At 43.3% G+C, this 57,671-nt stretch carries 51 protein-coding genes and 1 pseudogene (1 of these 52 running past the window's edge); 24 read left to right on the forward strand and 28 right to left on the reverse strand.

Annotated features, from left to right (window positions below; translation table 11 throughout):
• Positions 1-67: 67 nt before the first annotated feature.
• The 5 genes from CXF58_RS08095 to sohB form a co-directional block, all read right to left on the reverse strand.
• Complete coding sequence (locus CXF58_RS08095) at positions 68-937, reverse strand: SDR family oxidoreductase (protein WP_068408752.1); 870 nt, start codon at positions 935-937, stop codon at positions 68-70.
• Positions 938-1,177: 240 nt separating this feature from the next.
• Positions 1,178-1,936, reverse strand: coding sequence for a histidine phosphatase family protein (locus CXF58_RS08100; protein ID WP_068408751.1), 759 nt, complete (start codon positions 1,934-1,936; stop codon positions 1,178-1,180).
• Positions 1,937-2,026: 90 nt separating this feature from the next.
• A complete protein-coding gene (locus CXF58_RS08105) occupies positions 2,027-3,310 on the reverse strand; it encodes a phosphotransferase family protein (RefSeq protein ID WP_102077163.1) in 1,284 nt (427 codons plus the stop codon).
• A 140-nt stretch (positions 3,311-3,450) separates the two neighbouring features.
• Entirely contained in the window at positions 3,451-4,701 is a 1,251-nt protein-coding gene (locus CXF58_RS08110) for an acyl-CoA dehydrogenase family protein (protein ID WP_180952554.1), read from the reverse strand.
• Positions 4,702-4,994: 293 nt separating this feature from the next.
• Positions 4,995-5,981: a protease SohB gene (gene sohB, locus CXF58_RS08115; protein ID WP_102077165.1), complete on the reverse strand. Its 987-nt coding sequence runs from the start codon at positions 5,979-5,981 to the stop codon at positions 4,995-4,997.
• 423 nt (positions 5,982-6,404) lie between these two features.
• On the opposite strand from sohB, the gene aspS reads away from it, so the two are divergent.
• From aspS to CXF58_RS08150, 7 genes are all read left to right on the forward strand, one after another.
• On the forward strand, positions 6,405-8,231 hold the full coding sequence (gene aspS, locus CXF58_RS08120) for an aspartate--tRNA ligase (RefSeq protein WP_102077192.1): 1,827 nt from the start codon (positions 6,405-6,407) through the stop codon (positions 8,229-8,231).
• 40 nt (positions 8,232-8,271) lie between these two features.
• Positions 8,272-9,198 carry a lysophospholipid acyltransferase family protein gene (locus tag CXF58_RS08125; protein WP_102077166.1) on the forward strand — a complete coding sequence of 309 codons (927 nt, stop codon included), beginning with the start codon at positions 8,272-8,274 and terminating at the stop codon, positions 9,196-9,198.
• Positions 9,199-9,368: 170 nt separating this feature from the next.
• Positions 9,369-10,085: a glycosyltransferase gene (locus tag CXF58_RS08130; RefSeq protein ID WP_416375576.1), complete on the forward strand. Its 717-nt coding sequence runs from the start codon at positions 9,369-9,371 to the stop codon at positions 10,083-10,085.
• A 16-nt stretch (positions 10,086-10,101) separates the two neighbouring features.
• Positions 10,102-11,100, forward strand: coding sequence for a Stealth CR1 domain-containing protein (locus CXF58_RS08135; protein WP_102077168.1), 999 nt, complete (start codon positions 10,102-10,104; stop codon positions 11,098-11,100).
• Positions 11,101-11,156: 56 nt separating this feature from the next.
• Positions 11,157-12,323, forward strand: a complete 1,167-nt coding sequence (locus tag CXF58_RS08140) for a nucleotide sugar dehydrogenase (protein WP_102077169.1) — start codon at positions 11,157-11,159, stop codon at positions 12,321-12,323.
• Positions 12,323-13,336, forward strand: a complete 1,014-nt coding sequence (locus CXF58_RS08145; protein ID WP_102077170.1) for an NAD-dependent epimerase — start codon at positions 12,323-12,325, stop codon at positions 13,334-13,336. The genes CXF58_RS08140 and CXF58_RS08145 overlap by 1 nt, the downstream gene beginning before the upstream one ends.
• Positions 13,337-13,419: 83 nt before the next feature.
• Positions 13,420-14,187, forward strand: coding sequence for a hypothetical protein (locus tag CXF58_RS08150; RefSeq protein ID WP_102077171.1), 768 nt, complete (start codon positions 13,420-13,422; stop codon positions 14,185-14,187).
• Between the two features lie 66 nt (positions 14,188-14,253).
• Here CXF58_RS08150 and CXF58_RS08155 read toward each other — a convergent pair whose 3' ends face one another.
• The 6 genes from CXF58_RS08155 to glnE all read right to left on the reverse strand — a co-directional run bounded on the left by CXF58_RS08155 (position 14,254) and on the right by glnE (position 22,541).
• On the reverse strand, positions 14,254-15,363 hold the full coding sequence (locus tag CXF58_RS08155; protein ID WP_102077172.1) for a glycosyltransferase: 1,110 nt from the start codon (positions 15,361-15,363) through the stop codon (positions 14,254-14,256).
• 65 nt (positions 15,364-15,428) lie between these two features.
• Positions 15,429-16,508: a glycosyltransferase gene (locus tag CXF58_RS08160; protein WP_102077173.1), complete on the reverse strand. Its 1,080-nt coding sequence runs from the start codon at positions 16,506-16,508 to the stop codon at positions 15,429-15,431.
• Positions 16,509-16,573: 65 nt separating this feature from the next.
• Positions 16,574-17,440 (reverse strand): glycosyltransferase, encoded by an 867-nt coding sequence (locus CXF58_RS08165; protein WP_102077174.1) that lies wholly within the window; start codon positions 17,438-17,440, stop codon positions 16,574-16,576.
• A gap of 73 nt (positions 17,441-17,513) precedes the next feature.
• Positions 17,514-18,350, reverse strand: coding sequence for a glycosyl transferase (locus CXF58_RS08170; protein WP_102077175.1), 837 nt, complete (start codon positions 18,348-18,350; stop codon positions 17,514-17,516).
• 106 nt (positions 18,351-18,456) lie between these two features.
• Complete coding sequence (locus CXF58_RS08175) at positions 18,457-19,386, reverse strand: branched-chain amino acid transaminase (protein WP_102077176.1); 930 nt, start codon at positions 19,384-19,386, stop codon at positions 18,457-18,459.
• A 305-nt stretch (positions 19,387-19,691) separates the two neighbouring features.
• Positions 19,692-22,541: a bifunctional [glutamate--ammonia ligase]-adenylyl-L-tyrosine phosphorylase/[glutamate--ammonia-ligase] adenylyltransferase gene (glnE, locus tag CXF58_RS08180; protein WP_102077177.1), complete on the reverse strand. Its 2,850-nt coding sequence runs from the start codon at positions 22,539-22,541 to the stop codon at positions 19,692-19,694.
• A 326-nt stretch (positions 22,542-22,867) separates the two neighbouring features.
• Between glnE and tusD the strand changes: the two genes are divergently transcribed.
• The 4 genes from tusD to CXF58_RS08200 all read left to right on the forward strand — a co-directional run bounded on the left by tusD (position 22,868) and on the right by CXF58_RS08200 (position 24,539).
• Positions 22,868-23,326 (forward strand): sulfurtransferase complex subunit TusD, encoded by a 459-nt coding sequence (gene tusD, locus CXF58_RS08185; protein WP_068408721.1) that lies wholly within the window; start codon positions 22,868-22,870, stop codon positions 23,324-23,326.
• Between the two features lie 96 nt (positions 23,327-23,422).
• Positions 23,423-23,746, forward strand: coding sequence for a hypothetical protein (locus tag CXF58_RS08190; RefSeq protein ID WP_068408719.1), 324 nt, complete (start codon positions 23,423-23,425; stop codon positions 23,744-23,746).
• An 86-nt stretch (positions 23,747-23,832) separates the two neighbouring features.
• Entirely contained in the window at positions 23,833-24,186 is a 354-nt protein-coding gene (locus CXF58_RS08195) for a hypothetical protein (protein WP_068408717.1), read from the forward strand.
• Positions 24,183-24,539, forward strand: coding sequence for a TusE/DsrC/DsvC family sulfur relay protein (locus CXF58_RS08200; protein ID WP_369811270.1), 357 nt, complete (start codon positions 24,183-24,185; stop codon positions 24,537-24,539). Before CXF58_RS08195 ends, CXF58_RS08200 begins: the two co-directional genes overlap by 4 nt.
• Before the next feature lie 111 nt (positions 24,540-24,650).
• Here CXF58_RS08200 and CXF58_RS08205 read toward each other — a convergent pair whose 3' ends face one another.
• A complete protein-coding gene (locus tag CXF58_RS08205) occupies positions 24,651-25,223 on the reverse strand; it encodes a tRNA (cytidine(34)-2'-O)-methyltransferase (RefSeq protein WP_068408715.1) in 573 nt (190 codons plus the stop codon).
• A gap of 254 nt (positions 25,224-25,477) precedes the next feature.
• Between CXF58_RS08205 and CXF58_RS08210 the strand changes: the two genes are divergently transcribed.
• Positions 25,478-25,618, forward strand: coding sequence for an entericidin A/B family lipoprotein (locus CXF58_RS08210; protein WP_068408713.1), 141 nt, complete (start codon positions 25,478-25,480; stop codon positions 25,616-25,618).
• A 70-nt stretch (positions 25,619-25,688) separates the two neighbouring features.
• Here CXF58_RS08210 and hemW read toward each other — a convergent pair whose 3' ends face one another.
• Complete coding sequence (hemW, locus tag CXF58_RS08215; protein WP_102077178.1) at positions 25,689-27,011, reverse strand: radical SAM family heme chaperone HemW; 1,323 nt, start codon at positions 27,009-27,011, stop codon at positions 25,689-25,691.
• A 284-nt stretch (positions 27,012-27,295) separates the two neighbouring features.
• On the opposite strand from hemW, the gene CXF58_RS08220 reads away from it, so the two are divergent.
• The 5 genes from CXF58_RS08220 (at position 27,296) to accC (ending at position 32,901) form a co-directional block, all read left to right on the forward strand.
• On the forward strand, positions 27,296-27,787 hold the full coding sequence (locus CXF58_RS08220) for an EVE domain-containing protein (RefSeq protein ID WP_068408711.1): 492 nt from the start codon (positions 27,296-27,298) through the stop codon (positions 27,785-27,787).
• A 149-nt stretch (positions 27,788-27,936) separates the two neighbouring features.
• Positions 27,937-28,977 carry a hypothetical protein gene (locus CXF58_RS08225; protein WP_068408709.1) on the forward strand — a complete coding sequence of 347 codons (1,041 nt, stop codon included), beginning with the start codon at positions 27,937-27,939 and terminating at the stop codon, positions 28,975-28,977.
• Between the two features lie 347 nt (positions 28,978-29,324).
• Positions 29,325-30,692, forward strand: coding sequence for an MATE family efflux transporter (locus CXF58_RS08230; RefSeq protein ID WP_068408707.1), 1,368 nt, complete (start codon positions 29,325-29,327; stop codon positions 30,690-30,692).
• A gap of 254 nt (positions 30,693-30,946) precedes the next feature.
• Positions 30,947-31,375, forward strand: coding sequence for an acetyl-CoA carboxylase biotin carboxyl carrier protein (accB, locus tag CXF58_RS08235; protein ID WP_068408705.1), 429 nt, complete (start codon positions 30,947-30,949; stop codon positions 31,373-31,375).
• Positions 31,376-31,533: 158 nt separating this feature from the next.
• Entirely contained in the window at positions 31,534-32,901 is a 1,368-nt protein-coding gene (gene accC, locus CXF58_RS08240) for an acetyl-CoA carboxylase biotin carboxylase subunit (protein ID WP_068408703.1), read from the forward strand.
• Positions 32,902-33,025: 124 nt separating this feature from the next.
• On the opposite strand, the gene CXF58_RS08245 is transcribed toward accC, so the two are convergent.
• Both CXF58_RS08245 and leuA read right to left on the reverse strand, forming a co-directional pair.
• The gene (locus tag CXF58_RS08245; RefSeq protein WP_068408701.1) at positions 33,026-33,637 is read right to left on the reverse strand and encodes a hypothetical protein; all 612 of its coding nucleotides are present in this window, start codon (positions 33,635-33,637) and stop codon (positions 33,026-33,028) included.
• 287 nt (positions 33,638-33,924) lie between these two features.
• A complete protein-coding gene (gene leuA, locus CXF58_RS08250) occupies positions 33,925-35,709 on the reverse strand; it encodes a 2-isopropylmalate synthase (protein ID WP_068408699.1) in 1,785 nt (594 codons plus the stop codon).
• A gap of 227 nt (positions 35,710-35,936) precedes the next feature.
• Here leuA and CXF58_RS08255 point away from each other — a divergent pair, with 227 nt between their 5' ends.
• A complete protein-coding gene (locus tag CXF58_RS08255) occupies positions 35,937-36,425 on the forward strand; it encodes an Lrp/AsnC family transcriptional regulator (RefSeq protein ID WP_102077179.1) in 489 nt (162 codons plus the stop codon).
• Here CXF58_RS08255 and CXF58_RS08260 read toward each other — a convergent pair.
• The 5 genes from CXF58_RS08260 to CXF58_RS08280 form a co-directional block, all read right to left on the reverse strand.
• Positions 36,422-37,750 (reverse strand): YbfB/YjiJ family MFS transporter, encoded by a 1,329-nt coding sequence (locus tag CXF58_RS08260; RefSeq protein WP_068408765.1) that lies wholly within the window; start codon positions 37,748-37,750, stop codon positions 36,422-36,424. The two genes, CXF58_RS08255 and CXF58_RS08260, sit on opposite strands and share 4 nt — an antisense overlap.
• 119 nt (positions 37,751-37,869) lie before the next feature.
• Positions 37,870-39,225 carry an ABC1 kinase family protein gene (locus tag CXF58_RS08265; protein WP_068408695.1) on the reverse strand — a complete coding sequence of 452 codons (1,356 nt, stop codon included), beginning with the start codon at positions 39,223-39,225 and terminating at the stop codon, positions 37,870-37,872.
• Between the two features lie 69 nt (positions 39,226-39,294).
• Positions 39,295-40,089 carry a HesA/MoeB/ThiF family protein gene (locus CXF58_RS08270; protein ID WP_068408693.1) on the reverse strand — a complete coding sequence of 265 codons (795 nt, stop codon included), beginning with the start codon at positions 40,087-40,089 and terminating at the stop codon, positions 39,295-39,297.
• Positions 40,090-40,191: 102 nt separating this feature from the next.
• Entirely contained in the window at positions 40,192-41,100 is a 909-nt protein-coding gene (gene prmC / locus CXF58_RS08275) for a peptide chain release factor N(5)-glutamine methyltransferase (RefSeq protein ID WP_068408692.1), read from the reverse strand.
• 65 nt (positions 41,101-41,165) lie between these two features.
• A complete protein-coding gene (locus CXF58_RS08280) occupies positions 41,166-43,082 on the reverse strand; it encodes an AmpG family muropeptide MFS transporter (RefSeq protein ID WP_102077180.1) in 1,917 nt (638 codons plus the stop codon).
• 474 nt (positions 43,083-43,556) lie between these two features.
• On the opposite strand from CXF58_RS08280, the gene CXF58_RS08285 reads away from it, so the two are divergent.
• From CXF58_RS08285 to CXF58_RS13845, 3 genes are all read left to right on the forward strand, one after another.
• A complete protein-coding gene (locus tag CXF58_RS08285) occupies positions 43,557-44,486 on the forward strand; it encodes a LysR substrate-binding domain-containing protein (RefSeq protein WP_102077181.1) in 930 nt (309 codons plus the stop codon).
• A gap of 434 nt (positions 44,487-44,920) precedes the next feature.
• Entirely contained in the window at positions 44,921-45,922 is a 1,002-nt protein-coding gene (locus CXF58_RS08290) for an LLM class flavin-dependent oxidoreductase (protein WP_102077182.1), read from the forward strand.
• Positions 45,923-45,970: 48 nt separating this feature from the next.
• Positions 45,971-46,123: a hypothetical protein gene (locus tag CXF58_RS13845; RefSeq protein ID WP_156508559.1), complete on the forward strand. Its 153-nt coding sequence runs from the start codon at positions 45,971-45,973 to the stop codon at positions 46,121-46,123.
• A 119-nt stretch (positions 46,124-46,242) separates the two neighbouring features.
• Here the strand turns inward: CXF58_RS13845 and CXF58_RS08295 are convergent, their stop codons facing one another.
• From CXF58_RS08295 to ispF, 6 genes and pseudogenes are all read right to left on the reverse strand, one after another.
• Positions 46,243-47,202: an AEC family transporter gene (locus CXF58_RS08295; protein ID WP_102077183.1), complete on the reverse strand. Its 960-nt coding sequence runs from the start codon at positions 47,200-47,202 to the stop codon at positions 46,243-46,245.
• 223 nt (positions 47,203-47,425) lie between these two features.
• Positions 47,426-47,629 carry a ChaB family protein gene (locus CXF58_RS08300; protein WP_068408683.1) on the reverse strand — a complete coding sequence of 68 codons (204 nt, stop codon included), beginning with the start codon at positions 47,627-47,629 and terminating at the stop codon, positions 47,426-47,428.
• Positions 47,630-47,832: 203 nt separating this feature from the next.
• Positions 47,833-49,728 carry a tRNA uridine-5-carboxymethylaminomethyl(34) synthesis enzyme MnmG gene (gene mnmG / locus CXF58_RS08305; RefSeq protein WP_102077184.1) on the reverse strand — a complete coding sequence of 632 codons (1,896 nt, stop codon included), beginning with the start codon at positions 49,726-49,728 and terminating at the stop codon, positions 47,833-47,835.
• Positions 49,729-49,987: 259 nt separating this feature from the next.
• Positions 49,988-50,536, reverse strand: a complete 549-nt coding sequence (locus CXF58_RS08310) for a hypothetical protein (protein ID WP_102077193.1) — start codon at positions 50,534-50,536, stop codon at positions 49,988-49,990.
• Positions 50,537-50,737: 201 nt separating this feature from the next.
• Complete coding sequence (grxD, locus tag CXF58_RS08315; RefSeq protein ID WP_068408679.1) at positions 50,738-51,088, reverse strand: Grx4 family monothiol glutaredoxin; 351 nt, start codon at positions 51,086-51,088, stop codon at positions 50,738-50,740.
• 217 nt (positions 51,089-51,305) lie between these two features.
• Positions 51,306-51,782 (reverse strand): annotated as a pseudogene (gene ispF, locus CXF58_RS08320) (2-C-methyl-D-erythritol 2,4-cyclodiphosphate synthase); the annotation flags it as partial.
• Positions 51,783-52,071: 289 nt separating this feature from the next.
• Here ispF and mnmA point away from each other — a divergent pair.
• Together mnmA and purB are read left to right on the forward strand one after the other, a co-directional pair.
• Positions 52,072-53,298, forward strand: coding sequence for a tRNA 2-thiouridine(34) synthase MnmA (gene mnmA, locus CXF58_RS08325; protein ID WP_102077185.1), 1,227 nt, complete (start codon positions 52,072-52,074; stop codon positions 53,296-53,298).
• Positions 53,299-53,387: 89 nt separating this feature from the next.
• Positions 53,388-54,779, forward strand: a complete 1,392-nt coding sequence (gene purB / locus CXF58_RS08330) for an adenylosuccinate lyase (RefSeq protein WP_102077186.1) — start codon at positions 53,388-53,390, stop codon at positions 54,777-54,779.
• Positions 54,780-54,924: 145 nt separating this feature from the next.
• Here purB and CXF58_RS08335 read toward each other — a convergent pair whose 3' ends face one another.
• On the reverse strand, positions 54,925-55,116 hold the full coding sequence (locus tag CXF58_RS08335) for an NF038104 family lipoprotein (RefSeq protein ID WP_102077187.1): 192 nt from the start codon (positions 55,114-55,116) through the stop codon (positions 54,925-54,927).
• A gap of 152 nt (positions 55,117-55,268) precedes the next feature.
• Between CXF58_RS08335 and CXF58_RS08340 the strand changes: the two genes are divergently transcribed.
• Positions 55,269-56,441: a cupin domain-containing protein gene (locus CXF58_RS08340; RefSeq protein ID WP_102077188.1), complete on the forward strand. Its 1,173-nt coding sequence runs from the start codon at positions 55,269-55,271 to the stop codon at positions 56,439-56,441.
• A 98-nt stretch (positions 56,442-56,539) separates the two neighbouring features.
• Here the strand turns inward: CXF58_RS08340 and guaD are convergent, their stop codons facing one another.
• Positions 56,540-57,671, reverse strand: partial view of a guanine deaminase gene (gene guaD, locus CXF58_RS08345; protein WP_102077189.1) — the 3' portion only. 314 nt of this gene lie beyond the right edge of the window; the window shows 1,132 of its 1,446 coding nt (coding positions 315-1,446); its start codon lies off the right edge, out of view — the gene reads right to left on this strand; the stop codon is at positions 56,540-56,542.

Genomic DNA, 57,671 nt, shown 5'->3' on the forward strand with positions numbered 1-57,671 from the left:
CTTTTTTTTTCTTTTTTTGAGCCCTTATCCCGAACTGGGGTTAAAATTAATAACAACACAACCGCTGTCAGCTGACTCTATTAACCACTTGTAATGGCAAATGCTTCATCGCTTGACCGACAATCGACCATGGCAGGCTTGGCACGCAAGCTTCGTCTACTTCTGCCTCAATCGCAGCAACGATCGCTTTGGTGCCTGTTTCTGCATCTACTTCAAACGGTAAAGGTTTGGCATTTTCATTGATTTCGGTGCGCACATAACCTGGATAAATGGTCGATACCTTAATCGGCAATTTGGTCAATAGCATATCGGCACGGATACCTTCTGCAAGATGTGCTAAACCCGCTTTACTTGCGCCATAAGCGGTCAAATGCTTAGGCAAGCCGCGCATCGCTGACATACTAGATATCACCACCAGATGACCGCTATTTTGAGCTCGGAAAATATTCATCGCCGCTTCACATTGAGCAAGCGCTGAGATGAAGTTAATCTCGACGGTTTTGCGATTGGTATCAAAGCGCCCTTTGCCAATCCGGCGGCTATCACCGACGCCGGCATTGACCACCACGCGATCAATATGACCAAAATCCGCTGCGAACCCATCAAACACCTCGAATATCGCATCGTAATCACTGACATCCAAGACACGGTATTCAATACGGATATCAGGATACTGCGCCGATAGCTCGGTTTTTAAATTTTCTAAACGATCAGTACGGCGGGCGCAAATGGCAAGATTATAACCAAGTTTTGCAAAGAGTCTTGCCATACCCTCGCCTAACCCTGAGCTTGCGCCAGTGATTAAAACCGTTTTACCGCGGCCAACCTGTTGCTTATTTAAACCTTTCAGATAACGCGCTGGCTGAATGGCACTAAATAACTGATTTTTATGGTGGTTAGCGCTACTGGTCACTAAGTTTATTAATTTATTTTTCATAAACCATCCTATTGGTATTCATATAAATGACGTCGACTGTCTATCGTAACGTAAATCTACAGAGTAAGTTTAGCAGTTATAGCCTAAAGCAAACACGCAAGCAACCTAAAGCAGCATAGAATCAAACTACTTTCACCCTGTAATGATTGATTTTAAAACCATAAAAAACGGCTACCTAGTTACAGTAACCGCTTCACGATGTTTTTAATTAACTGGCTTTAAGACTTTGATCTTTGTTTTTTAGCGCCAAGTCACAAAGCGTTTGCCCTCAGCAAATAAATGACTGTATTCGTTCAAAGACAACAGGCGACTCCGTTCATTTTTAAGCGTCAGCGATGTCACGCCAGTGTTGACCAAACTTTTATTGATTTGATAGGCTGTTGAGCTGCCCTGCTGTAATAACTGCGCAGTGATCGCAGCGATAATACCACCCGAGGTAAACACCAAAACCGTACTGTCAACGCCTAACTGCAAATTGGCAACTTGTTGACGTACTTGCTCAAGCGCTTGCTTGGCGCGCTCATTAAACTGTAGCCAGCTTTCGATATAATCACTGTCGTTTTCGCCCGCATGCCAACGCTGCATCGCGTCGTCAAACAACTCTGCCAGCCGTGTGACTGGCACCTCTGCTTTAGCAATCTCAGCAGCAATTCCCACACGGCTAGCAAAAGCAGGATTAGATTTTATCAGTACATCTTTATGATTAAACTCATCAAACTGCGGCAGTACATAGCTATCAGGCTCATCTAGATTGATGGCAGTTACGCTTGGTTTTTCGTTACTCTCGCCAAAAGATGACTGATAACTTTGCCAAAAATGGCGCGCAGAATCTTGCTGCCTAACCAAACTACCGCTAAAAATCGCATCGATTCGGCGCTGGGTCGTTGCATAATGCTGACCCAGCATTTGCGCCTGCATACTACCAAGCTCTGAGAGCTGGTCGTAATCTTCTTGCCCAAATGACGCTTGACCATGACGCGCTAAAAGTATGGTTGTCATAAAACATTGCCTTATTAATCGTACTTTTTTAAATTTTTTAGATTGAATCAACGGCTATAAATTTGTGCATTTACTATGCGTTTAAAGCGTTTATTCTTTAGCTTTAGAATTACTTTGTCCAAAATAGCTTTTTGGTAAAATGCCCTTGATAACCGTTTGAATCGGACTTGGTAGTTGCTCGACCATCGCCGCATCGACGCCTATATCTTGCAGATGCGGTTGCACGTGGCTTATAAATAAAGCCTCGCCTTCATACTGAGCAATCAGCTTGAGACATTTAGCATGTAAGACATGGACGATAATCCAAAAGTTCTTAAAAGCTGGATTGCTGGTTTGTTTATTATAATAACGATAATAAATCTGCTGCACGATACCGGCTAGGCGAAATAGTCCAAACACTTCATAAAACGTCCAGTTGTCTATCTTAAGGCCCGTCTTTTTAAGATAATAGGTTACCACTTCATCACGGGTCATCATGCCTTTTAAATGCGTTGGCTGAAGGCGAGATTGCTGCATGATGATGTTGTCATCTTCTTCAATCCAATACGCTAAAGCGCTACCCAAATCCATCAAAGGGTCGCCTAAGGTAGCCATTTCCCAATCGAGCACACCGATGACCTTGGTCGGATCATCAGCCGCCAAAATCACATTATCAAAGCGCCAATCATTATGGATAACACAAGTTTTACTATCGGCAGGCGTGTGCTTGCCAAGCCATTGTCTTACCAAAGCAAAGCTTGGCACATTGGGCGTTTTGGCTTTGACATAACGCTTATCCCAGCCCGTCACTTGACGCTCACAATAACCTTCGCCGCGACCAAGATTTACCAAATCAGGGTGCTTGGTATAATCGACTTCATGCAACTCAATCAAAGCGTCGATGACATTGGTACATAACTCGCGTGTTTGCGCTTCGTTTAAATCGACGCCTTTTGGCAAATTAGCCCGCGGAATGATACCTTCCATTCGCTCCATGACATAAAAGTCTGCGCCAATAACGTCTTCATCAGTACACAGCGCGACCATTTTTGGTACATAGGGATAAGCATCTTTTAAAGCTTTTTGCACGGTATATTCGCGCACCATATCATGTGCCGATTTGGCTTTGGTGCCTTTTGGCGGACGGCGTAAAATCAAATCTTGGCCGTCACCTTCGCCTTCATATTGCAGCCGGTAAGTCCAGTTTGAAGCGCCACCTGAGAATTGTGTCACCGTTGGCTCGCCTTTTATATCAACGCCTTGCTCGCGTAGCCAGTCGCTGACCGCTTTGGCGTCAAGCTCTTCGCCCTCGCGCACTTCGCCGCCTTTATCTAAAACTTTATTAACGGTTTGATTGTCAGCATCAGTATGGTTGGCATGATGTTCAGTTGCCATAAGACATTCCTTATCGTGTGGTCGTTTATTTTTTACCAGTTATTTGTTGTTTATAAAAGCTTAAGAGTTAAAAATTCACTATCAAATCATCGATAGTGAATTTTTGGTCATATAATTTAAATGACAATGTAGCCGACTTTTTAAGATTTAGGAGGTTTAGACGAGCGGCTAAAACCTTGGCGTTTTAATTCTAATTTGGCAATCATGGTTTTATGTACTTCATCAGGACCATCGGCTAAACGTAGTGCGCGAGCTTGTGCAAAGAAAGCAGGCAACATCGTATCTTGACAAACACCCATGCCACCGTGAATTTGAATCGCCATATCAACCACTTCTTGCAAGACAGTCGGTGCAACGACTTTAATGGCAGAGATTTCAGTCAATGCCGCTTTGGTCCCCTTCGCGTCCATTTTTTGCGCCGCGTATAGTGTCAATAAACGCGCTTGGTCAATTTTGATACGGGCGTCAGCGATACGCTCAAAGTTACCGCCTAATTGTAGCAGAGGCTTACCAAACGCGGTACGCTGCATACCGCGCTTAACCGCGAGCTCAAGAGACTTTTCGGCAGCACCAATACAGCGCATGCAATGGTGAATACGACCTGGTCCTAGGCGACCTTGCGCAATCTCAAAGCCCATACCAGGTCCACCGATAAAGTTATCGACTGGCACACGCACATTATTAAAGCGGACTTCGCCATGACCGTGCGGCGCATCGTAATCACCAAATACCTTTAACATACGTTCGATGTTAACGCCTGCGGTGTTTGCTGGCACCAAGACCATCGAATGCTGATGGTGACGGTCTTTATCCTCATCAGGAGTATAAGCCATGACAATCAAAACATCGACGGCAGGGTCGCCAAGACCCGATGACCACCACTTGCTACCATCGATAACAATCTCATCGCCATCGACGACAGCAGTCGCTTGCATATTGGTTGCATCACTTGACGCCACATCAGGCTCAGTCATACAAAATACCGAACGCGTTTTACCTTCTAATATCGGCGTTAGCCATTTATCTTGCTGCTCCTGTGAACCATAACGCCATAACAGCTCCATATTTCCGCTATCAGGGGCATTACAATTAAAGACATAAGGCGCGAGCAAACTGCGACCGGTGAGCTCGGCAATCGGTGCATAATCAGTAACCGACAGCCCAGCCCCAAGCTTATCATCAGGTAAAAATAAATTCCATAAACCCGCTTCACGCGCTTGTTTACGTAGGCTCTCGTACTTTTCTGGCCAGCGCCAATTTTTCCAATTACCATCAGGGTTTTGCGCATGACAGTCCGCCCAAAACTGTGCTTCTATTGGCTCGATTTGGGTTTCGATAAACTCTTTGACTTTGGCATGCATGGCTTGACCATGTTCGCTGGCGGTAAACATTAATGTGTCGGTAGACATAGTTGACATCCTTTTCTTTACTGATGATTAATGGCTTTTATGAAATTCACATCAAAATTCTATGTGTTGAGATTGCATAAAAAGATTAATGAGATTTTATAGTGTACGTACGTATACTCTGTTTTATCTGCCCCATTTATAACACAGCATTTGCGATTAAACAGCAAAAAAGGCGCGACCCGCTAGGACACGCCTTTTACAAAATACAAACAATGCACGATTCAGTATTGGAATGTTAAAACGCTAACTATCAAGCAACCTAATGATATTTAAACTTATTTTAGGGTATTCAAGCGAGAGTCTAAATCAAAACGTGCCAATGCATCTGGTAGCTTATCAATCGCCATGCTGAGTGTGGCTTCTGCAGCTTGTGATAAACCCAATTTTTCGGCAAGCGTGGGCTTTTGACGTGAATGCAGCGCATACACTTCATTATTTTCCATACGCTCTAAAATGTAGCTGTCTGAGGTTTGCAAGCTATCAATTAAGTTAAGTTTTAGCGCATCTTCCCCATACCAATGCTCACCAGTGGCAACTTTAGCGACATCCAGTGTTGGACGATAGGTATTAACGAAGTGCTTGAATAACTCGTGCGTCTGCTCCAGCTCTTCTTGATATTTAGCGCGGTCTTCGGCGTCATTTTCACCAAACACGGTCACGGTGCGCTTATAGTCGCCTGCGGTGAACATCTCGTAATCAACGTCATGATTTTTGAGCCATTTATGGAAGTTTGGTAATTGCGAGACCACACCGATTGAACCAATTATCGCAAAGGGTGCGGCAACGATATTGTCGGCGACACAAGCCATCATATAACCGCCACTGGCCGCGACTTTATCGACACAGACGGTAAGCTTTAGACCGGCGTCTTTTAAACGTGCTAATTGTGCCGCTGCCAAGCCATAACCATGAACCAAACCGCCGCCCGACTCTAAGCGTACGACGACTTCATCGCCTTTATTAGCGGTACTGATGAGTGTGCTGATTTCTTCGCGTAAATGCTTCACCGCTGTGGCTTTGATATCACCATCAAAATCAAGCACAAAAACTTGCTGCTTCTCATCGCTATTATTCTTTTTGTTTTTACTCTTATTTTTTACTTTTAATGCTTGCTTGGCTTTTTTCGCCATGGTTTTTTTAAGTTGTTTAAGCGCCGCTTTACCTTGCGTTGCCTCCATCAGATCTTCACGACGTTGCTCTTGGCTTTTATTGAGATGGATAACTCTTAGCTCAACAGGATTTTTAGAAGGATGAAAAAGCATGAGCAGGATTCCTTGATAGTTGAAATAAATAATTTTAATAGATAATTGAAGGGGTTTTAATACGGTTTAATAAGTTAGCTTGATATGCGCACAGTGACTAGCATTTTCAAGCAAAATGACAATATTTAACCTAAGACAAATACTACTGCATAAATACCACCTCTACTGATACGTCCCTGCCCTTCGTTTGAACACTACTGATTGGAAGCCACAGGTTGTATAACAAAGGCAGATTAGGCATAATATGCGTTTACATCAAATTTTCTGCAGCCAACGTGATGACCATTTGTCTTATATCGCGTTATTCGTGCTTTTTTGGCTAAATACTCAAAGGCACGGCGCTTATATTACACGCTAGCGGCTGCATTATTGTATTTCGAATTGGGCTGACAACTGGATAATTATATTATGACGCAAAGCACTATGACGCATAGCGAATACCGAGACGAATATTGCGGCGCTGTAACCGAAAGCTTACTTGAGCAAACCATTAGCATCGTAGGCTGGGTACATCGTCGTCGCGATCACGGTGGTGTGATTTTCTTAGACATGCGTGACCGCGCAGGCATCTTACAAGTTGTCGTTGACCCTGATACGCCAGAAGCATTCGCGACTGCTGATGCGGTACGTCCTGAATATGTTTTAAAAATTACCGGTCGCGTTCGCCGTCGTTACGAAGGCACTGAAAACGCTAATATGACCAGTGGTCAGATTGAGCTATTGGGTAAAGAGATTGAAGTATTGGCAAAATCTGAAACCCCGCCTTTCCCATTAAATGATGAGAAAACCACGGTATCAGAAGATCTGCGTTTAAAATATCGCTACCTTGATATGCGTCGTCCGCAAATGCAAGAGCGTATGGTTTTCCGTGCTAAAGCCACCTCAGCCATTCGTCGTTATCTAGATGACCATGGTTTCTTAGACGTTGAAACCCCTATCTTGACTCGTGCCACACCAGAAGGCGCACGGGATTATCTAGTGCCTTCACGCACTCGCCCGGGTAACTTCTTTGCTTTGCCGCAGTCACCACAGCTATTTAAACAGTTATTGATGGTGTCAGGATTTGATCGTTATTATCAAATCGCTAAGTGTTTCCGTGACGAAGACTTACGTGCTGACCGTCAGCCAGAATTTACCCAAGTCGATATTGAGACTTCTTTCTTAAATGAAGAAGAAATCATGAATATCAACGAAGGTTTGATTAAGCATCTATTTAAAACCATGATGAATGTGGAGTTTGAAGACTTCCCGCGTATGACTTACGCTGAAGCGATGCGTGACTATGCCTCAGACAAGCCTGACCTACGTATTCCATTAAAATTGGTCGACGTTGCTGATTTAATGAAAGACGTTGATTTTAAAGTCTTTGCCGGTCCTGCCAACGATCCTAAGGGCCGCGTTGCTGCTCTACGTATTCCTGGTGGCGCTGCGCTCAGCCGTAAGCAAATCGATGCTTATACCAAGTTTGTGAGCATTTATGGTGCACGTGGTTTGGCTTATATTAAAGTCAACGACGCCAGTAACATCAACAACGGCGTGGATAAAGAATCTGGTCTACAGTCGCCTATCATTAAAAACATGACCGATGACATCCTAGCGAGCTTGATTGAGCGTACGGGTGCCGAGAGTAATGATATTATCTTCTTCGGTGCTGATAAAGCCAGTATCGTCAACGATGCCATCGGCGCACTACGTCAAAAAATTGGTCTAGACTTAGAGATGCTGACCTGTGAATGGGCGCCTCTTTGGGTGACTGACTTCCCAATGTTTGAAGAAACGGATGATGGCCGCTGGACGTCAATGCACCATCCGTTTACTAAGCCAAAAGGCTCAGTTGAAGAATTAAAAACCAATCCTGAATCAGCGCTTTCTATCGCTTATGATATGGTGTTAAATGGTACTGAAATCGGCGGTGGTAGCTTACGTATCAATACCCTTGAGATGCAAAAAGCGGTATTTGAAGCGCTAGGTATCGATGAGGCTGAGGCCGAAGAGAAATTTAGCTTCTTACTTGATGCTCTAAAATTCGGTGCGCCTCCGCATGGTGGTTTAGCATTTGGTTTGGATCGCCTCATTATGCTAATGGTCGGCGCAAGCTCTATCCGTGACGTGATCGCCTTCCCAAAAACCAAGACTGCTGAAGATCCATTGACTCAAGCTCCAGCTCCTGTTGAGGGTAAGCAATTGCGTGATCTTGGTATCCGTCTGCGTGAAAAAGCTCAAGCAGATACCACTAAACCTGCTCAGTAGCTGATCTGGTGATGAGTATCTCTTATTACTGTGATTCATTATGAATCCGTATCAGATCTTCAAATACGTGCCTTTATCTGTATTGCAGATGCTGGCACGTATTACTGCTAGGATAATGATGCGCCTGCCAAACTTGAGTATCGTTCGTACGATCAAGATCAATATGGCACTCATCGAACCTGCCCTAACGGCTAAGCAAAAAAAGACCGTTATCAAAGATATCGTCCGTCATCAGTGTCTAAGTAGCGTCGAGTCTATCAAGAGTTGGGCGATGCCGCCTGAATGGAGCATTGAGCAGATACGAGAGGTGCATAACCAAGAGATCTTAATAGAAGGCTTAGCCAATCCCAACGGCATGCTTGCTATCGTTCCTCATCTTGGTACTTGGGAGATGATGAACGCTTGGCTCAATCAGTTTGGTTCGCCAACTATTATGTACAAGCCTGTAGACGGCAGATTCGCTAATGAGTTTATTCTGCAAGGGCGTGCGCGTCTCAATGCAACGTTGGTGCCTACAGATGGTAGCGGTGTCAAAGCAGTGTTTAAAACGCTTAAACGAGGCGGTTTTAGTATTATCTTACCCGACCATGTTCCTGAGCCTTCAGGCGGCGTGGTTGTGCCTTTTTTTGGCGTTAAGACTTTGACTAGTACCCTCGCCCCTAAACTTGCTAGCAAAACCAAGTGCGCCCTAGTCGGTCTGTCTTGTATTCGCCGTGATGATAATCGTGGATTTGATATTTACTGCTATAAGCTCGATGATCCAGCGCTTTATGATCGCAACACAGAAGTTGCGACTCATGCTCTGAATATTGCCATGCAAGAGATGATTGAAGATCAATGTAGCCATTATATGTGGGGCTATCGCCGCTTTAAACGCATTCCTAATCTTGGCAATCCTTATCGCGCTGATAGTAGCAAGCTACAAGCCTTTCTAAAATCGGCTAAGGATAAAAGATATAAGACTTAATTGCGCTATCTTTTATAGTAGACTCAATATAGCGGTATCAAATATAGCATCTTCTAAGCTTCATGTTTTCATCTTATTAAAAAGAGTCAATTATGACATCTGACTTCGTTAACCATACTCTAAAAGACCAAGACTCTGCCCACCTAGCAGAGTCACGCTATATCATCTGTATGAAATGGGGCGATAAGTACGGTCCTGAGTATGTCAATCGTCTCTATAATATGGTCAGTCGCCATCTGACACTGGACTTTCAGATGGTTTGCTTGACGGATGATAGTACAGGTATTAATGAGGCGGTACAGTGCTACCCGATACCCGAGATGGATTTGCCAGCGGGACCTGAACGCGGCTGGAAAAAGCTTACAACCTTTAAGCCTGAGCTGTATGATCTAAAAGGCGTGGCGCTATTTTTAGATATCGACATCGTTATTGTCGATAATATCGACAGCTTTTTTACTTATAAGGCGGAGTTTGATGACAGCGTGGTTATCATCCGTGACTGGAAAAAACCATGGCGCATGATTGGTAACAGCTCCGTCTATCGCTTTAATATTGGCATGGGTACTTATCCTGACTTGCTTAGTAATTTTGAGCGTAATTTTGACACCATTCGCACGCAAGTACGCCATGAGCAGGCTTATCTATCCAACTATTTGCGCGAGCATCATAATTTAGAGTATTGGCCCAAAGACTGGTGCGTCAGCTTTAAATACCAATGTATGGCAAAGCCGCCCTTTAACTTTATCAAAGCACCTACTCTGCCTAATGGCGCTAAAATCGTTATCTTCCATGGTGAGATTAATCCGCCAGATGCCATTAAAGGCGGCGGCGGCAAATGGTATCGGCGTGTCTTGCCGAGTCCTTGGCTGCAAGAGCATTGGCAGTGAATCTATGAGAAAAGCCATGAGAGCAGAGAATAAAAAGCAAATAGACGTTGTTATCGCTTGGGTGGACGGTGATGATGCACAGCTCAAAGCAAAAAGAGCGCGCTATCAAAAAACCTCTAGCGCTGCCTCTGACGCTACTAGCTCAACCCGCTTTGCCAGTAATGATGAAATCTATTACAACCTTGCTTCTATTTTGAAGTACGTACCTTTTTGTCGTCATATTTATATTGTTAGTGACGGGCAGCAGCCTGAGTTTATAGATGAGTTCGCTAAGCAAGGAATTTGTGCAGGTGATAAGATAAAAATCATCGATCATACAGAGCTTTTTGAGGGTTACGAGCAGTTTTTGCCAACGTTCAATACTCGCTCAATTGAAACAATGCTTTGGAATATAGCGGATGTGTCTGATTATTTTATTTATATGAACGATGATTTTTTCTTTAACCAGTCTGCAACTCTAGAGGATTTTATAGAGAAAGATAAGCTTATCTTGCACGGTCATTGGCGCAACACGGCAGCTTTAAATGCCAAACTTAACTTTCGTAAAGCTAAATCTAAACTATTAGGTACGTCTATTCAGCCAAGACATACCATCGCGCAGATGCTCAGTGCAAAAGTGCTTGATATGGATCAGTTTTTTGAGATTCATCATTTTCCTCATATTGTTGATAAAACGATCTTAAAAAACTATCTGCTACAGCACCCACAGCTTTTAGAGACACAAATAAAGTATAAATTTAGAGATGTTGCTCAGGTGAACCCTATTACTCTGATGAACCATCTCAAAATACAGAAGAGCCAAGCCCATTTACGAGCTGATATAGCGGTTAATTACTTGAAGAACGAAGATAGCGTTGAGAGTTTTTTATCTAACTTAGATAATAGTGATTATAAGTATGGCTGCATTCAAAGCTTAGACCGTCTTAACTCTGACTCTTATCAGAAGGTTACAGCCGCTATGACAAATAAATTTTCGGCATATTTACCCTCATCGCTACTAACGAGTGCAAACTAACGTCTTAGAGCAACCATATATTGCATCAACTTTAACTTAGAGACCTTGGATACTTTATGAAAATAGCAGTAGTAGGTACAGGCTACGTAGGCTTATCGAATGCAATGCTGTTAGCGCAGCATCATGACGTTATCGCTGTCGACATTGTCGCTGAAAAGGTAGAATTGCTAAATAATAAGCAATCCCCTATCGAAGACAAAGATATCGAACACTTCTTGGCAAATAAAAAACTAAATTTCAGTGCAACTCTTGATGCAAAGCAAGCCTATGAAGATGCTGATTTTATTATTATAGCAACGCCTACTGATTATGACCCCAAAACCAACTATTTTAATACCTCAAGCGTCGAAACTGTAATTGAGCAGATACTCACCGTTAATCAAAACGCCCTCATCATTATCAAATCGACCGTACCCGTCGGCTTTACGCTCAGTATTAGAGCGCGCTATGGCACTGAGCGTATTATATTTTCTCCTGAATTTCTAAGAGAAGGCCAAGCTTTGCATGACAACCTTTTCCCTTCTAGAATCATAGTCGGAGAGCAGTCCAAACGTGCCCAGCAGTTTGCAGACCTACTCATCGAAGGCGCGCAAAAAAAGGATGTTCCATTACTATTTACTAAGCCCACTGAAGCTGAGGCAATCAAACTATTTTCTAACACTTATCTAGCTATGCGCGTGGCCTACTTTAATGAGCTTGACACTTATGCACAGACTTTTGGCTTATCTACTAGGCAAATCATCGAAGGGGTGGGCTTAGATCCACGTATCGGCGATCACTATAACAACCCCTCATTTGGCTACGGCGGCTATTGTCTACCAAAAGACACCAAGCAATTATTGGCTAATTATGATGAGGTGCCAAGTAATTTAATAAGAGCGATTGTAGACTCTAATCGCACCCGTAAAGACTTTATTGCAGATAAGATCATTCAAAGAAACCCTAAAATCGTTGGCGTTTATCGATTGGTTATGAAAAGTGGGTCTGATAATTTTCGTGCCTCGGCTATTCAAGGCATTATGAAACGTATTAAAGCCAAAGGTATAGAAGTCGTTGTTTATGAGCCAGTACTAGAAGAAAAAGAATTTTTTAATTCGCGCGTCATTAAAGATTTGAGTGAGTTTAAAGCGATGAGCGATGTAATCGTTGCTAATCGTTTATCAACTGATATACAGGACGTAGCGGATAAAGTGTTTACTCGAGATCTATTTGGGAGTGACTGATGAAAATACTGGTCACTGGTGCGGCAGGTTTTATTGGTTTTCATTTAATCAAGACGATACTAGAAACAGATCTATCTGCTAGGGATTACTGTATCGTTGGTATTGATAATATCAATGATTATTATGATGTAGATCTAAAAGAAGCGCGGTTGAAAATATTAAGTGAGATATCAGATTCAGAAGTTTTTACGTTTATTAAGTTAGATCTGGCTGATCGTGAAGCCATGTCTGAGCTTTTTGCAACCTATCAATTTGATACGGTTGTTAATTTAGGTGCCCAAGCAGGTGTGCGCTATTCTATCGAAAACCCTAATGCGTATATCGACTCAAATGTGGTTGGCTTTGTTAACATACTTGAAGGCTGCCGTCATCATGATATCAAGCATCTGATCTATGCCAGCTCCAGTTCTGTCTACGGTATGAATATTAAGCAGCCATTCACAACGTCTGACTGCGTTGATTTTCCTATCAGCCTATATGCCGCCACCAAAAAATCTAACGAGCTTATGGCACATAGCTATAGCCATTTATATAATATCCCTACGACAGGGTTAAGGTTCTTCACTGTTTATGGTCCTTACGGTCGACCTGATATGGCATATTTTTCGTTCACAAAGAAAATTCTAGCTGGTGAGCCAATTAATGTATTTAATAATGGTGATATGCAGCGTGACTTTACCTACATTGATGATATCGTCAATGGCATTATTCGTATAATTAATAAAGCGCCTTCGCCCCAGCATTCTACTATTACGACTGCAGCTGCTCCCTACAAGATTTACAACATTGGTAATAATCAGCCTGTCACTTTGCGCCGTTTTATTACTGCCATTGAAGACGCTTGTGGCAAAAAAGCGCAAGAAAATTTACTGCCCATGCAAGCAGGCGACGTACCGATTACTTACGCCGATATAGATGAATTGATAGAGGATACTGGCTTTAAACCGGAGACTAGTATAGAAGATGGTATTAAGCAATTTGTCGATTGGTATAGACAATATTATTCAGTTTAAACAAATAACAACGCTCTTTAAGGCTTATATCATAGAGATTAAGGCGCTAATATCTTTATATATTTTTAAAGGATTTTGATAACATGGCTACACCTTCAAGTTGGCAGAGAAAATTGATATTGATCTTTCGAAGCGAAAAAAGACTGAATGCGGGTAAGATTATCAAAACCTATAATGATAGAAGCTTTGATGAGATGAAAGCAACAACCATTACTGAATCAATGTGTGATATGGAAGCATTAACTAATGAGCGTAAAAGCACAGATTTAGAAAACCATTTGAATAACTTGAAATACAAATCGCTTGGTGAGTCTGAGCTCTGCTTTTATCACAACACGCTTATTATACTAATGCGCCGTAAGTACAAAATAGATAAAACATTCGCTGAATTTGAAAGACTGTGGGAAGCAGAGAGCGACTATTTATTGACACATCTGTCGTTGCGCTGGATTGTCTCTGCTTGCGATACGTTTATTGATCATTCAAACAATACTCATAGAGCAGCTATCTTGATGAATGTCGTAACTCTAATGAATACTTTACGTACTTATGAAACCAAAAACTTTCTGCAGTTATCCACTAATGCTGAATCTATGCCATTGCTAACTGAAAAAACCGATATGCTTTATGCTGGTGACTTGCCTCTGTACGATGGTCTTACTTATTTTCGTATCGGCACCGATGATAGCTTGAGAAATATGCGAAAACGCTATAGTAAATTTCAGAAAGTTGATAAATTGGCCACGACCATGTTACTGGCAGTGTTTGAAAAACTGCAGAATAATGACAGTGCTTTTGCTACTCTACGGCAGTTGCACAGAGATGATTGGTCTAAATGGTGGTTGGATTAGTCTATCTCATATATTACTACACGACTACATTCTACACCTTTTATCAAGGCTGCAACCGAGTAATGTCTAACCATTAGTTCTCATAAAATCTATATATTGTTGAGCAATATTAATTGGTGATAACTCTCTGTCAAACGAGGACTGATATGTATCAGCCTTCTCCATTGCTTCATCCATCTTCTTAGCTAATGTATCAATATCTCCCACAGGGACGAGGTTGTGTGGTGGTAGCAACTCACTTGGACCCGATGGGCAGTCTGTACTGATAACAGGTGTCCCTAAAGCCAGTGATTCAGCAATAACCCGTCCAAATCCCTCAAAGACTGATGACAAAACCATAAACTGTGCTTTTTGGATATAAGGATATGGATTTTTTTGAAAACCTAAAAAATGTACACGGTTATCCAAACCTAAAGAAGTAACCAGCTCTTTCATTGACGCTAGTAATACACCTTCACCCAATAATAGAAGTGGCAATGTTTTCCGAGTCTTTGCATAACTTCTAATCAATACTTCATGAGCTTTTTGAGTCTTAAAACTACCAACGTGAATAATGTAACTGTCAAACTCTGGCTCAAACTCTGATGCCAATTGCACAATCTGTCTTTGGTCAATCGGGTTGTATATTGTCGTTGTATTCATCACACCCAATGTAGCTTGAAAGTCTTTTTCGACTCCTTTACTAATACATATACAAGGATGCCGAGAATATATATTGCTTAATCTTTTATCATTTGCTTTTTTGCCTTGGCTTCTAAACAATTCAATTTTTTTAGAAATAGTATTTCTAATTACGTGTGCGATATTGGGCAGACTACTATGGCGCAAGACCATATCGGCTTTATCTAAATTCGCTAGCGTCAATATTGGAGTACCAATCTCTTTAAGCACGTATCTGTCTAATACTTTTGCAAAATACCAGTACCTAAGACTTTTAGTAGGTATAGAGTTATAATCATTTAGGTCTAGTTGATGATAAGTAATATCATCATTAAGCTCATAAGCTACTTTGGATTTGAAGCGTAAAATATGGACATCATAACCTAACTCGTGAAAACCTTGTCCCAGCGTCAAGACCGAACGCTCTGCACCGCCACCTTGCAAGCAGTTAATAACCAATAGCACTTTTTCTTTACTATTCGAATTTTCTTTTTTTTCTGTAGTATTATCAATCATTTATTGAGTAATCTTAAAAATAAATATTTAGACTTAGAGATGTAGCGGCCCAACTGTTTTGCCAGCTAAAGATTTTGGGTAAATTCTACGTATTTTTCTGCTATTTTGGCTGGTAGCAGCGCTTCATCGAATGGCGCATGAAACGCTTGCGGATTACTCATCGCTTGCTGCATTTTTGCGGCAATGGCATCAACATCGCCCATCGGCATTAAGTTACGTTCTGGTAGTAATTCACTTGGGCCTGATGGACAGTTGGTACTGATAACAGGAGTACCTAGCACAAGAGCTTCGGCAATAACTAAAGCAAAACCCTCCCAGTCAGAAGTCAGTATCTTAAACTGCGCATTTTTGATATAAGGGAAGGGATTATCACGAAATCCTAAAAATATTACTTTGTCTTCTAGGCTTAACTCTGTTACCAGTCGCTCTGTTTCACTTTTATGCTTCCCTTGACCCAAGAGCAGTAAAGGCATAGATTGATCTGTTTTTGCATAAGCATTTACCAATACATCATGACGCTTGGCATCTTTGAAACTACCGACATGGATAATATAGTTTTGGTATTCAGGGACAAAAGCATCGGCTTGTTGTTGAATACTGTTTTTATCTATTGGATTATGAATGGCAGTGGTTGGAGTAATATGACCAAAGCTCTTAACAAAATCTTTTTGAGCGCCTTCACTGACGCACACACAAGGATGCTTGGCATATATATCTATCATTCTTTGCTTTAACTGCTCAGCGTCGTGATTTTTATTAAACTTATAGAGTAGTGATACTGTGTTATGAATAATATAAGTGATATTAGGCAGTTTACTATTACTTAGAATACTATCGGCACGATCTAAGTTGGACAGTATGATATCAGGCTGACCGATATTTTTCGACACGTATTTATCAACAGCACGTGCAAAAATCTGGTCACGTCTTTGTGCCCCTGGTATAAGTTTATACGGCTTAAACTTAAGTACATGGTAGTTAAAATTCGGACTTAAGTCATACTGTACTAACGGCTTAAATCTTAGAATATGTACTTCATAGCCCAATTCATAAAACCCTTGCCCCAATGTTAATACGACACGTTCCGCACCACCGCCCTGTAGACAATTAATAACGAGTAACACTGTTTTTTTATGCTGCTTCATACACGATAACCTATGGAGTAATTTTTCACCTTCTTAGAAAGGCTTATCATTGCTTCATTAAAAAACTAGCGTTTAAATAGCTTCGAAAAAAATGATTTAGAAGCGTGTGGACGAGTCACCTTATTACCGGTATAACCTTCTTGAGATTTTTTAGGAAAATGACCGAAAGGTTCCACCCTATAACTGTCTAAATCGTATCCAGCAGCAAGTGCTTCGTTATAATATTCATCAAAAACCTCAGATAAATCCTGCCTCGGGTGCGACATTATTTCACCGTCAAACCAGTGCTCGATACCTTCTTCACTGACTCTAGGTAATGAATATTTATGACTGAACTGCGTACCCATATCTGAATAATGCAAAATCCTAATATCTTCTAACGCTAAGTTTTCGCCATCTATACAGTTGTAACTATCCTGATAAGGCTCAATGAGCTGATTATTATCTTTGAATACAGCCATCATTTCTTTATGGCTTTTGGGATCTTTCCTGAGTTTTTTAATTGGTAGGACAATGTTTTTTGCCGCCTTGCAATCCCATACGCATGTACACAACCGAGTCATATCCGCATTAGTCTTAGCAGCTACAACAGACTGTCCTTCAATAGGATGGTGCCACAGCTTTGCCAAATCATCTAAAATAATGACATCAGCGTCCATGTAGATGGCACGACCAGAGTGTTGACAGTACTCTGGAATTGCCCAGCGAAAGCCTGAAAAAGGCGTTGACCATTTAGTGGTATTCCAACCCTCTCCAGTCTCAGGATTAGAATACCAATAGCTATTAGGATCACGTGACAGCTGCATCCATACTATCTCAACGGGTACACTGGTATGTTTATGAATACTATAATCTAATACCATCATCTGCTCTAGATCACAGTTATTTGGGTCGCAACCAACAAAGACTTTAATACTATCTTCTGTATTCATAATTTTATCCGTTCACTGACTAATATTTATATTTGCTAATGCAATGCGATAATACTCAAATATATAATGGGACCTATTCTTTCCAGTACTTTTCGATCCACCCTACTGGCAAGATAAAATGACGCAAGTGACGTAGCGGTCTTTTTAGATTTTTGGGCTCAGTTAATCTTTTTAAGTGATCTTTGGCATTGTTAGCAGCATTTTTATTATATCTACCTTCGATCGCATGTGTAGGATATAAGTCGCCAGGGAAAATAACGATGCGAGCACCTTTAGGAATCTTTGGCTCTTTGATGTAGTTAAGTGGGAACGGTTGACGACATTTGCGTCTAAAGTGCGCAACCCATGCCTTAGGAAACAGCTTGACACCACCTGGCGCATTACGAGTGACGAAGCGCTGCTCAAAACGATATTCATCAGCGATGCCTTGCGGGTCGGCTTTGAATTTTTCTTGTAGTGAGACAAGCGACCCTACCTGAAAGCGGAAGCAAGAAGTCTGGCCGAGGCGCTCTAGCGGGTTACTTGGGTTATAAGACAAAATAACATCGTCCGGCTCGCCGTATTCAAAGAAAGGATCAAGGCTATCTACTATAATCACATCCAAATCTACAAATAATACTGTCCCTGTCAAATCACCTAATGTCTCACCCCACAAACGTGATTTTGGCCACTTGCCAAGTGTGTTGGTTGGCATGGTGACATCTAATGGTGGCAATTCTTGACATTCGATTTCTGGACGTACATCGGTGGTATCATCGGTAAAACAGACGAAACGAAACGGTGGCGTGATGTTACGCGATACCATGCCATATAGTTTATTGGCATAATCAGCCCCGTACTTTGTACCCCATTTAATACAAATAATTTGTTTGATATTTTTATTATCTGCTGTACTAGAATATATTGGCATGGACTGCTCACTTTAATCTTAAGAATAAATATGATGGCTATATTAGCATAAAAAAAAGGCTGAACAATTATGTTCAGCCTTTTTGGTCTTTAAACTAACGACTTTATTAGTCAATAAAGCTTAACCAATCCATATACTGCTCATTGCGACCATGTACCACATCGAAGTACAAGCTTTGCAGCTTTTCTGTCAATGGGCCACGGCCACCATTACCGATGGTACGATCATCATATTCACGGATAGGTGTCACTTCAGCAGCGGTGCCAGTCATAAAGATTTCATCTGCTAGATAGAACTCATCACGAGTGATACGGCGCTCAACGACTTTGATGCCCAAATCTTCAGCAAACTGAATGATAGTACGACGCGTGATACCATCAAGCGCACCACCACCCAAGTCCGGTGTATGCAGCACACCGTCTTTGACTAAAAATAAGTTCTCACCAGCGCCTTGGCAAACATAACCTTGCGGATCCATCAAGATGGCTTCGTCATAGCCATTACGAGTAACTTCTTGGTTGGCCATGATAGACACAGGATAGTTACTTGAGGCTTTGGCTTTACACATGGTCACGTTGGTCATGTGATGCGTAAATGACGAGGTTTTTACACGGATGCCGTTTTTGATACCGTCTTCGCCAAGATATGCGCCCCAGTGCCAAGCAGCAACCATTGCGTTAATACTGTTGTCACGCGATGACAAACCGAGTTTTTCTGCGCCAACCCAAATAAGTGGACGAATATAGGCTTCTGCCAAGTTATTTTGCTTGACCACATCTTTTTGCGCTTGCTCAAGTGCCGCAGCATCAAATGGTACATTCATTTGAAAGATTTTTGCAGAACCCAATAGGCGATCGGTATGGTCTTTTAAGCGAAAAATTGCGGTGCGATTGTCAGCCGTTTGGTAAGCACGTACGCCTTCAAACACCGCCATGCCGTAATGCAAGCTATGCGTAAGCACATGAACTTTGGCATCTGGCTGTTCAATCATCGTGCCATTCATCCAAAGCTTACCTTCTTGTGTTGCCATATTCATTTAATAGTCCTTATGCTAGCGCTGACGTCTAACTTTTCTTGTTGAGTGTTAATGGTTAAATAAGTGTTTTAAGTAAAATTGCCTGCTGACACTGAGTGCCTATTTTTAGATGCAATTTCAGATGCAATTTTTCTATCTGCAAATTTAAGGTGCCAGTGATTATAGCACCGGCACGAGAGGCAAATACAATATTTTAGTTTATCACTGCATGGCTTTTATTCATATACCATTCGTTACAATGGCTATCAAAGCCCTACGCTTATTGCATTGAACTTATAACGCCGCATCATTGTTTTATGGCAGGATTATTCAGCAGACTCTACGCCCATCAAATGCTGCCACTGCGCTTGTACCAGTGCTCGCGTCTCTGTCCATAATGACTCATCCACCAGTAACGATTGCTCAGATAGTGCCAATTGATGGGTGGCAGCGCGGATACGTAAATACGCATCGGTCAAATCTTGGCAAATTTCTAGCTCCCAAATACCAAGCGCGGCGACTTCTTCAAAAATACGCACGTTATCACTCCATTTGGTCAAGCTTGGATGCTCGTGCGAATAAGCCAATACCGCAAACTGCGCGAGAAACTCAATATCGACAATGCCGCCCGCATCTTGCTTAAGGTGAAACTTGCCCGCTTGCTGCTGGTGCTGACTAGTGCCCAGATGCTTTTGCATTTTAATACGCATACTGGTGACTTCGATACGGACTTGCTCAATGGTACGCGGTAGCGCCAAAACGGTACGGCGAATGTCACAAAAACGGGCGGTCACGCGCTTATCACCGCAGATAGCTCGCGCCCGTACCAATGCTTGATGCTCCCAAGACCACGCTTTCTCAAGCTGATAGGTTTCAAACGCATGACAAGAAACCACCATCATACCTGCATTGCCCGAGGGACGCAGGCGCATATCGACTTCATAAGCGCGGCCGTCACGGGTTTGGGTATTCAGATAAGTCATCAGCTTTTGCGCCAAGCGGGCCGCAAATTTCATGCCACTGACCGATTTTTCGCCCGTGGTCATGCCCTGCTCTTTTATTTTATGCAAAAACACCAAGTCTAAATCAGATGAATAGGATAACTCAAGCCCGCCAAGCTTACCGTAACCAATGATGGCAAAGCCGCAATCCGCTTCAGTGACCGGATCGCCATCTTGACCAATTGGGTAACCATAACGTTTGACGATTTCGGCAAAGGCGCGCTCAAGCGCCGCTTCTAACACCACAGCGGCAATATAAGTCAGTGAGTCTGACACTTTCATAATTGGTCGCTCTGCCAGCACGTCACTGGCAGCCACTGCGAGCACTTGGTTCTTTTTAAACAATCGCAGTACGCTCAGCAGTTCTTCTTCATCGTTAGGCTCTACGCGCAACAACTGCTGGCGCAAAATATCACGCAGCTCAAGCTTGTCTGGCAGATGTCGATAGCGCTGCTGCAAAAACGTGTCTAAAAGTACCGGATACTGCGCCAACTCTTTTGCAATCCAAGGGCTAGCCGACAACATCGGAATCAGCTCAACGGTGGCATTGGGGTTTTCTGCAATCATCACCAAATAAATAGAACGGCGGCAAATGGCTTCTAGCAAATTTATTAAACGCGGCAAAGCGATATTAGCAAGTTGCTGCTGCTCTTCATGGACAAGGAGCGCGTGGACAATCACAGGATACGCATCATCCAAACGCTCACGCGCTTCATCGCTCAAATTGGCGACCATTTTTGACTGCCAAAAACCTTGTAAACGCTCGCGATTTTCTTCAGTTAATACCTCATTTAAGCGCGCAATCTGCTCGTTTAGATGTTCAGGCTCAAACTCATCATCGTCTTGATCCGGTATCTGCCGTTCAGTAACCATACGCTCAAACGGCACATTGACATGATAGCGGTGATCATTCAGCGTCGCTAATAACCCAGCCCAATCATCAAAGCCAAGGGTCATTGCCAAATTATGCTGCCACTCTGGGTCATGCGGTAAGCGCTGCGTTTGCTGATCGTTAATCGCTTGAATACCGTGTTCAAGGCGCCGTAAAAAACGATAAGCTGCCTGCAGTTCTTGATAAGTAGTTTCTTCTAAATACCCAAGTTGACACAGTGCCTGCATCGCTGCCAAACAAGACTTAACCTGTAACTGCGGATGCCGACCACCATAAATCAGTTGAAAGGCTTGAACGATAAACTCAATGTCTCTGATACCACCCGCGCCAAGCTTGATATTGTCTAAGTCTTCGCGCTGAGCGACTTGATTTTGAATCAGAGACTTCATCTCTCTGAGGGCTGAAAAAGCACTATAATCAACGTAATAACGAAATACAAAAGGCTTAATCAGCGCTTGTATGTCATCGTAAAACGGCTGCTCGATGTGTCCAACCACGCGGGCTTTGAGCCAAGCAAAACGCTCCCACGCCCGCCCATGCTGGGCAAAGTACTTCTGCAATGCGGATAAATGAATCGCCAAATCACTGCCATCGCCCCACGGACGCAAACGCATATCAACCCTAAACACAAAACCATCAGCGGTATTATTATCGAGCAGTCTAATAATACCTTGTCCAAGCCGGGTCATAAAACGCTTGTTATCAATACTGCGCGTGCCTTTTGCTTTGTCACCGTCTGTTTCACCGCGCGCCTGATGCACAAAAATAAGGTCGATATCACTGGATAAATTGAGCTCATGCGCGCCAAGCTTACCCATTGCCATAATCGCCATATCATCGACTTGCACATTCCCCTTCGCATTAATAAAGGTCGGCTGCCCATATTGCGCAATCAGCTGCTGATAGGTATAGTCTTTGGCAAATAAAATGCAGCCATCGGCAAATTCAGACAGCTCATCGGTCAATTGCTCAAGCTCAATCATGGCCAAGGCATCTTGCCAAATCCAGCGCATCATTAGCAGCATACGCAAATGCCGCAAACCACTCATTACCTTGTCTTCATTGGCGAGCTGATAATTCTCATCCAAGGTATAATCTTGAATCAAATCATCAATTTGCTGGCGCGTTAACGTGCTCTGTAATGGATAACTGCGCAAAAACGTCTGGCAAGCGCCCGTTCGACTTTTCCAAACCTGATAAGCAAACTCGCTGGCAGTCTGTAGCACTTGTAGCTGCTCTGGGCTAGGCTGAAAGCCTGTACTACTAGGCATGGTAGATAGCATAACGACGACAACTCCTTGCAGCATAAAGCTATAAAAACCACATCAATCGCAGAAATTATTTTTACAATATTAACGCGGCTATAAACAATCTTATTTTAGGATTTTTATAGTAGCATAAATCCTCAGCCATGCTACTGACAGCACTTTACTGACTAAGAACTGACGAACATAAGAAAGTTTTGCGAATAATGCTACAATAGCCAATACTTAAAAGGACTTAAAACCTAAACCTAGAAATCTTGAGTTTTAAACACTTTGGGTCTTAAAAATCTTGAGACGCTGTGCTTTTTTCTTTATTCTCATTCATCATAAGTGACACCGCGATTATGACGACCACAACCCCGCTATTATTAATTACTGCTGATCCCAGCCATCCGCTGGCATATCTTGCGCTACGCTATGCGCGTACCTATCTAGCAAACACTGATACAAATAATAATGACACGAACAATAATGATGAGACCGATAACAGCGATAATAATGAAAACGTACCTGCGCCATTGAATATTTTTTTCTATGCCGATGCCGCCAATACCGCCAATCGCTTGCGCTGGCAGTCAGCAGACCAGATGAATATCACTCAAGAGTGGCAAAAGCTTGCTGAGCAATATCAGTTGACGCTGCCTGTTTGTGTCAGTACGGCGCTTAGCCGCGGTATTTCAGATAGCGAAAATAGCACTCGCCATCAGTTAGATAGCGAAAATCTGGCAGCTAGTTTTAAGCTGGTAGGACTGAGTGAGCTTGCGATGATGATGCAAGGTAACTGTCGTTTGCTGCAGTTTTAAACAGCGTTTTACATGACAACTCGCTGTCAAAACAGCCAACTTAATAATAACCAGATGAATAATAGTGGTTGGCGATAATCAGATTAGGAATACATCATGAAATTACTCATTCGCTTGCATACGCCTACCGAGATGGTAAGTTATGAAGGCTGCGCGCTGGCTTTAACCTTAGCGACTTTTGGTCATGAGGTGCAGCTGTATTTGGATGCGCCGGTCTTTGGTTTTTTAATGCAGCCTGAATCACGTTTGCATGGCATGATTCAGTCGCTTGAGTTATATGATATGCCAGCCGCTTGGTTACCGGACGATGTGTTTAGCGGTTGGATTGCGGGCATGTTACCGGCAGATTTGGCGACGCAGCTGACCTTGATACCAGAGGTGGTAAATTCGCAAGAATTTGACCAGATCTTAGTCTTTTAGTAGCAACTTTTTGGGCTAGGACGAATTTACATTGTTAATATTTATTTTAATATGACAACAAATATAGTAAGTAAGCGGACACGATTATGGCAACTTTATATCAATTACATAGCAGTATGGATACGCTCAGACGCAGCACAGAACAAATGACATCGACGTGGCGTGCGGGTGATAGCATTATATTATTGGGCACAACGGTCGCTTTTATTGACTGGTTTAATGCTTATTTGGAAGACCTTGAGTACATTGAAACAAAAGATGTAGCGGCTATTTATGCTCTCGCTGAGGACGTAGCGCAGCTGAATGATAATACGGCGGCAAAGCTCAATTTATCCGCCAAATTAACGGCTGTTTTGAGCGATGATGAATGGGTCGCCTTAACTCAAAATACTTATGCGAATGGCGCTACCTTTGATAAAGTGGTAACAATTGCTCTATGATGAATCCTAAAGATGATATTACACCTGCTGAGAAGATGACTGCAGTGGACTTAGACCAAGACGGGCATTTATGCGACCATACAGTTTGGACGCCTGCGATTGCGCAGCAGCTCGCGAATACTCTAGATGTAACTTTAAATGCTGAACATTTAGCCATCTTACAGCAGGTACGCGCATTTTTTACCAAATTTAATCACGCGCCAGCGACCCGCCCGCTGATTAAATGGCTACAGCAAACCTTGCCTGAGCATGACATCAGCAATCAAAAGCTCCAGCAGTTATTTAATACGGGTTTGGTTGCCCGTCATGTCAATCGTCTTGCTGGCTTGCCAAAACCGCCAAATTGTTTATAAAACACGTGGTTTATAAAAAAAGTAGCAAAAAAGCGGTTAAAGAAAATTAAACGACTGATTTTCTTTAACCGCTTTTTACCCAATCACCCTGCTAGCTTCTCTATCTCTACTCTATTTTGGGTCATAAACGGTCAAGGTGTCATAACCGATACTGCGACCTTCATCGCCGTCAAACCCTTGCTGTCGCCAAACCTCATACAAACATATTGCCACGCTATTAGACAAATTTAAACTGCGCGAATCCGCAAGCATTGGTAAGCGTAGCCAGTTATCAGCGCCGATATCGGTACGGATATCCTCTGGCAGCCCTGCCGTTTCAGAACCAAAAACCAGCGCCACATGATGTGATGATGGGCTATTAGACGCACTGCTATCTAAATGCTGAGTTGTTTGCCTGCTAAAATCATAGTCATAAAACGGTTTACTCAGCTTGGTCGTCAGCGCGGTGATAATCTCGCAACCAGCCGCTTGTAGCGCTTGCTTGGTCATTGCCCAATCGTCATGTACTTGCAGATGAGCGTATTCATGATAATCGAGACCTGCACGGCGTAGCTTCTTATCGTCGAGTTCAAACCCTAACGGCCTGACCAAATGTAACTGCGCCCCACTATTGGCACATAAGCGGATAATATTGCCAGTGTTGCTAGGCATTTTTGGCGCTACCAGCACGATATGAATGGTCATAAAAACTCCGTAAATGATTTAAGCGTATTGTCTAAACTTATATGGCAGACGTAATCAAAAGTTACAGTTTACTGCCAATAATTACATTTTGATACTGGGCACTGATTTTAACTTTGATTATCATGACCCTAATGGATAGCGAGATAATTTAAAAACATTGTTCTTGTATCCTGTAACCCCTCAGTGAAACTTATGTAAAACGCTAAGTTCCATTGTTATGACTTATAACACTCTATCTTTTTGAGGAAAATATTATGAAAAAATTAGTTATCGCATCTTTGACTGCTATGTTTGTACTAACTGGTTGTAACACTTTTAAAGGTCTAGGCCAAGACGTATCAAGTGCTGGTGATGCTGTTACTGGCGGCGCACAAGACGTACAAAACAAAATCTAAGTCTGAGCCTTTTTAGACTTATATTAAGGAAGCTTATCATTTGGTAAGCTTCTTTTTTTATCTGCCCACTTTATAAAAATACTCTTAATATCTGATTAAGATACCTTCTACCCAATGCTGTTGGCTGTAGGTGCTCATTATCATCTATCAATAGCCCTTGTTTAATAAGTTGATTTACTTCTAGAGCAATATTGTCATAGCTCAGCCCTGTTCGAGCTTCAAACAAAGACCATGTCACGCCTTTATGTAAACGTAAGGCATTAAGCATAAACTCACTGACCAGCTCATCACTCGCAATTGCCTGCCAGCCGACCATTTTTGGCGCGCCCTCTTTTTTTATATTATTCCTCGTGTCGATATCAAAAGTCATATAGTCTTTTGGCATACGAGATTTGCTAAAGCGATAAATACCCGTCTCTGTTGATACCTTTTTCAATACCTCATCAGACACTTTATCAGCCGTTAATGTTTGATTTCCATATCTATCATCAATGGTGACTTTACCGTGCGCACCAGCACCAATCGCTAAATAATCACCAAATTGCCAATAATTGACGTTGTGACGGCAAGGTTTATCGGACGCACCTGCCCAGGCCGACACTTCATAGTTGTCATAGCCCAAACGCTCAAGCAATGTCTGCCCCGCTTGCTCAATATCTGCCAAACTATCTTCATCGGGTAAAATCGGCTGACTGCGATAAAACACCGTATTTGGCTCAATCGTTAGCTGATACCAAGAAATATGCGTAGCACCTGCCTCATGCGCCATTTGAATATCGTTCAGGGCTTCACTCATCGTTTGCTGCGGTAGCCCATGCATCAAATCGACGTTGACACGTTCAAATCCAGCGCGACGAGCGGCTTTAATTGCTGATAATGCTTGGGCGGGATTGTGAATACGCCCCAGCGTGGTGAGCTGGCCAGCAGCAAAGCTTTGTACGCCAATCGACAAACGATTGATGCCTACATCTAAATACTGTGCAAATGGTGCATGCTCAAGGGTGCCTGGATTGGCCTCCATCGTCACTTCAATGTCACCGGCAAACTGAAAAATCTCACGCAAACCGTTAAATAAACGCTGATACTGGGCAATGGGCAGTAGCGACGGTGTACCGCCACCGATAAATATTGAGCTGATTTCTCGTCCTTGGGTTAACGCTTGCTGTGACGCTGCATCAAGTAATAGCGTATCAACGTACTCATCGTACATAGACAGCTGACTGTCCATCGGCAGCTCATGCGAATTAAAATCACAATAAGGGCACTTTTTCACACACCAAGGAATATGGATATAAAGTGCTAACGGAATATCTTTCACTATAAGCGCACTTGTTTCGTTACGACTACTAGCGTCAAGATTACTCGAAAAATGAGAAGATTTGATATTTGACATAAGCGGACTTATCTATAAAGGAGTAGCTGCGGTCGTCAGCAGAAAGTAGCGCTAGGATAACGGCTGGGCGCGCTAAAGAAAAGCCTAATCAGCATAAATTGGCCATAAAAGTATTGGGAACAATCGGCGTTTGCAGCAATAGCTGATAGTGGTAATGCTAGATAAGCTCGATAACTACAAAGAATAGAAATGAACACACAATGAAAATAAATGATGAGCAGCTTTTAAAGCCATCACTATTAAATCGTTATGATTACACTAATAATTTTACAAGGATAAAAACCATGGCATATTGGCTTATCAAATCCAATCCTCGCTGTTTTAATATAGAAGATTTACAACGTGCAGGCACGGAGATGTGGGATGGGGTACGTAATTATCGCGCCCGCAACTTTATGCGTGACGATATGAAAGTTGGTGACAAAGCATTTTTTTATCACTCTAGCGCCAAACCTTCTGGCGTCGCTGGTATCGTCACTATCAGCAAAGCTGGTTATCCCGACCCAACCCAGTTTCACCCCGAACATCGCCATTATGATCCTAAAGCAACTGAAGATGAGCCGCGCTGGTACATGGTAGATGTGACTTTTGAGCAGGCTTTTACGGATATACTGCCATTAGCGCAGCTTAAATTTTTGCCGGCGCTTGAGGACTCTTTATTGCTAAGAAAAGGCTGTGAGCAGCTGACTATTTTGCCGCTTGAACCCAAGCATTGGAACACGATTATGGATATGGCAGAAGAGCTGAATCTGTTGCCAGAGAATGATAGGATTTGACGGTAACGATGGCGTAAGAATTTTTATGGTATGAGTGCACATTTATCCACGCACATACCTGATAGATTTTGCTATATTTATGCACAGAAATTATTTTTTATTTACGCTTCTCTCTTATTGTTATAGCAATCGACCATCAGGACTCATTTATGAGCGCACCCAAGCTACTATTATCTGTGTTAACCGCCAGTATCCTTAGTCTAACTCTCAGCGCCTGCGGCAGTGATGGCGATAAAGTTAAGAAAGAATATGATCGCGTAGAAGATCAGGTAAAAGACGAATACGATCGCGTGGAAGATAAAGTCAAAGAGAGATATAAAGAGGTCGAAGACAAGTTAAGCGATGATGAAAAATCCATGGCTGAGATTTTGGAGTCGGTCTTTTTACCAGAAGAATCGCTTGATAAGTTCTTGGATAAGTTAACGCCAGAAGGCGGTCGCGGCGGTCTTTATGTGGGTCACTTTGTCGAGATTGATGATGGTGACGACAGCGATATCGATATAGGTGCGGTATACTTTGATATCAGTAAAGATGGCGCTGGTAGTGTTGATGGTAGCTTTAGTTATCAGCAGCAAGCTTGCCAAGAAAACAATGTGTTAGGTATCAATTCAGCAATTAAAGTCGACAACTATATCGCTGGTAAAGTAACGGGTAGCCTTGATACATTAAAATTTTTAGATATTAAGTATGTCAGCGATTTAGGCATAGAGACACCAAACCTATTAACAACTTTTGCTGGTAACTTTGCAAAAAATGAAGCCGGTGCGCCTTGGAAAGGCAGTTTTGAGTACCAAGACGGTCTGGGCGGCAAGAAATTATCAAGCGGGCAAGATAACTGTAATGTCAGCTATACCATCAGCGACCGCTCTAACTTTAAGACTTACCCACTTGATTATCAACTTGGCGAGCTAAACCTAAATATTACCGGTAATGGTAGTCAAAAAACTGTTACTTGGCAAAATCCTAGCAACACTAAGCACGTCTTAGTCAGTCAAATTGATGTTAATAAAGCAGAATCGGGCGCTAACGGTTATGTTCAGAATCTGCTATTAAGTAATCTTGAAACTCAGTTTGCGCCTGTTATTCCCGATCACTCAACCAATTATGCGATTGTCGTACAAGCATTCGATGCCAATAACAGCTTGATTGGCTATCAAGCGCTGGTGCATGATTTACCTGAATCGTTGTAAATAGTTGCTTTTGTCTGTACTGCTACCCTAGCTAAAGAAGAGCCAAGTATGAACGAACACTGTTAAACCACTAACCCCATGCTTTAGCTTATGTGCTATTTTTCTGATGATGACCTGTCAATTCTACTTACGGATTGACGGGTCATTTTTCATTTTGGTCTTAACTGTTTAATTTTTTACTCTGTCGGCATGTTGTTATTAATAATCATTAAAAATGGACTTGCTCATATTATTTATCGGAGTATTATCGTCGCACCAATCCTATTTCACTGTTTCGCTATTAACTTGTTGATGGCAGCATTTGCTCATCCACAATAATTACTGCAAAGAATAAAAAGTTGCTCATTATGGTTTTCCCATTATCCTTTAGAGATTTTAAAAGTTACAGCTTACGCTTAGGCGTACTCGCCCTCCCTATCTTAATTACCCAGTTTTGCCAAGCTGCGCTCGGTGTCGTCGATGCCATTATGGCGGGCAGAGTTTCTGCCCTTGATTTGGCGGCCGTGGCTGTAGGCTCCGGTATTTGGCTGCCGCTGTTTTTATTGGCGACCGGTATTTTGATTGCCACCACGCCGCTTATCGGCGAAGCAATCGGACAAAACAATCATAGCCAAGTGCCGCATATTACCCAGCAATCGTTATGGACGGCCGGCGTCATTGGTATTCTCGGCTTTATCATTGTCAATCTAGCGCCCAACATACTTGGTGTGATGGGCGTACCTGAAAATATCCAACCCATCGCTGCGCAATATTTACATGGGGTATCGTTCGGTTTTCCGGCAATCGCGGTCTATGCCGTGCTGCGCAGTTATTGTGAAGCGCTTGGCCGACCAGAGCCGGTGACGGTTATTAGTATCATCGGGCTACTTGCCGATATTCCGCTTAACTATATTTTTATCCACGGTTTATTTGGTATGCCCGAGATGGGCGGCGCTGGTTGCGGGGTAGCAACGGCCATCGTACTTTGGATTAATGTCCTATTACTAGCGACATATACCAGCTTTACCAAACGTCAGCAATTTGCCAGTACGCGCTTCTTTTATGCTTTTGCCCGTCCTAACCGCACGCAAATTAAAAAATTACTAAAACTTGGTATTCCAATTGGTATCTCTATCTTTTTTGAAGCCAGTTTATTCAGTTTAGGGGCATTAGTTATCAGTCCGCTCGGTGAGATTGCGACCGCCTCGCATCAAGTGGCATTGTCCGTGACCTCGCAGCTGTTTATGATACCCATCTCGGTGGCGATGGCGCTGACGATTATGATATCCAACCGCTTTGGTGAAAAAAATCTGATGGCGCTGCGTCAAGTATTAGCCACAGGGCTTGTATGGACGGTTATCATTGCGCTGGTTTCTATGCTTGGCGTTTGGTTATTTAGACCGCAATTGGCGGCGGCATTCACCGACAATCCTGTGGTACGCGCGCAAGCCATGCACTTACTCATTTTTGCCCTCGCTTATCAATTATTTGATGGCTGGCAAGTTAATGTCGCTGGTATATTACGCGGTATGCAAGATACCACTGTGCCGATGTGGGTGACGCTATTTTGTTATTGGTTGGTTGCTTTACCGCTTGGCGTCTATCTGGTGCGCTTCACTGACCTTGGTGCGCAGGGTTTTTGGATGGCGCTCATCACAGGCTTATTATTATCGTCTATATTATTAAGTCTGCGTCTGCGCTATCAGCAAAAACGCTTGACGACATTATGGGCCTGATACTGTCATACGCTTGGTTCAAACGTAGCGTCTAGTAACCATGACTGGCGCTACCTTATGACATCGACTATGATAAATCATTGAATATTTCTTACGCTTAAGCACGCTTACGTCATAATATGTAAAAAAACTCAGTTAACAACTGTACATCGATTGCTCATTGGCGTGAATATAGGTATCATTAGCAATTACCAATACAATATTTAGTTACACTATTTTTTTTCTAGAAATTAGTACAAGGCAAAATTAAAATTATGGATATTGAAAAAATACGCACCCTGATCGCACTCATGGAAGAAAGTGAACTGGTTAATTTAGAAATCAGCTCAGATGACGAACACATCAGTCTAACTCGTCACTATGATGCGCCCGCACCAACGATGATGGCTGCGCCTGCCACAGGTGCTGCACCTGTCGCTGCCCCAGCAAAAGCCGCCGTCAAAGCTGGCAGCGTTGAAACCTCGCCAATGGTGGGTGTTTATTATTCAGCGCCAAGTCCTAACGACCCGCCATTTGTAAAGGTCGGTCAAAAAGTACAAGCAGGCGATACGCTTGGTATCATTGAAGCCATGAAAATCATGAATCCTCTTGAAGCGACTCAAAGCGGCGTCATTGATGAAATCTTAGTGGATAATTCTGAAGTGGTACAGTTTGGTCAGCCAGTCATACGCTATAAAGCGTAACGCTATCTGCCAACCTTTACTTTGTAATAATTGATACTTCGTTATTATTCATCGACATCAGCGCTCGATTTGTCTAAATTTGATGTAGCGCAGTTTGCATTTACAATGTCTAAAATAGCGAGGCTATCAATGACTGCCGCTTTGACAAGGATGACCCCATGATAAAAAAACTGCTCATCGCCAATAGAGGTGAGATTGCCCTACGTATCGTTCGAGCTTGCAAGGCGCTTGGCATAGAGACCGTCGGTGTCTATTCAACGGCGGATGCCAATTTGATGCATCTGCGTTTTGTTGATGAAGCAATCTGTATTGGCAAACCCAACGCCAACCAAAGCTATCTCGATATTAGCACCATTTTGACCGCCGCTGAAATCACTGGCGCTGACGCCATTCACCCCGGTTATGGTTTTTTGGCAGAAAATGCTGAGTTTGCTGAACGCGTTGAAGAAGCTGGTTTGACCTTTGTCGGTCCCAATGCTGACCACATTCGCTTAATGGGCAATAAAGTATCCGCCATTAATGCCATGAAAAAAGCAGGCGTACCAACAGTTCCTGGTTCAGTGGGTGCCGTCACTCTGCATAACGCTGAAGAGCAAGCGCGTAATATCGGCTTTCCCCTCTTGATTAAAGCTGCTTCTGGTGGCGGTGGCCGCGGTATGCGCGTTGTTGAGCGTTTTGATGAGCTTATTGGCCAAGTACAAGCTGCCAAACAAGAGGCTGAGCTGTGGTTTGGTGATGATACCGTTTATATGGAGCGTTATCTCCAAAATCCTCGCCACGTAGAAGTGCAAGTACTAGGCGATGGTAACGGCAATGCCATTCATCTATATGACCGCGATTGTTCATTACAACGTCGTCACCAGAAAGTCTTAGAAGAAGCACCTGCCCCAGATATCCCTGACGATGTGCGTCAGCCTATTTTAGATGCTTGCGTCAAAGCTTGTGAGCTGGTGAAATATCGCGGCGCGGGTACGTTTGAGTTTTTATTTGAAAATAATGAATACTTTTTTATTGAGATGAATACTCGGGTGCAGGTTGAGCATCCAGTGACTGAGATGATTACCGGTATCGATGTCGTCGTTGAACAGCTTAAAATCGCCGCCGGCTACGGTTTATCGTATCGTCAAAGCGAGATTGAAATTCAAGGTCATGCCATAGAGTGCCGTATCAATGCCGAAGATCCAGCGACCTTTATGCCTTGTCCTGGCACAGTGAGCCAGTTGTTTGCCCCAAGTGGCGCGGGCGTGCGTTTTGACTCGCACCTCTACCCTGGTTATGAGATTCCAAGCTATTATGATTCCTTGATTGGCAAGCTGATCTGTCACGGTCAAACACGTCAGCAAGCGATATCTAAAACCCTGCATGCGCTTGACGAATTGGTGATTGAAGGTATCAAAACCAATATATCCTTGCATCGTGATGTGATTTTAGCGGATGATAAATTTGTTAATGAAGCGCAAAACATTCATTATCTAGAAAGAGAGTTATTAACGTCTAATAAAGATAAAGCTGATTCTGCTTCTTAGTTAGTCTTAGTCTTTTTGTTTAAGCAGAAATTAAAAAAACCGCTACCTAAAAGATAGCGGTTTTTTTATATGTCTAAATTTTATAAAGTGCTGCTTAAATTTTATAAATAACGCTAAAAGAATGCTAAGGTAATATTCTGGTGAAATTCATAAAGCATTCTGTACCCTCAGGATCGGCACACCACTGCATTTTATTGCCTTCATGGTTCAAAAACGCTATTAATGCCTCGCCAGTTTGATCTACCTGATTACCCGAGCAATCGACTTCGTTATTATCATAAACCGTTTTTAGCGCAATAATAGGCAAGCCTTCATCACGATGGGTGACTAAGTAGCGCCCGTAAGTCCATTCTTTGCCACTGACTGCCCACATCTCATTATCGGCAGCAAAATTATAAATTTCCCGACATTGAGTAGACTTAGCGGTTAACAGGTTTTTACTGCTAGTTGGCTGCACCTTAACGATACGCTTTTCATTTTGGGTCAACACGCCACCCTCAGCGCCAGTGCCTACTTTTGGTTCATCAATTTTGCCCTGCTCTATCTTTGACGCCGCTTGCTTAGCTTGCGCTTCTTTAGTCATCGTAATACCACTGTCTAAATCTATCTCCCACTGTCCGGCGATAGCGGGACTGATATGGGTGGTAACGGTAGGTTTGCTAACCGCTTCACCGTTCACTGGCAGTGACGCTAAAATAGAGGCCAATGAAAATGAAGCAAAAGATATAGGTTCCATAATTAACCTTTTTTAATATTATAATAATAAATAAGACGTACATTAGCGTAAGTCTTAGACACCAAAAACACAAGTAACATTATGCTATTAGTCGTACGACTTTGACCAACCCTGACCTCAACGTAAACCTTCACCAATAAATTCATGCCCAATATTGTTTTTAAAACTCACCTACCAAATATTAAGTGTATATACACAAAAATAACGCCATGGCTAATTTGCAAAAGCCATGGCGTTATAGATTAACATCGTAAATCGAACTATTTTATTATCGGCTAAAGGCGATATTAAGCAGCAACTGGACTAGCCGCTTGAGCAAAAGCAGATAACGCGCCTTTCAGCATCGCTGATACCGTGCTACTACAAGTGCCGATGCCTGAGTAAACATCACCGTCAACATTTAGTTGAATGTAAGCTGCGGCATTGGCGTTGGTTTTATTGTCATTGTTGGTATCATCATCGATACCATTACCGCTGTTGTGCTGCGGATTAATCGCGTGTTCAGCGTAGTTGATAACATGGATAGATTTACCTGTGTGCTGCGCAAGCCCATCAATAAACGATGACAAAGGACCGTTACCGGTTCCGTCAATAGTAATGGTGTCGCCATTCATCTGTACTTGACCGTTAAAGTAGACCTCGCCGCCCTTGTTATTGACACTATAATCTAGAAGCTCGAAGCTGCCTTGCTGCAAATATGTCTCTTCAAAGGCTTGTAAGATTTCATCGTTTTGCAATTCACGAGCAGCGCTTTCCGCTTGTTTTTGGACCACGCCGCTAAAGTCAATTTGCATCCAGCGCGGTAAATTAAAGCCATAATTGCGCTGCAAGATATAAGCAACGCCGCCTTTACCAGATTGGCTATTGATACGGACCACATCTTGATAGCTGCGACCGATGTGCGCCGGATCAATTGGCAGATAAGCAACGTCCCAAACGTTATCGGTTTCATCTTGATGTTTTTCATTGTAATCAAGAGATTTTTTGATGGCATCTTGATGCGAGCCGCTGAAGGCGGTAAACACAAGCTCACCAACGTATGGATGACGCGGATGTAGTGGCAAGTTATTACACTCGCTCACCACTTGTACAATCTCGCTCATATTACTAAAATCAAGCTCTGGGTCGATACCTTGACTAAACAAGTTCATCGCCATCACCATGATATCCATATTACCCGTACGCTCGCCATTGCCAAGCAAAGTGCCCTCGATACGATCGGCACCAGCAAGCACGCCAAGCTCGGCAGCAGCTACCGCACAGCCACGGTCGTTATGTGTATGTAAGCTTACCGTGACATGCTCACGCTTGGCAATATGACGACAAAAATACTCTACTTGGTCGGCAAATACGTTTGGCGTTGATGCTTCAACCGTCGCTGGCAAGTTTAAAATCACTTCTTGGCCGTTTTCAGGCTGCCAAACCTCACAAACTGCGTCACAGACTTCGACCGCATATTCAGTTTCTGTTTGGCTAAAGCTTTCAGGCGAATACTGAAATACCCATTCTGTTTCAGGATATTTGGCTGCGTATTCAACCAATAAATTAGCGCCAGTAATGGCAATCTCTTTAATTTCTGCTTTATCTTTAGCGTATACTTTTTCGCGTTGTACACGACTGGTTGAGTTATAGACGTGAACGATGGCACGCTTCGCGCCTTTTAATGACTCAAAAGTACGAGCAATCAAATGCTCACGCGCCTGCACCAATACTTGCAAGGTCACATCGTGAGGGACATGATTTTCTTCAATCAACTTGCGAGCAAAATCAAACTCTACTTGCGCCGCCGACGGAAAACCAATTTCAATCTCTTTAAAACCCACATCGACCAAGGTTTTAAAAAAGCGCATTTTTTGTTCAATGGTCATCGGATCAATCAGCGCCTGATTGCCATCACGCAGGTCCACGCTTGCCCAAATTGGTGATTTCTCAATCGTCTTGCTCGGCCATGTACGATCTGCTAGCACAGGAGCAAACGCAAATGGACGATATTTACGGAAATCAAAAGCGGCATTTTTTGGGGTGACTTTTGCAGGCGCGCGGTCTGCATTGCGTGTTGCTTGATTAGGCATAATCAATCCTTAGATAACATAAAGAGCTGAGTTGAAGTATAGTTTTAACTGGGCAACTAATGACCAAGCACTCTTTATCATACGAGATAATAAAAGTTTATGCCATTATAATAACAAAGTTTCTGTGCTAGAAATCAGCTTTATTTAGCTACTATTTATAAAATTTTAGTGAAATAGACCACTGTCTCACCTATAATTAGATTATTCCACTAGATAGGTGATATCCGATGTTAAATAATCATACGAACAATGTTTTACCTATAGATATTGATGCTACCGACAAACAGTTATTACGCTTACTACAAACCCAAGCACGTATGAGTATTACCGAGCTTGCCGAGCAGATGAATTTATCGGCGACCCCTTGCGCGCGCCGTATCAAACGCTTGGAAGAAGCAGGTATTATCACCGGCTACCATACCCAGACCGATGCGCAAAAACTTGGCTATCCTTTAGCCGTTTTTATTGCGATTAGTATGGATCGCCATACTGCAGATCGCTTTGAGCATTTTGAAGAGAAAATTCAAAGTTTCGATGAAGTGGTGAGCTGTAGTATTGTCACCGGTCGCACCGAAGATTATCTAATCAAAGTACGGGTGCGTGATATGGCACATTATGAAGAATTTTTATTACATAGGCTCAATCGCATCGAAGGCGTCGCTCAAGTGCATACCAGTTTTGAGCTACGAGAAGTCTTTAGCCGTAGCGTGGTCTAGTTTGACTGCTTTTGAGCTTGACGCTGAAAAAAGAAGACTAAAACCAATCCCACTAATAAACCGCTCGCTGCGACCAATAAACCCGCGTTAAAATTATCCTGTTTCCCTGCCAGCGCTACCGTGACCAGCGGCCCTATGAACTGCCCTATGGCATAGGCCAAAGTTGCCAGTCCAATCAGCAAATTTGAGTAAGCGGGATTGATATTTTTAATTAAATTTAGCGTCATTGACACCATACCGACAAAGGTTAATCCTAAAATCACCGCATTACCGTACAAGCCAATAGCGCCATCAAACCATAGCGGTAAACACATGCCAAACGCTTGTAATAACGTCAACCCCATCAAGGTTCTGCTTTCGCCAATACGCTTGGCAAGCGCGCCCCAAATAGGGTTCGATAGCATGGCAAAGATACCAACCACCAACCAAATCAGTAGCCCTGCATAGCTTTGTGCTGTCAGGCGCTGCGTTGCCATGACTGGCAAAAAAGTCGCCGACGTAATATAACCAAACCCCGCCAGCACATAACTTGCCGACAGTAATGCAATCGCCTTGCTATGACCAGCGGCCGCTTCATATAACGAACGTTTAAAATTACGATAAGCTTGCGGTACAGATAGGTTTTGATTGTTATGGTTTAATTCGGCAGGCTTCGATTTGAGAGCCTTTTGCTGAAAGGATTGTAAATTAGAGGACGTGGATTGAGATGAGTGTGAAGCGGACGAAATCAAGCTTTGTGGTCTGATAGCATAAAGTAGCCATAATAACGGCAGACTGATAACTCCTGCTACCAGCCAAATAATATCAAAATGATAACCGAGCGTTAATAGCCACCATGTCAAGACGGCAGAGGCACTGATACCGACGCCAATCCCCGCATAGTGCAAAGCTGAGAGCACTGAGCGGCGCTCATTGCTAAAGTTTTGAATAACCAGCGATGAGCTTAAAATCATGGCCACACCGCTGGCGATACCCGATAGTAACCGAATAACATACCAGCTATTTAATGACAGATTTGGCACCACCAATAGCATGGTGGTCACGATGCTGACGGCTGTCCATGTTATGAGCATTTGCCATGTCAAACGCTGGGGCACAAACATCGCAATCAGCGCCCCAATAAAATAACCACTATAATTGACCGAAGCCAGCCAACCTGCAATGACCGTCGATAACGATAATTGCGTCATGATATCAGGTAAGGTGGCGGTAAATAAAAAGCGCCCAAACCCCATCACTACTGCCAGACAATACAACCCTATGCAAGCAATCGCCGTTTGATGGGTAATAATAGTAGCAGCACGGCTTTTAAGAGCAGTCATCATGACAGAGCCATTTTGTGGCAAAACGCCCACAATCCTTTGTGTTAAAAAAAGCCATACCTAACCAATTAAAAATAGAAAAACGTCTCAATACAACACTTACTGCTATCACGTGCTTACTACTAAGAAATATTGCGAATTGGATTGCTTGCTTGTTCAGCTGCTTTTGTCTGCCCTAGCATTTGCACGCGCTGATCGCTAAACATATCCATGTCAGGGGCAAGCGTGCGCATAAAGCGATCAAAATAGAGCATTTGCTTGGTCAATAAGGCAAAGTCACGTGGGAAATGAATACCATGACGCTTGCCGACCTCAACAATCTCTAGCATCATTTTATTGAGCTCATCAGCTTGCTCTTTACTATTAAAAGGCACACCGCTGGTAAAGGCTTTGTCTTCTGCCATGATGGTTTTCATCATACGCTGCAAATCATTGCCCAATGCCGCGACGTCAACCTGATTGCCGCCATGAGTCATTTCCATATCAACCATATGGCGCGCCATTGCTTGATAATCACTGTCTTGCATTGCTTGCATCATACCCATACAGGCGCGCCAGCTTTCCGCTTTTAATTTACCAACGATACCGAAGTCTAAGAAACCAATACGCCCATCGGTTAATAGCATCAAGTTACCCGCGTGCAAATCTGCATGGAAACTATTACACAGCATCAAACTGGCAAACCAAGTATTAAGGGTATCTGCCATCACTTGCGCCGGATCATTACAATACTGACGCATGGCGGCTTCATCTACCATAGAAACGCCGTATAAGCGGCTCATAGTCAGCACGCGCTTGGTGGTCAGCTCCTCATAGACAGTTGGCGCAACGACGCGTGTATTTCCTGATATCGCTAAAAACTGCTGAAAATCACGGATATTTTGCGCCTCAGCAATAAAATCGGTTTCGGCAAGCATCCGCAGACGAATCTCATCGATGATTGGCGCAATACTGGCAAAGCGCATCGAAGGCATTAGTAGCTCAACCAACTTGGTCATAGCGTGCAAGACGCCCAAATCGGTTTGCATAATCGTTTCAACGCCTGGTTTTTGTACCTTTAGCACTACTTCATCGCCATTATGTAAACGCGCGGCATGCACTTGGGCAATAGACGCTGAAGCGAGTGGTTTTTCGTCAATATAAGCAAAAATCTCTTCAAGCGACAGGCCAGCGGCGGCCAGCTCTTCTTTTAATACCTGTTCAATATAGGCATAGGATAAGGGCGTCGTTTGATCTAAACAGCTTTGAAACGCCTCTACATATTCGCGCGGAAATAATGACGGCGTACTGGCGATAAACTGCCCGATTTTAATATAAGTCGTGCCCAATTGCTCAAAGGTTTCTTTTAACAGCATCGCATCGGGTTTTTCACCCTTTGCCACTCTCAGTGCTGACAAACCAGCAACGCTTGCGGTTTGGCGCACACGATTAACGACATTAAAGGTATGCTTTAATAAATGCGGACGATGAATTTTCATAAAAAAACAACTATGGTAATAAAAAGGAGGTTATGAGGATAGGAAGAGTTAAAAAGCTTGAGCAACTTGCTAATGTTTGGCACAAATCGGACAATGCACATCTTTGCGATAGCCCATCAGTCGTTGCTGCATCTGGCTACCATCCCATATTAACAGCTTATTTGTCAGTGGATTTTTGGTTAATCCTAGATATTGTAGCGCTGCATTGGCTTGCAAGTTACCCATAATAGCGGGCGTAGTGGCGAGTACCCCTGAATTGGCACAAGTACGTTCATCCGCTGCTGCATCGACTGTTACCGAACCAAAGACGCAATGATAGCAGCCGGTATTTAAGTGCGGCTCATATAGTGCCAATTGTCCTTGCGTGGCTATCGCTGAAGCGGATAATAACGGAATCTGGTAACGCACACTAATGCGGTTGATGATATCGCGAGTGGCAAAATTATCCGTGCAGTCTAAAAGTAAGTCAGGCTTACCAGATGCCATCTCAAGCAGCTCATAAGCATTGTCTTCACTCAATCTGGCCACGGTCCCACGCGCCCTAACCAAAGGGTTAATTTTGTTCAGCATATGAGCCGCTGTCAGCGCCTTAGGTTTGCCAATATCTTCAGGTAAAAATAGCGTTTGCCGTTGTAGATTACTGGCTTCAATCACATCATCATCAATCAGCTGCACTTGCCCAAGCCCTGCCCGCACTAACATCTCAGAAGCAGGACAACCGAGACCGCCTGCGCCAATCATCACGACTCGCGAGGCTTTTAAACGTAGCTGCGCATCGATATCCCAGCCATCAAGTAATATCTGCCGCGCATAACGCAGCAGCTCTGCATCTGTTAGCTGTCCTGTTTCTTTGGAGTGCGTCATACTTTCTACCACTATTTTTCACCACAAGTTATAAGCAAAATATCCATTATTAAAAACCTATTCTTAAAGACTCACCTTTAAAAACGTACTCTTAAAAACCAATTATAACAGCTGACCTAAAGTCACCCTGTCATTACCGCCAAAGTCCTGCACAGTATGAACAGACTCAAAACGATTGTCCAAAAATAGCTGACGAACTTTCGCACCTTGATCAAAACCATGCTCAATTGCTAAAAGCCCACCTTTACGTAAGTGTTGCGGCGCCTGCTTAACAATATGCGCTATATCGGCAAGTCCATGATTGGGGGCGCTTAAGGCGCTAATCGGCTCGGCGACCAGTCTTGCTAAATGCTCATCTTCTTCATCAATATAAGGCGGATTAGACACAATCACATCAAATAATGGCTCATCCTGAGCAGACAGCACTTCATACCAACTGCTTTGGATAAACTTAATATCAGCAGCAACCTCATTTACCATTGCATTATGCCTAGCGACTTTTAACGCTTCTAGCGATAAATCAACGGCAACCACTTGCCATTTCTCAGCCTTATTGTTTGGCTGACGCTTATCTAACTCATGCGCGAGGCTAATCGCTATACAGCCAGAGCCAGTGCCCAAATCTAAGAGGCGATTTGGTTTATTATTGCCATCGGCACTTTTTGGTTGAGAGTTTATCCAAGCTAATACTTGTTCGATCAATACTTCAGTATCGGGCCTCGGTATCAATGTATGCTCATTGACTTTAAAATTCAGCGACCAAAATTCTTGCTGTCCCGTTAAATACGCCAAGGGCGTGCCCTGCTGCATCTTAGTCACACCCGCATGAAATTGCGTAAGCTCGCTATCGGTCAGTTGATAGTTTTCATCCGTGATTAAAAAAGAGCTTGGCTGCTCAATGACAAACAACAACCAATCAGTGAGCCAAAACGAGGGCAAATGACTGCTTGCAGCTGCATTCGTCAATTGCTGAATTTTTTGTTTTATTTGCCCAATGGTAGCTGCTTTCATAGATAACTCGTAAAATTACTGTTTACTAAATAAGCCTGTTGAACTGGCTATATGTCATGCATTAACTACTCTGAAGCGCGGGGCGGCTCTTTGGTATCCGTTAGGTTTGGATTGGCTTTGGTTAACTTATCGCCAATACCGCTGCCGCCTTCACCATCGCTATCGCTATCGCCATAAATATCGTCGTTATCACCAATAACGATATATTTATCAACAAAGTAAATCAGCGCTAAAATTGGAATACCAATCGCAAAGGTAAAAATAAAGAAGAACGGATAGCCCATACTATCAACGATAGAGCCCGAATAGCCACCCATGACTTTAGGTATCAAAGTCATCAATGAAGAAAAAATAGCGTATTGTACCGCGGTAAAACGTATAGAGGTCAATGCCGATAAGAAAGCAATAAATACGGCGCTGGCAAGACCAGCGGCTAAATTATCAAATATCACCGCCATATACATGATCGGCAAGCTGCCAGGGTTGTAAGTCAGCACCACAAATAATAAATTGGTCGCACAAGCGAGAATAGCGCCAATCATCATGGCGTGCATGATACGAAAACGCTGCGCCAACAGCCCACCTAAGAAACCACCAGCAATCGCCATAATGACGCCAACCAGTTTGACCGCATTGGCAATATCGGTTTTACTAAAGCCCATGTCTTGATAAAAGACGTTTGATATCACCCCTGCCACGATGTCTGAGATACGGTACAAACCAATCAAGGCCAATAACAATAACGCCTTTTTACCATAGCGTCTAAAGAAATCTAAGATAGGCTCAATCCAGGTTGCCATCGCAATTTCTTTTTTCACCAGACCGACTTTTACCAAGGCATAACCCGCTGCCAGCGCTACGGCTAAGCTTGTTAGCAAATGCAGCGTCTCACTGATAAAGCTGACAAACACGCCTTCAAACTCAGGCAATCCTTGTCCTATCAAAACATAGGCGGCGATAAATGCGACGACGGCAAACACAAACAATAAAACCAATCTGACATAGTCTTCGCGGGTTTCAGCCACTAATGGCGCTTTATTAATAATTTTAGGTTGATTAATCATAAAATAAAGCAGCAGCAATGGCGCACAAGCAACCAATGCTAAAAAGTAGAACTTAATGCTCGGCATGGCTATCAGCGGTATCAGCGCAATGCTACTATCAAAAACTTTATTAATCAGAATATTGACAAGATATATAGCGCTAAACAACAACGCCGGTATTAATAGTAACGCTGAGTAAATTAAGAAAACTTTGAGGTTGTTTCTTTGCTTATTATTTTGCAGAATCTCAGCGGTTGGCTCATAACTGGCAAAGGTGGTCAATATGCCTAAAGTCATCACTCCGGCCATAATATAATAGGTATTACGCCACGCTTCATAACTATAAAAGCTTTCCGTTGAACCAAAATAATCTGCTAAATACAGCGCACCTGCCCCAGCGACAATCATACCAATGCGGTAACCTGACACATAAATAGAGGACAAAATAGACTGCATCGATGGCGGTGCTAGCTCAATGCGGTAAGCATCAATAACGATATCTTGGGTGGCAGAAGAAAATCCCAACAAAACTGCCGCGCCCGCCATATAAACCAACACGTCTTCGCTGATAGGGTTGACCGTCGCTATCAAAAAAATGGCCAATACAATCAGCAGCTGCGATACCACCATCCAGCTACGGCGGCGACCTAACCATTTGGTCAAAAAAGGGACCGGTAGCGCGTCGATTAATGGCGCCCAAATAAACTTAAATGAGTATCCCAATGCTGCCCAGCTGAACATGGTGACGACACCGCGGTCAATGCCTGCTTCTCTTAACCATAACGACAGACTGGAAAAAATCAGCAAAATGGGAATACCGGCCGAAAACCCTAAAAACAGCATGATAATAACGCGCGAATCTAAATAAGCCTTGGCGGCTTCTGCCCATGATTTTTCGGCAATCGGTTGTTCAGGCGTTACAGGTTGGACAGCAGACATAATCACTCACCAAAAATTGAGATAAAAAACACAACTGCGCACAATTTTTATCAATCATTTCTCAGTAATACGGATAAAAAGGATCGATAAAAATTGCTCAGCGTTGCACAAAAACCATCGTTAGCACAAAATTGAATTATGGTACTTGAGAACGCTAACCTTGCCTAGATGTTTTTGCATTAACTTAATAACCATAGCATTTGGCAACACCATTTATTTCAATACGGTAACGTCGTGTATCAGTAGCTCACCTAAACATTAAAACAATCTTTCTCTCGTTGTCTATTGCTTTAAACATCTATTGTCAATTTAAGAAAAATAAATTACTCTATATTCCAAATTAGTATAAATTCATAGCCATTTATTATATACGAGAATAATAACTTTGATTTACACTAGCGACTTATTGAATACTTGTAGTTTTTTACTTTTATATACAGACGAGGTTTGTATATTTATATATAGGGTTAAATGATGGCAATCGACGTAGTGGTCAATCAGCGGCATCTACAAATCCAGCTCAAACAGTTGGAAACAGTGTGGCATACGGTAATCAATGGCTATAATTTGAGTCAAGCAGCTACCGTGCTGCATACCAGCCAATCGAGTCTATCAAAGCATATCGCGGCACTTGAGAACCAGCTTAAAACCCAAGTGTTCGTGCGCCAAGGCAAACGCCTGACAGGGCTGACGACCATGGGCACGGCACTCATGCCGCATATCGAATCTATCTTTGCTGAAATCCGGACCATCGAAAACCTCAGTTTGGATTTTAATAATCCCAATATTGGCACACTGACCATTGCGACCACGCACACGCAAGCGCGTTATGTATTGCCAAAAGTGGTCAAAGAATTTAAAGATCGTTTCCCTAAAGTTAATTTAATTCTGCAACAAGCAGATCCCGAGACCATCGCCCAGATGGTTATTCGTGGGCAGGCGGATATTGGCATTGCGACCGAATCTTTGTTGCACAATGATTATCTACGCTGCTACCGTTATTACGACTGGACGCATCGGGTTATTGTACCGAGCGACCATGAGCTGGCGGGTTTAGAATCGATTGATTTACCAACCCTTGCCAGCTACCCCATTGTGACTTATCACGGCGGCTTTACGGGACGCGGCGCGATTGATAAAACCTTTAGCGATGCAGGCCTTGAGCCTGATATCGTACTCGCCGCCCTTGATGCCGATGTGATTAGCACTTATGTTGGATTAGGATTGGGTATTGGTATTATCGCTGAAATGGCATTTGAGCCAAGCCATTATCATAATTTAACCGCCATTCCTATCGATCATTTTGGGCGTTTTACCAGTTGGATGGCGGTACGTGATGATGCAGAAATCCGTCAATACGGACGCGCCTTTATGGAGCTATGCCAAAAGCAATTTAGTCAGTAGTTATTAACTGAGCCCGTAGCTTTTTAAGGAGTAGCTTTTTAAAACTCAGCGCTTAAGCAATTCGTAATAACTTCAAGCACTTAGCTTAATCATCGTTTTTCTCATAAATACAAACGGCACCGTTCTCAATAGATAGCGGTGCTTTTTTGCTCTTATATACGCCGCAAATTATTATGATTTGTTACTATCTTAAGTGCTGACCTTTATATTCTCTATAACTGCCCCATCATATGAGCTATAGTCAAGGAATTTTAGAATCGCTACAAGGCGACCGACCGCAAATAGTACATTGAGTACATCTAGGGCGGGTAACACCGTAGCGGTTTAAAAGTGCTCTGACTATATTGAATCATCAGCCTGCTTTTCATTCCTGATATTTAAAAACTAACTATAAAAACGTCGTTACAAGGCGACAACATAAAAATAGGTGAATCATGAGCAACACAATTCCATTATCATTTTTAGATTTAGCACCCGTACCCGAAGGCAAAACCATCGCTGAAGGCATTGCCCAAACCGTTGCTATCGCGCAGCAAGCAGAAAAATCTGGTTTCAACCGCTATTGGATGGCCGAGCATCACAATATGCCGGGTATCGCTAGTGCAGCGACATCGGTGCTATTATCGCACATCGGTAGCCAAACCAAGCGCATACGTATCGGGGCTGGTGGCGTCATGCTGCCCAATCATGCACCGCTTATCATCGCTGAGCAGTTTGGCACTTTACAAGCGTTATACGGTGATCGTGTCGATTTAGGTCTAGGCCGCGCGCCAGGTACCGATGGTGCAACATTTCAGGCGCTGCGCCGTCAAATGCAAGATGCTGATCGTTTCCCGCAAGACGTCCAAGAGCTCATGTATTTCTTAGGTGATGGCACCGATGACAGTCCTGTGCAGTCATTCCCAGGGGCGAAATCAAACATTCCTATTTGGATATTGGGCTCGTCACTGTTTGGTGCCACTCTAGCGGCGCATTTGGGCCTACCATACGTTTTTGCCTCGCATTTTGCGCCGCAGATGATGACACAAGCAATTAATGCCTATCGCGAACAGTTTAAACCATCGGCGCATCTAGATAAGCCTTATGTGATGCTGGCGGCTAACCTGCTACTGGCTGACGACGACGCAACGGCGCGTTATCACTTTACTTCAGCGCAGCAAAGCTTTGTCCGCTTGCGCCGCGGTGAGCGTGGACAAATGCCAATGCCAACTCATGATATGGATAGCATCTGGAGCCCGGCGGAAAAAATGACGGTAGACAACGCTTTATCGGTGTCATTTGTTGGTTCTGTCGAAACGGTCAAACCAAAACTGGCAGAATTTATCGCAAAGTATCAACCAGATGAGCTGATTGTCACTGCCAACGTTTACGATCAAGCAGCGCGTCTGCGTTCACTTGAACTTACATCTGAGTTAAACTTGTTTACTTTACAATAACCTGCGCCGCTTGCATAATTATTGATAAACCTTAAGGAGATTATGGTCATGGAACCTTCTGCCTTTATCGGCTCATCAATATTTTTATATATCGTCGCTTTTATTGTGGTCTTGATTATTGGCGGTTATTTGACGTATCGTGTTAGCCCTAAACGCAAACATCGCCGCGTGAATAAGCATGATAAAGACAATATGAGATAACGACAATAAATGTTAAAAGTCCCCTTTTCCAATTGGAAAAGGGGACTTTTTTATAACGACTGTTTTTATTTTTATTAAAAGCGAAAGCATTTCTCATATACCTAACATTATTATCGATGCTATATCCACCCTAATCCGCGTAATATCGCCGCGCCAATCGCCATACCAAACATTGCCACCACGGTGGTAAATGCTAAAATATTGGCCGCCAATATATCATTACCGCCCATGGCTTTCGCCATCACATAACTGGCCGCCGCTGTCGGTGACGCCACCATCAAAAACAGCACGCCCATATGCACGCCTGATAAGCCAAAACCCAATCCGACTGCAATAGCGATTATAGGCGCAATCACAATACGTCCAATACTGGCTTGCATGGATAAACCTGACGGATGCAACATCGACTTTAAATCGATACTTGCACCCGCGCAAATCAGTGCCAACGGCAATGCCACCGCAGCTAGTAAATCGCCAGTGGTATGAATAACCCCGCTAATAGGCGGTAACGGCAGGGCTTTATAAGCAAAAGCTGCGACCAAGGCGATAATTAACGGATTGGTAAACAGTTTTTTGACAATCATTATGCTGCGACTGATCCACGTATCGTCCGCGCTTTTAGACACCCGGCTTAAGGTAATGACCGCTAAGATATTAAATAATATCGTCACCACCCCCATATAGACGGCACCAATACTTAAACCCTGCTCGCCGTAGGCATTAGCGACGGTTGCCAGACCGATAATCGCCATATTACTGCGAAAGATACCTTGTACAAACACCCCTTGGTCGGCAGGCTTATCGACAAAAGACTTGGCATAAATTTCTGCGCCTATAAACAAAATAAAGGTCACGACAATACCAGCAATGATTAAAGTCATTTGTTTGGCATAATCGACCTCACTATCAACCACGCTAAAAAACAGTAAGCACGGCAAGCAGTAATTAAAGACAAAGCTGGATGCTTGATCGATAAAAGCTTGGCTTGCCTCGCCGTGCCTTTGCATAAAAAAACCCAACCCCATCAAAACAAGGTTGGGCAATACGATGGTAATGGCAAAAATAATAGCAGCGGTCATAAATAAGCTCAGGTTATGAATATATCCAAAGCTATATTGTTAAATAAACAGCAATGGTAAGTAGGTATTTTAAAATGGGTTAGCTTGGATAACGGAAAGCTATTTTATTATAGTGTATATAACGCCGCTATTGCTGCTTTGAATACGAGGGCGTGTTCTCAATTCAATCGATGTATATCTAAATGGGCTAAAAATGGTTAAATTTTTAAAATGAAAACACGCCCTAATCAGACTTTTTCACCCATTTGCCATCCGAGTTTTTCTCATAACTGTTTTCGACAGCGGCCCATGCGGTAGCAAACCAGCGTGATTCATCGTCATATTGTTTACTGGCGCTATTGAATGCGGCCAAAAAGATTTCTTGCGCATGCTTTGGCAGATTATCTTTTACCGAATCGGGTAATTCAGACAACTTATCGTAAGGCATAGATTTTCTCCTTGTTATTCACTTTTGATTATTTTTAAAGCTTTCTATTTTTTAAACCAGCACGTCTTAAATTATCAAGTTTTACATCGGCAAACTGTTTTGAAATTGTTAAGGTATTTGCCATAAAAAAGCCCGTAAAGCTTTGTCATTACGGGCTTCTTTTATAATCATAGGTTAAAGCTTCAAGATTTGCTAAACCATTATTACGAGTTTAACGCCGCTTGGGCTTTTTTCTGCTTCTTGACGGTCATCGCCAATAGCTGAATGGCAGCAGGCGTGACCCCGCTGATACGTCCCGCTTGGGCAAGCGTGGCAGGACGAATTTGCGCCAGCTTTTGCACAATCTCATTGGACAATCCTGACACCACACTATAGTCAAAATCCATTGGCAAGGCAGTATTTTCCAAACGCTTCATCTGATCGATATCTTCTTGCTGACGGTCAATGTAGCCGGCGTATTTAACAGAAATCTCAATCTGCTCACCGACTTGGCTATCAACCTCTGAACCAGTAATCGCCGCGATATCCGTAAAATGTATTTGCGGACGTTTTAATAAATCATACGCAGTCGATTCTTTAGACAGCACCTCGCCTGTCTGCTTGGTCACTTGCTGACCTAAAGCATTAGCAGGGGTTGCCCAAATGTCTTTAAGGCGCGAGGTTTCGGTAGCAATGGCTTCCATTTTTTCTTGATAGGCTTGCCAGCGCACATCATCTACCAAACCAAGCTTGCGACCAGTCTCAGTCAAACGCTGATCAGCATTGTCTTCACGCAGTAGCAAACGATATTCGGCGCGGCTGGTAAACATACGATATGGCTCAGTGGTACCATGCGTAATCAAGTCATCGACCAGTACGCCAAGATACGCTTCATCGCGGCGCGGCGTCCAAATATCAAATTCACTATTTTCACAGGTGACCAATGCCGCATTGGTGCCGGCTAGTAAACCTTGTACGCCCGCCTCTTCATAGCCGGTCGTACCATTGATTTGACCGGCAAAGTACAAACGATCGATTGATTTGGTCTCAAGCGTTGGTTTTAGGTTCTGCGGATCAAAATAATCGTACTCAATCGCGTAGCCTGGACGGGTGATGTGTGCGTTCTCAAGACCTTTCATACTATGGATAAAGTCTAATTGCACATCAAACGGCAAGCTGGTTGAGATACCGTTTGGATATAGCTCATGTGTGGTCAAACCTTCGGGCTCAATAAAGATTTGATGACTGTCTTTATCGGCAAAACGGTGAATCTTGTCTTCAATTGATGGACAATAACGCGGCCCTACGCCTTCGATTTTGCCCGAAAACATCGGTGAGCGATCTAGGTTTTCACGGATAATGTCATGGGTACGCGCATTGGTATGAGTAATATAACAGTTGACCTGTTCAGGATGCATCGACACATCGCCCATATAGCTCATCACTGGCAAAGGTGTGTCGCCCGGTTGTACTGTCATCACGCTAAAGTCAACGCTACGTGCATCGATACGTGCTGGCGTCCCGGTCTTTAAGCGACCAACGGGTAATTTCAATTCGCGTAAACGATCTGCAAGCTTGATAGAAGGCTGATCGCCTGCGCGTCCGCCTTTTGAATTTTCCAAACCAATATGAATGACACCGCCTAAAAACGTTCCTGAAGTCAGCACCACAGTTTGGGTGTTAAAAATAATCCCCGTTGCCGTCACAACAGCGGTCGCGCGACCATTTTCGACTAAGATATCATCTGCTGCTTGTTGGAATATATCCAAATTTGGCTGGTTCTCAAGCGTATGACGAATAGCGGCTTTATAAAGAATGCGATCCGCTTGCGCACGCGTAGCACGAACAGCGGCGCCTTTACGGCTATTAAGCACTCGAAACTGGATGCCAGATTTGTCCGTCGCTAATGCCATCGCGCCGCCAAGCGCATCAATCTCACGTACCAAATGCGATTTACCAATACCACCAATCGCAGGGTTACAGCTCATCTGCCCTAGCGTCTCGATATTATGCGTCAAGAGTAACGTTTGCGCACCCATACGTGCGGCCGCCAAAGCTGCTTCTGTGCCAGCATGACCGCCGCCGATCACTACCACGTCGTAATTTTTTGGGTATTGCATGTATGCCTCACTTGACTCTCGACGCAACCGTGAGCCAGAGGCTATCGCTGCATAGCATGGCTGCTGGTCAATAAGCGTCAGTCGAATTTAAAAAAGAGATAACGACTCAGGTGAGCCATTAAAGATAGGTAAAATAGCCGGTAATTATAACAATTTTTTACCGTTTAAAAAACGTTATACGAAAAACTATTTAAATTAACTGCTATTGCCATTAATCATAAAGGTGCATCAATAAAAGCTTGATAAACCTCGAATGGATTTATTTACCAGGACTGAGTGGTACAATGCGGTCAGCCTGCCCACTGGCCAGCATATGGTGGCTGCCGTAAGCTTCTGGGTTAATCTGCAAATAGGCATTCATCTGCCCAATAGCGTCGCCGTCATTGGTCGCCAAGATTTGCTCTTTAATCATCTCAACAGGCGGCAATGGCAAGTTTTTTAGCAAAGCCAAACGCTGAGCGTTATCACCCTTTAGCACAACCATCTCAATAAGTTGCCGCGCATCGATGGGTAAATCAGGGGTGTTTTGTGCCAATAATGCCAAATGATAAGCACCAGCTGCATCTTGATCCGCGACGATACGCTGCTCAATGGCAATATAAGTCGCTTCGGTTGCGCCGCCTGCTACGCTAAGCTGATGGATACATTTAAGGGCAGAATTTGGCTCACTGCCCGCCATATCGATTAAACGGGTTGATTCGTTTTTTAGATACTCGCGGCGTTTTTCGATAGCCGCTTGTTCAGCCGCCTCCTGCTGCTCCGTTAATTCTGTGTTTGGCAATTCCGTGTTTGCTAAGTGATTACTCATATAACTCTCGCTTTTAGGCAAAATATATTTATCTTGGACACTATATGGGGCTAAAAGCGATAAAAACAATAAATTGCATAGACAATAAAAAACCCGAATAGCCTTTCTTCATAAAGTAGAATGGCTATTCAGGTTTACTTTGCTGCAATTTCTAAATGATTTATTGAGGCTTATTAACTGCCCAATAAAAACGCTTAATCATTAAGCAGCAGGACTATTGGCTTCAACCAAAGGTTTTAGCTCGCCTGATTGGTACATCTGTAAAATGATGTCTGAACCACCCATCAATTCACCGTCAATCCATAATTGCGGGAACGTTGGCCAATTAGCAATCTTCGGTAACGTAGCACGAATTTCTGGGTTTTCTAGAATATTAACATAGGCAAACGGACGGCCAATTTGGGTCAAAACCTCAATCGACTTAGCAGAAAAACCACACTGTGGAAACTGCGGCGTGCCTTTCATATAAAGGATGACTTTATTGTCTTTGATTTGATCACGAATCAGCTGTTCAACATCGTTTGCAGCAGTATTTGGGGTTTGCTCACTCATAAAAGCTCCTATTTATTAAAACTATTATCAAAAAGAGATATGTCACGCTAAATTTGGCCTGTGGCTGCTACATGGGGCGATTGCCGTTTATTGCAACCCTCATCACTGACTACTAAGCCATTAGGGATTAAACATCAGGCATATTAACATCTGAAACGTTAACATCAGAAATAGTATTGCTAGCCATATTGTCGTCAGACATCATCATATTTGGTACCAATAATACCACGGCATTGGCCATAATACCCTCTTGGCGACCAGTAAAGCCCAGTTTTTCAGTCGTTGTGGCTTTAATGCTGACATTACTCACAGCTGTTTGCAAGTCACTGGCGATATTTTCGCGCATTGCCAAATTATAGGGTGCCAATTTTGGGCGCTCACACATCACAGTAATATCAGCATTCCCTAAAGTATAACCGGCAGCTTGGACTTTACCATACACATAACGGAGTAGTACGCGCGAATCCAAACCAGCGTGCGCGGCATCGGTATCTGGGAAATGTTGCCCAATATCCCCAAGTGCCAATGCACCAAGCAGCGCGTCAGCAAGCGCATGGAGCACCACATCGCCATCAGAATGCGCCAGCAAACTATGGGTATGCTCTATCGGCACGCCTGCTAATATCACATATTGCTGCTGCTCGCCCGTATTATGAAACGCATGGACATCGATACCTTGACCAATTTTTATCATTATTATTCCAAGTGAATTACTAAGTGAATGAAGAGTGATTAAAATAATTTAGAACCGCTATCTAAATTTCTAAAGCGCTTTTAGCCAACATGAGCGTGCATAGCTCGCCACCGCTTACGATTAACTGCTATAATATGACGCTTATTTTATCACAATACCCAGACCAAAATACCCTGTCCAAAAAACGAAATGACTTCATCAGTTGCCTAAGTTTATCACTCTTAGTCGTTTTATTGATGAATAGCGTCATGTCACACTTTGGATAAGGTATAAATTGTTGAGCAATTCTATGTCAGCCACGCCAAACACCTCAAGTCTACCCGTTTCAGACGCTTTTAGCATCCATCGTCCTTTGACGCTTGCCGATATTGTCAATCCTAGCAGTAAGCACGTCATCGTTGGTATGTCAGGCGGCGTCGACTCTTCCGTATCTGCCGTTTTGCTCCAGCAAGCAGGCTTTAAAGTGGAAGGTCTGTTTATGAAGAATTGGGAAGAAGATGACGGCACCGAATACTGTACGGCGATGGACGACCTAGCAGATGCGCAAGCGGTATGTGACAAAATCGGTATCAAGCTGCACACCGCCAACTTTGCAATGGAATATTGGGATCGCGTTTTTGAGCATTTCTTAGCAGAGTACAAAGCCGGACGCACGCCAAATCCAGATATTTTATGCAATAAAGAAATCAAATTTAAAGCGTTTTTAGATTATGCGTTGACTCTCGGTGCTGACTATATTGCCACCGGTCACTATACGCGCCGCAGCCTGAACTATGAAAATAACAACGGCGAAACCGTCGCCCAGTTATTGTGTGGACTGGATAATAATAAAGACCAAAGCTACTTCTTACATGCGGTCGGCGGCGATAAAATCGCTAAGACGTTATTCCCCGTAGGTGAGCTTGAAAAACCAGTCGTGCGTCAAATCGCTGAAGAACATGACTTGGCGACGGCTAAAAAGAAAGATTCTACTGGTATTTGCTTTATTGGTGAGCGCCGTTTTAAAGACTTTTTGCAACAGTACTTGCCAGCACAAAAAGGCGATATCGTCACTGACGACGGTCATGTGATAGGTCAGCATGATGGCTTGATGTATTATACTTTAGGTCAGCGTGGCGGCATCGGTATCGGCGGCGTCAAAGACCGTCCAGAAGAGCCTTGGTTTGTACTGGCAAAGGATTTGGCTAAAAACCGTTTAATCGTCGGTCAAGGTCATGAGCATCCGATGCTAATGAGTAATGAGCTACAAGCTTATAAGCTTGACTGGGTCGATGGCTTGCCGCCTGCCGATATTTTCAGCTTAGATGGTTTACGCTGTATGGCAAAATCTCGCTATCGTCAGCCCGATCAGGCCTGCCGTGTTTATGCGCTAAATGATGACGGCAGTGAAGTCCGTGTGGTATTTGATGAGCCACAACGTGCCGTTACGCCTGGTCAATCAGCGGTATTTTATATCGATGAGGTGTGTCTTGGTGGCGGTGTGATTGCCGCTATCGATGCGCCTTGTGGGTTTTGATTTTAAATAACTTTCAACCTTTCTTCATTTTTTGCTTATTTTTATCACTTTTACTCCTGTTACTTTTGACAACTATTTGAGGCATCACTATGACTCCACTTACCGCACTCTCTCCAATCGATGGCCGTTACGCTTCTAAAGCCGACAGCTTGCGTCCGTATCTATCTGAATTTGGTCTGATTAAAGCCCGCGTTACCGTCGAGATTCGTTGGTTGCAGTCATTGGCAGATAATAGTGCGATTGGCGAATTAGCAGCGTTTGATGCCGATACCAATGCCTTTCTAAACAGCATCGTTGACGACTTTAGCGAAGCGGACGCGCAAGCGATTAAAGATATCGAAGCGACCACCAACCATGATGTAAAAGCGGTTGAATACTTTATCAAAGACAAATTCCGTGGTAATCAACAATTAGAAGACAGCTTGGAGTTTATTCATTTCGCTTGTACCAGTGAAGATATCAACAACTTGTCATACGCATTGATGCTAAAAGACAGCCGCGAGATTGTGGTTGCTAAAATGCAGCAAGTAACCGACAGCATTGTTGATTTGGCGATTACTCATGCTGACCAGCCAATGCTATCACGCACGCACGGTCAAACTGCTAGCCCAACGACGCTTGGTAAAGAGATGGCAAACGTCGCTTATCGCTTAGCCCGCCAAATCAAACAAATCGGTCAAGTTGAGCTACTCGGTAAAATCAATGGCGCAGTCGGTAACTATAACGCGCACTTCTCAGCCTATCCTAATATTGATTGGCAAGCACACGCTGAGCAGTTTATTGACCAGCACCTAGCGCTAACGTTTAACCCTTACACCACCCAAATAGAGCCGCATGACTATATCGCTGAATTGTTTGATGCGGTAAAACGTTTCAATACTATATTAATCGATTTTAACCGTGATATTTGGCAATATATTAGCTTAGGCTATTTTAAGCAGCGCCTAAAAGACGGTGAAGTAGGTTCTTCTACCATGCCGCATAAGGTCAACCCAATTGATTTTGAAAACTCAGAAGGTAACTTAGGCGTGGCGAACGCGATGCTTGCACATTTGGGTGAAAAACTACCAATTTCACGTATGCAGCGCGATTTATCAGACTCGACTGTACTGCGTAATATCGGTGTTGGCTTAGCGCAAAGTATGATTGCTTTTGATGCGTGCTTAAAAGGCGTTAGTAAACTTGAATTGAATGCACAGCGTTTAAATGACGACTTAGATAATGCCCAAGAAGTATTGGCTGAGCCGATTCAAACGGTCATGCGTCGTTACCGTGTTGAGAACCCGTACGAAAAACTCAAAGCCTTAACCCGTGGTAATGCCATGACACGTGAGGCCATGCTGACTTTCGTAGAAAGCGATGAATTATCTGCGGTTTCAGATAGCGATAAAGCGCGCCTACGTGAGCTGACACCTGCGACTTATACTGGTAATGCCGCTGAGCAAGCTCGCACGATTAAAGACTGGATTGCTAAGATTTAATCTCTGATCAAGCTTGAAGTAGCTAGCGGACATATTTTGAAATAGATATAAATGAGTAGGACTGCCTATTCATTTATATTAAGAAAAACATTAACCTTACCTACTATTACTTGTCTTAAAAGACAGTTAGTTAATAGGTAAGGTTTTATTTTTTATCTTTTTTATCATCGTCATCACTGTCGCCCGGTATGATGGCTTTACCGACCGCCACAGTACCTTTAACCACGCCTTTGGTGGTTTTATAAGCGATCTTTGCCGGCACGGTCACAATCTTGTGTACACAAGCTTGTAATAAAAATACGCTGGCGATAATAACGATAAAATGTAATTTTTTCATAAACTTCCTACGATTGATGAGGTGTTCTGACAGCAACTATTCATACGGTAATACTCGCTATCAGCTAGGCGATAATCATAAACCATTAAAACTTTCCTATAAAGCATCTCTTGTTATTTCTCTTATACCCATTTTTAGATATGGATTTATCAATGACCACAATCACTCTTTGTTTACCCAACTATCTCACGCCTGAGCAATTTTTAAGCGAATATTGGCAAAAAAAACCGCTCCTTATTAAACAAGGCTTACCGCAGCTAATTGGCATGTTTGAGCCAGACGATATGCTTGGCCTTGCTATTGAAGAAGACGCAGCTGCACGCCTGCTCACCCAAGCCGCTACTAAGCAAGACGGCCTAGCGCAGTGGCAACTTAAAAAAAGTCCCTTAACTGAAAGCGATTTTGACAATTTGCCTGAACAATGGACCGTACTGGTGCAAAACCTTGAGCAATGGACGCCTGAGCTTGGACAATTGTGGCAAGCATTCGACTTTATTCCGCAGTGGCAACGCGACGATATCATGGTGTCTTATGCGCCAAAGGGCGGCTCAGTCGGCAAGCATTATGATGATTATGATGTGTTTTTAGCGCAAGGCTACGGTCAGCGTCGTTGGCAGCTTGGCAAATTTTGTGATAAAAACACTGAGTTTGTCGCCGATGAGCCGATCCGCTTGTTCGATGATATGGGCGAGATAATCTTTGATGAGATTTTAGAAGCGGGTGATGTGCTTTATGTACCGCCAAAATTATCACACTTTGGCGTCGCGCAAGATGATTGCCTAACCTTCTCTTTTGGTTGTCGTCGTCCGAATTTGATGCAAATCATCGACAGTCTGGCTGATATCGCTACCAACGATAGCGATTTATTTATACCCATGCTACTGCCACAAGCACTACAAGCGTCGGGTGAATTGACAGCAAGCAGTATCGAGGCGATTAAAAACCAGCTCTTACAAATGCTGCAATCTGAGCGCGGCAACGATATCATTCGCCAAGCAGTATCCGAAGTTGTCAGCAAGCGCCAATATGATGCGCTAGTGCCAGAAGAAACACTAGATACTGATGAGTTGTTGCAGGCCCTATCAGAAGGCGCGACACTACAAGCCGACTATAGCAATCGATTGCTTTACAGCCAAACCAATGATGGCGTGACGCTATATGCCAACGGTCAGCGCCTTGATGGTTTGGATGCGGATGCGGCCGCTGTACTAATGCGTTTGGCGAATGGTGAGCATTTACAACGTCAAGATGTTAAAAATATTGACCCAGACGATTTGAGCGAATGGTTAGAGAATGGTTGGGTGTGGCTAAATTATCCTGAGTAATATACTGGCCACAACCACTCACTAATTATGAGTGTTGTTGAAAAATTCACCTTGAAATAAGCTGGCTATTTGTCAGCTTATTTCATACTATCCCTTTTTTATGCCGCGCCTTTTTTATAACGGCTCATGCCAGCAATGACTGTTTCTTCAATCACTCTATCGTCGCCAAGGATCATCAGCACAAATAGCTGCTCATCGAGTGATTTTGTCTGCATCATACGGCGCGTAAGTAACTCTGTCGCGCCCATATCAATGACCACAAAATCCGCTTCTTTATTTGGCATAAAATTACCGATTTTATCGTCTAATAATAGCGACTGCGCGTTACCTAAAGTAATCTGATACAAGCCTTGATGCGAGGATAACGGGTTGTTTTGTAATTGTTGCACTTTATAAGCTTCCGATAACGTGGTCAGCATCGACAAACTGGTTCCGGCGCCGACGTCGGTGGCGATACTGACGCCGGTATAGCGTAAAGTCTTAGATAAATCAAACAGACCACTACCCAAAAACAAATTGGACGTTGGACAATGGGCAATTTGCGTTCCCGTATCACGCAGCACCTCATACTCTGGGGTGTCAAGATAAATGCCATGTGCCAAAGTAGTACGCCGACCCAATAAACCCATCGCATGATAAACGTCGAGATAGCCCATGTGTTTAGGATAAAGCTCACGCACAAAGGCAATTTCAGCAAGGTTTTCGGCCAGATGCATTTGCAGATACACACTGTCATAGCTGCGATATAACTCACCCGTCATTTGCAGCTGTTTTGGCGTCGAGGTAATAGCAAATCTTGGCGTAATCGCCACATGTTGACGCCCGCGCTCATGCCATTTATCAATGATGTTTTGCGAATCACGGATGCCCTGCTCAGCCGGCACACACAAATGCTCAGGCGCATTTTGATCCATCAGTACATTACCAGTAATCATGCGCGTATTTAGGCGAGTACTTTCTTCAAAAAACGCCTCAACAGACTCAGGATGACTGGTTGAAAACACCAAAGCACTGGTCGTACCATTGGCAAGCAGCTGGTTTAAAAAGAACTTTGAGGTATCATGCGCAACCTGTGGATCACTAAAGTTGGCTTCGGTGACAAAGGTGTAATTATTGAGCCAATCAAGCAATTGCTCACCAAAAGCGGCAATCATATCTATCTGCGGATAGTGGACATGAGTATCAATAAAGCCTGGCATGATTAGCTTGTCTTGATAATCGTGAATCTCT

The sequence above is a fragment of the Psychrobacter sp. Sarcosine-02u-2 genome, assembly GCF_002836335.1.
Lineage (GTDB): Bacteria > Pseudomonadota > Gammaproteobacteria > Pseudomonadales > Moraxellaceae > Psychrobacter > Psychrobacter faecalis.

Excerpts from the sequence above, each read along its gene's own strand:
- tusD (WP_068408721.1), top strand. The coding sequence starts at position 22,868 with ATGACGACCACAACCCCGCTATTATTAATTACTGCTGATCCCAGCCAT.
- CXF58_RS08175 (WP_102077176.1), bottom strand. The coding sequence starts at position 19,386 with ATGAATATGGCAACACAAGAAGGTAAGCTTTGGATGAATGGCACGATG.
- CXF58_RS08195 (WP_068408717.1), top strand. The coding sequence starts at position 23,833 with ATGGCAACTTTATATCAATTACATAGCAGTATGGATACGCTCAGACGC.
- CXF58_RS08295 (WP_102077183.1), bottom strand. The coding sequence starts at position 47,202 with ATGACCGCTGCTATTATTTTTGCCATTACCATCGTATTGCCCAACCTT.
- CXF58_RS08255 (WP_102077179.1), top strand. The coding sequence starts at position 35,937 with ATGTTAAATAATCATACGAACAATGTTTTACCTATAGATATTGATGCT.
- mnmA (WP_102077185.1), top strand. The coding sequence starts at position 52,072 with ATGTCAGCCACGCCAAACACCTCAAGTCTACCCGTTTCAGACGCTTTT.
- CXF58_RS08105 (WP_102077163.1), bottom strand. The coding sequence starts at position 3,310 with ATGGCAACTGAACATCATGCCAACCATACTGATGCTGACAATCAAACC.
- accC (WP_068408703.1), top strand. The coding sequence starts at position 31,534 with ATGATAAAAAAACTGCTCATCGCCAATAGAGGTGAGATTGCCCTACGT.
- CXF58_RS08135 (WP_102077168.1), top strand. The coding sequence starts at position 10,102 with ATGAGAGCAGAGAATAAAAAGCAAATAGACGTTGTTATCGCTTGGGTG.
- grxD (WP_068408679.1), bottom strand. The coding sequence starts at position 51,088 with ATGAGTGAGCAAACCCCAAATACTGCTGCAAACGATGTTGAACAGCTG.
- CXF58_RS08100 (WP_068408751.1), bottom strand. The coding sequence starts at position 1,936 with ATGACAACCATACTTTTAGCGCGTCATGGTCAAGCGTCATTTGGGCAA.
- accB (WP_068408705.1), top strand. The coding sequence starts at position 30,947 with ATGGATATTGAAAAAATACGCACCCTGATCGCACTCATGGAAGAAAGT.
- CXF58_RS08190 (WP_068408719.1), top strand. The coding sequence starts at position 23,423 with ATGAAATTACTCATTCGCTTGCATACGCCTACCGAGATGGTAAGTTAT.
- CXF58_RS08210 (WP_068408713.1), top strand. The coding sequence starts at position 25,478 with ATGAAAAAATTAGTTATCGCATCTTTGACTGCTATGTTTGTACTAACT.
- CXF58_RS08265 (WP_068408695.1), bottom strand. The coding sequence starts at position 39,225 with ATGAAAATTCATCGTCCGCATTTATTAAAGCATACCTTTAATGTCGTT.
- CXF58_RS08280 (WP_102077180.1), bottom strand. The coding sequence starts at position 43,082 with ATGTCTGCTGTCCAACCTGTAACGCCTGAACAACCGATTGCCGAAAAA.
- prmC (WP_068408692.1), bottom strand. The coding sequence starts at position 41,100 with ATGAAAGCAGCTACCATTGGGCAAATAAAACAAAAAATTCAGCAATTG.
- purB (WP_102077186.1), top strand. The coding sequence starts at position 53,388 with ATGACTCCACTTACCGCACTCTCTCCAATCGATGGCCGTTACGCTTCT.
- CXF58_RS08230 (WP_068408707.1), top strand. The coding sequence starts at position 29,325 with ATGGTTTTCCCATTATCCTTTAGAGATTTTAAAAGTTACAGCTTACGC.
- CXF58_RS08290 (WP_102077182.1), top strand. The coding sequence starts at position 44,921 with ATGAGCAACACAATTCCATTATCATTTTTAGATTTAGCACCCGTACCC.
- CXF58_RS08200 (WP_369811270.1), top strand. The coding sequence starts at position 24,183 with ATGATGAATCCTAAAGATGATATTACACCTGCTGAGAAGATGACTGCA.
- CXF58_RS08160 (WP_102077173.1), bottom strand. The coding sequence starts at position 16,508 with ATGAAGCAGCATAAAAAAACAGTGTTACTCGTTATTAATTGTCTACAG.
- CXF58_RS08220 (WP_068408711.1), top strand. The coding sequence starts at position 27,296 with ATGGCATATTGGCTTATCAAATCCAATCCTCGCTGTTTTAATATAGAA.
- CXF58_RS08245 (WP_068408701.1), bottom strand. The coding sequence starts at position 33,637 with ATGGAACCTATATCTTTTGCTTCATTTTCATTGGCCTCTATTTTAGCG.
- CXF58_RS08145 (WP_102077170.1), top strand. The coding sequence starts at position 12,323 with ATGAAAATACTGGTCACTGGTGCGGCAGGTTTTATTGGTTTTCATTTA.
- CXF58_RS08205 (WP_068408715.1), bottom strand. The coding sequence starts at position 25,223 with ATGACCATTCATATCGTGCTGGTAGCGCCAAAAATGCCTAGCAACACT.
- CXF58_RS08095 (WP_068408752.1), bottom strand. The coding sequence starts at position 937 with ATGAAAAATAAATTAATAAACTTAGTGACCAGTAGCGCTAACCACCAT.
- CXF58_RS08340 (WP_102077188.1), top strand. The coding sequence starts at position 55,269 with ATGACCACAATCACTCTTTGTTTACCCAACTATCTCACGCCTGAGCAA.
- hemW (WP_102077178.1), bottom strand. The coding sequence starts at position 27,011 with ATGTCAAATATCAAATCTTCTCATTTTTCGAGTAATCTTGACGCTAGT.
- CXF58_RS13845 (WP_156508559.1), top strand. The coding sequence starts at position 45,971 with ATGGAACCTTCTGCCTTTATCGGCTCATCAATATTTTTATATATCGTC.
- CXF58_RS08130 (WP_416375576.1), top strand. The coding sequence starts at position 9,369 with ATGAAATGGGGCGATAAGTACGGTCCTGAGTATGTCAATCGTCTCTAT.
- CXF58_RS08170 (WP_102077175.1), bottom strand. The coding sequence starts at position 18,350 with ATGCCAATATATTCTAGTACAGCAGATAATAAAAATATCAAACAAATT.
- glnE (WP_102077177.1), bottom strand. The coding sequence starts at position 22,541 with ATGCTATCTACCATGCCTAGTAGTACAGGCTTTCAGCCTAGCCCAGAG.
- CXF58_RS08150 (WP_102077171.1), top strand. The coding sequence starts at position 13,420 with ATGGCTACACCTTCAAGTTGGCAGAGAAAATTGATATTGATCTTTCGA.
- CXF58_RS08140 (WP_102077169.1), top strand. The coding sequence starts at position 11,157 with ATGAAAATAGCAGTAGTAGGTACAGGCTACGTAGGCTTATCGAATGCA.
- CXF58_RS08125 (WP_102077166.1), top strand. The coding sequence starts at position 8,272 with ATGAATCCGTATCAGATCTTCAAATACGTGCCTTTATCTGTATTGCAG.
- CXF58_RS08155 (WP_102077172.1), bottom strand. The coding sequence starts at position 15,363 with ATGATTGATAATACTACAGAAAAAAAAGAAAATTCGAATAGTAAAGAA.
- CXF58_RS08225 (WP_068408709.1), top strand. The coding sequence starts at position 27,937 with ATGAGCGCACCCAAGCTACTATTATCTGTGTTAACCGCCAGTATCCTT.
- CXF58_RS08110 (WP_180952554.1), bottom strand. The coding sequence starts at position 4,701 with ATGTTTACCGCCAGCGAACATGGTCAAGCCATGCATGCCAAAGTCAAA.
- CXF58_RS08310 (WP_102077193.1), bottom strand. The coding sequence starts at position 50,536 with ATGAGTAATCACTTAGCAAACACGGAATTGCCAAACACAGAATTAACG.
- aspS (WP_102077192.1), top strand. The coding sequence starts at position 6,405 with ATGACGCATAGCGAATACCGAGACGAATATTGCGGCGCTGTAACCGAA.
- sohB (WP_102077165.1), bottom strand. The coding sequence starts at position 5,981 with ATGCTTTTTCATCCTTCTAAAAATCCTGTTGAGCTAAGAGTTATCCAT.
- CXF58_RS08165 (WP_102077174.1), bottom strand. The coding sequence starts at position 17,440 with ATGAATACAGAAGATAGTATTAAAGTCTTTGTTGGTTGCGACCCAAAT.
- CXF58_RS08260 (WP_068408765.1), bottom strand. The coding sequence starts at position 37,750 with ATGATGACTGCTCTTAAAAGCCGTGCTGCTACTATTATTACCCATCAA.
- CXF58_RS08335 (WP_102077187.1), bottom strand. The coding sequence starts at position 55,116 with ATGAAAAAATTACATTTTATCGTTATTATCGCCAGCGTATTTTTATTA.
- mnmG (WP_102077184.1), bottom strand. The coding sequence starts at position 49,728 with ATGCAATACCCAAAAAATTACGACGTGGTAGTGATCGGCGGCGGTCAT.
- leuA (WP_068408699.1), bottom strand. The coding sequence starts at position 35,709 with ATGCCTAATCAAGCAACACGCAATGCAGACCGCGCGCCTGCAAAAGTC.
- CXF58_RS08300 (WP_068408683.1), bottom strand. The coding sequence starts at position 47,629 with ATGCCTTACGATAAGTTGTCTGAATTACCCGATTCGGTAAAAGATAAT.
- CXF58_RS08270 (WP_068408693.1), bottom strand. The coding sequence starts at position 40,089 with ATGACGCACTCCAAAGAAACAGGACAGCTAACAGATGCAGAGCTGCTG.
- CXF58_RS08285 (WP_102077181.1), top strand. The coding sequence starts at position 43,557 with ATGGCAATCGACGTAGTGGTCAATCAGCGGCATCTACAAATCCAGCTC.